The organism is Desulfovibrio sp. GTC20076, from assembly GCF_055385905.1.
In genome coordinates this window covers 485,172-542,842 of record NZ_AP039366.1, presented here as the reverse complement: position 1 = coordinate 542,842, position 57,671 = coordinate 485,172, and the positions used below count along the sequence as shown (strand labels likewise).

The 57,671-nt window shown below is 58.3% G+C and carries 47 protein-coding genes, 4 tRNA genes and 1 pseudogene (2 of these 52 cut by a window edge); 46 read left to right on the top strand and 6 right to left on the bottom strand.

Annotation, left to right across the window (positions count from 1 at the left end):
• The 5 genes from ACZ495_RS02450 to ACZ495_RS02430 form a co-directional block, all read left to right on the top strand.
• Positions 1–183, top strand: partial view of a dephospho-CoA kinase gene (locus ACZ495_RS02450; RefSeq protein ID WP_012625224.1) — the 3' portion only. It extends 1,395 nt beyond the left edge of the window; only the last 183 of its 1,578 coding nucleotides appear in the window; the start codon falls outside the window, past its left edge; it ends in the stop codon at positions 181–183.
• Between the two features lie 263 nt (positions 184–446).
• Positions 447–2,504, top strand: coding sequence for a GAF domain-containing hybrid sensor histidine kinase/response regulator (locus ACZ495_RS02445; RefSeq protein WP_464262553.1), 2,058 nt, complete (start codon positions 447–449; stop codon positions 2,502–2,504).
• Between the two features lie 35 nt (positions 2,505–2,539).
• The gene (gene ybaK / locus ACZ495_RS02440; protein WP_012625226.1) at positions 2,540–3,028 is read left to right on the top strand and encodes a Cys-tRNA(Pro) deacylase; all 489 of its coding nucleotides are present in this window, start codon (positions 2,540–2,542) and stop codon (positions 3,026–3,028) included.
• A 540-nt stretch (positions 3,029–3,568) separates the two neighbouring features.
• The gene (locus tag ACZ495_RS02435) at positions 3,569–4,627 is read left to right on the top strand and encodes an adenosine deaminase (RefSeq protein ID WP_464262552.1); all 1,059 of its coding nucleotides are present in this window, start codon (positions 3,569–3,571) and stop codon (positions 4,625–4,627) included.
• The gene (locus tag ACZ495_RS02430) at positions 4,624–6,612 is read left to right on the top strand and encodes an Hsp70 family protein (RefSeq protein WP_012625228.1); all 1,989 of its coding nucleotides are present in this window, start codon (positions 4,624–4,626) and stop codon (positions 6,610–6,612) included. Before ACZ495_RS02435 ends, ACZ495_RS02430 begins: the two co-directional genes overlap by 4 nt.
• Before the next feature lie 225 nt (positions 6,613–6,837).
• Here the strand turns inward: ACZ495_RS02430 and ACZ495_RS02425 are convergent, their stop codons facing one another.
• Positions 6,838–7,506: a tetratricopeptide repeat protein gene (locus ACZ495_RS02425; protein ID WP_012625229.1), complete on the bottom strand. Its 669-nt coding sequence runs from the start codon at positions 7,504–7,506 to the stop codon at positions 6,838–6,840.
• A gap of 501 nt (positions 7,507–8,007) precedes the next feature.
• Between ACZ495_RS02425 and ACZ495_RS02420 the strand changes: the two genes are divergently transcribed.
• From ACZ495_RS02420 to rpoC, 35 genes and pseudogenes are all read left to right on the top strand, one after another.
• Positions 8,008–8,586, top strand: coding sequence for a hypothetical protein (locus ACZ495_RS02420; protein ID WP_072311602.1), 579 nt, complete (start codon positions 8,008–8,010; stop codon positions 8,584–8,586).
• Positions 8,587–8,612: 26 nt separating this feature from the next.
• Positions 8,613–8,888 (top strand): GIY-YIG nuclease family protein, encoded by a 276-nt coding sequence (locus ACZ495_RS02415; RefSeq protein ID WP_012625231.1) that lies wholly within the window; start codon positions 8,613–8,615, stop codon positions 8,886–8,888.
• A complete protein-coding gene (locus ACZ495_RS02410) occupies positions 8,882–9,514 on the top strand; it encodes a LysE family translocator (RefSeq protein ID WP_072311601.1) in 633 nt (210 codons plus the stop codon). Before ACZ495_RS02415 ends, ACZ495_RS02410 begins: the two co-directional genes overlap by 7 nt.
• A 261-nt stretch (positions 9,515–9,775) precedes the next feature.
• Positions 9,776–10,351: a YceD family protein gene (locus ACZ495_RS02405; protein ID WP_072311600.1), complete on the top strand. Its 576-nt coding sequence runs from the start codon at positions 9,776–9,778 to the stop codon at positions 10,349–10,351.
• 263 nt (positions 10,352–10,614) lie between these two features.
• Positions 10,615–10,797: a 50S ribosomal protein L32 gene (rpmF, locus tag ACZ495_RS02400; protein WP_012625234.1), complete on the top strand. Its 183-nt coding sequence runs from the start codon at positions 10,615–10,617 to the stop codon at positions 10,795–10,797.
• Complete coding sequence (gene plsX / locus ACZ495_RS02395; protein ID WP_012625235.1) at positions 10,797–11,831, top strand: phosphate acyltransferase PlsX; 1,035 nt, start codon at positions 10,797–10,799, stop codon at positions 11,829–11,831. Before rpmF ends, plsX begins: the two co-directional genes overlap by 1 nt.
• Positions 11,832–11,846: 15 nt before the next feature.
• Positions 11,847–12,833 carry a beta-ketoacyl-ACP synthase III gene (locus tag ACZ495_RS02390; protein WP_464262551.1) on the top strand — a complete coding sequence of 329 codons (987 nt, stop codon included), beginning with the start codon at positions 11,847–11,849 and terminating at the stop codon, positions 12,831–12,833.
• Positions 12,834–13,119: 286 nt separating this feature from the next.
• Positions 13,120–13,881, top strand: coding sequence for a 3-oxoacyl-[acyl-carrier-protein] reductase (fabG, locus tag ACZ495_RS02385; RefSeq protein WP_012625237.1), 762 nt, complete (start codon positions 13,120–13,122; stop codon positions 13,879–13,881).
• A 313-nt stretch (positions 13,882–14,194) separates the two neighbouring features.
• Positions 14,195–14,428 (top strand): acyl carrier protein, encoded by a 234-nt coding sequence (gene acpP / locus ACZ495_RS02380; protein ID WP_012625238.1) that lies wholly within the window; start codon positions 14,195–14,197, stop codon positions 14,426–14,428.
• Between the two features lie 71 nt (positions 14,429–14,499).
• Entirely contained in the window at positions 14,500–15,750 is a 1,251-nt protein-coding gene (gene fabF, locus ACZ495_RS02375; protein WP_072311599.1) for a beta-ketoacyl-ACP synthase II, read from the top strand.
• Between the two features lie 398 nt (positions 15,751–16,148).
• Positions 16,149–17,393, top strand: coding sequence for a serine hydroxymethyltransferase (gene glyA / locus ACZ495_RS02370; protein ID WP_464262550.1), 1,245 nt, complete (start codon positions 16,149–16,151; stop codon positions 17,391–17,393).
• Positions 17,394–17,833: 440 nt separating this feature from the next.
• On the top strand, positions 17,834–18,310 hold the full coding sequence (locus ACZ495_RS02365) for a deoxycytidylate deaminase (protein ID WP_012625241.1): 477 nt from the start codon (positions 17,834–17,836) through the stop codon (positions 18,308–18,310).
• A gap of 2 nt (positions 18,311–18,312) precedes the next feature.
• Entirely contained in the window at positions 18,313–19,470 is a 1,158-nt protein-coding gene (ribD, locus tag ACZ495_RS02360; RefSeq protein WP_012625242.1) for a bifunctional diaminohydroxyphosphoribosylaminopyrimidine deaminase/5-amino-6-(5-phosphoribosylamino)uracil reductase RibD, read from the top strand.
• A gap of 6 nt (positions 19,471–19,476) precedes the next feature.
• The gene (locus ACZ495_RS02355; protein WP_296984001.1) at positions 19,477–20,151 is read left to right on the top strand and encodes a riboflavin synthase; all 675 of its coding nucleotides are present in this window, start codon (positions 19,477–19,479) and stop codon (positions 20,149–20,151) included.
• A gap of 193 nt (positions 20,152–20,344) precedes the next feature.
• Positions 20,345–20,815 (top strand): 6,7-dimethyl-8-ribityllumazine synthase, encoded by a 471-nt coding sequence (gene ribH, locus ACZ495_RS02350; protein WP_464262549.1) that lies wholly within the window; start codon positions 20,345–20,347, stop codon positions 20,813–20,815.
• Positions 20,816–20,818: 3 nt separating this feature from the next.
• Entirely contained in the window at positions 20,819–21,313 is a 495-nt protein-coding gene (gene nusB / locus ACZ495_RS02345) for a transcription antitermination factor NusB (RefSeq protein WP_012625245.1), read from the top strand.
• A 13-nt stretch (positions 21,314–21,326) separates the two neighbouring features.
• On the top strand, positions 21,327–23,840 hold the full coding sequence (leuS, locus tag ACZ495_RS02340; RefSeq protein ID WP_464262548.1) for a leucine--tRNA ligase: 2,514 nt from the start codon (positions 21,327–21,329) through the stop codon (positions 23,838–23,840).
• A 282-nt stretch (positions 23,841–24,122) separates the two neighbouring features.
• Complete coding sequence (locus tag ACZ495_RS02335; protein WP_464262547.1) at positions 24,123–25,163, top strand: DNA polymerase III subunit delta; 1,041 nt, start codon at positions 24,123–24,125, stop codon at positions 25,161–25,163.
• A 106-nt stretch (positions 25,164–25,269) separates the two neighbouring features.
• Entirely contained in the window at positions 25,270–25,959 is a 690-nt protein-coding gene (locus tag ACZ495_RS02330) for a JAB domain-containing protein (protein ID WP_012625248.1), read from the top strand.
• A 53-nt stretch (positions 25,960–26,012) separates the two neighbouring features.
• Positions 26,013–28,433, top strand: a pseudogene (lon, locus tag ACZ495_RS02325) (endopeptidase La); the annotation flags it as partial.
• A 191-nt stretch (positions 28,434–28,624) separates the two neighbouring features.
• Complete coding sequence (gene prmC / locus ACZ495_RS02320; protein ID WP_012625250.1) at positions 28,625–29,542, top strand: peptide chain release factor N(5)-glutamine methyltransferase; 918 nt, start codon at positions 28,625–28,627, stop codon at positions 29,540–29,542.
• Between the two features lie 187 nt (positions 29,543–29,729).
• Positions 29,730–29,805 (top strand) — tRNA-Thr (locus ACZ495_RS02315).
• A 50-nt stretch (positions 29,806–29,855) separates the two neighbouring features.
• Positions 29,856–29,941: transfer RNA gene (locus ACZ495_RS02310), tRNA-Tyr, on the top strand.
• A gap of 100 nt (positions 29,942–30,041) precedes the next feature.
• A tRNA-Gly gene (locus ACZ495_RS02305) sits at positions 30,042–30,117 on the top strand.
• A 212-nt stretch (positions 30,118–30,329) separates the two neighbouring features.
• Positions 30,330–31,523 (top strand): elongation factor Tu, encoded by a 1,194-nt coding sequence (gene tuf / locus ACZ495_RS02300; protein WP_012625251.1) that lies wholly within the window; start codon positions 30,330–30,332, stop codon positions 31,521–31,523.
• 4 nt (positions 31,524–31,527) lie between these two features.
• A complete protein-coding gene (rpmG, locus tag ACZ495_RS02295; protein WP_012625252.1) occupies positions 31,528–31,677 on the top strand; it encodes a 50S ribosomal protein L33 in 150 nt (49 codons plus the stop codon).
• Positions 31,678–31,719: 42 nt separating this feature from the next.
• Positions 31,720–31,796: transfer RNA gene (locus ACZ495_RS02290), tRNA-Trp, on the top strand.
• 22 nt (positions 31,797–31,818) lie between these two features.
• Positions 31,819–32,058, top strand: coding sequence for a preprotein translocase subunit SecE (secE, locus tag ACZ495_RS02285; RefSeq protein ID WP_012625253.1), 240 nt, complete (start codon positions 31,819–31,821; stop codon positions 32,056–32,058).
• A gap of 8 nt (positions 32,059–32,066) precedes the next feature.
• Positions 32,067–32,639, top strand: a complete 573-nt coding sequence (nusG, locus tag ACZ495_RS02280) for a transcription termination/antitermination protein NusG (protein ID WP_012625254.1) — start codon at positions 32,067–32,069, stop codon at positions 32,637–32,639.
• A gap of 174 nt (positions 32,640–32,813) precedes the next feature.
• On the top strand, positions 32,814–33,236 hold the full coding sequence (gene rplK, locus ACZ495_RS02275; protein ID WP_012625255.1) for a 50S ribosomal protein L11: 423 nt from the start codon (positions 32,814–32,816) through the stop codon (positions 33,234–33,236).
• A 179-nt stretch (positions 33,237–33,415) separates the two neighbouring features.
• Positions 33,416–34,123, top strand: coding sequence for a 50S ribosomal protein L1 (gene rplA, locus ACZ495_RS02270; RefSeq protein ID WP_012625256.1), 708 nt, complete (start codon positions 33,416–33,418; stop codon positions 34,121–34,123).
• Positions 34,124–34,289: 166 nt separating this feature from the next.
• Complete coding sequence (rplJ, locus tag ACZ495_RS02265; RefSeq protein WP_012625257.1) at positions 34,290–34,814, top strand: 50S ribosomal protein L10; 525 nt, start codon at positions 34,290–34,292, stop codon at positions 34,812–34,814.
• Between the two features lie 51 nt (positions 34,815–34,865).
• Positions 34,866–35,252, top strand: a complete 387-nt coding sequence (gene rplL / locus ACZ495_RS02260; protein ID WP_012625258.1) for a 50S ribosomal protein L7/L12 — start codon at positions 34,866–34,868, stop codon at positions 35,250–35,252.
• 467 nt (positions 35,253–35,719) lie between these two features.
• On the top strand, positions 35,720–39,856 hold the full coding sequence (rpoB, locus tag ACZ495_RS02255; protein WP_012625259.1) for a DNA-directed RNA polymerase subunit beta: 4,137 nt from the start codon (positions 35,720–35,722) through the stop codon (positions 39,854–39,856).
• A 121-nt stretch (positions 39,857–39,977) separates the two neighbouring features.
• Positions 39,978–44,147 (top strand): DNA-directed RNA polymerase subunit beta', encoded by a 4,170-nt coding sequence (gene rpoC / locus ACZ495_RS02250; RefSeq protein WP_012625260.1) that lies wholly within the window; start codon positions 39,978–39,980, stop codon positions 44,145–44,147.
• Positions 44,148–44,432: 285 nt separating this feature from the next.
• Here the strand turns inward: rpoC and ACZ495_RS02245 are convergent, their stop codons facing one another.
• The 5 genes from ACZ495_RS02245 to ACZ495_RS02225 all read right to left on the bottom strand — a co-directional run bounded on the left by ACZ495_RS02245 (position 44,433) and on the right by ACZ495_RS02225 (position 47,930).
• On the bottom strand, positions 44,433–45,368 hold the full coding sequence (locus ACZ495_RS02245; RefSeq protein WP_083577936.1) for a hypothetical protein: 936 nt from the start codon (positions 45,366–45,368) through the stop codon (positions 44,433–44,435).
• 197 nt (positions 45,369–45,565) lie between these two features.
• On the bottom strand, positions 45,566–45,880 hold the full coding sequence (locus ACZ495_RS02240; RefSeq protein ID WP_012625262.1) for a hypothetical protein: 315 nt from the start codon (positions 45,878–45,880) through the stop codon (positions 45,566–45,568).
• Positions 45,881–45,945: 65 nt separating this feature from the next.
• On the bottom strand, positions 45,946–46,539 hold the full coding sequence (locus ACZ495_RS02235) for a DUF4881 domain-containing protein (protein ID WP_012625263.1): 594 nt from the start codon (positions 46,537–46,539) through the stop codon (positions 45,946–45,948).
• A 13-nt stretch (positions 46,540–46,552) separates the two neighbouring features.
• A complete protein-coding gene (locus tag ACZ495_RS02230; RefSeq protein ID WP_072312140.1) occupies positions 46,553–47,617 on the bottom strand; it encodes a sulfite exporter TauE/SafE family protein in 1,065 nt (354 codons plus the stop codon).
• A gap of 10 nt (positions 47,618–47,627) precedes the next feature.
• Positions 47,628–47,930, bottom strand: coding sequence for a DVU0150 family protein (locus ACZ495_RS02225; protein ID WP_012625265.1), 303 nt, complete (start codon positions 47,928–47,930; stop codon positions 47,628–47,630).
• Positions 47,931–48,175: 245 nt separating this feature from the next.
• Here ACZ495_RS02225 and ACZ495_RS02220 point away from each other — a divergent pair, with 245 nt between their 5' ends.
• The 6 genes from ACZ495_RS02220 to ACZ495_RS02195 form a co-directional block, all read left to right on the top strand.
• Positions 48,176–51,133, top strand: a complete 2,958-nt coding sequence (locus ACZ495_RS02220) for a sigma 54-interacting transcriptional regulator (protein WP_464262546.1) — start codon at positions 48,176–48,178, stop codon at positions 51,131–51,133.
• A 35-nt stretch (positions 51,134–51,168) separates the two neighbouring features.
• Positions 51,169–53,730 (top strand): PEP/pyruvate-binding domain-containing protein, encoded by a 2,562-nt coding sequence (locus ACZ495_RS02215; protein WP_464262545.1) that lies wholly within the window; start codon positions 51,169–51,171, stop codon positions 53,728–53,730.
• A gap of 70 nt (positions 53,731–53,800) precedes the next feature.
• On the top strand, positions 53,801–55,063 hold the full coding sequence (locus ACZ495_RS02210) for an MFS transporter (protein WP_012625268.1): 1,263 nt from the start codon (positions 53,801–53,803) through the stop codon (positions 55,061–55,063).
• Positions 55,064–55,374: 311 nt separating this feature from the next.
• Positions 55,375–56,004 carry a rhodanese-like domain-containing protein gene (locus ACZ495_RS02205; protein WP_083577937.1) on the top strand — a complete coding sequence of 210 codons (630 nt, stop codon included), beginning with the start codon at positions 55,375–55,377 and terminating at the stop codon, positions 56,002–56,004.
• 158 nt (positions 56,005–56,162) lie between these two features.
• On the top strand, positions 56,163–57,032 hold the full coding sequence (locus ACZ495_RS02200; RefSeq protein ID WP_464262544.1) for an MBL fold metallo-hydrolase: 870 nt from the start codon (positions 56,163–56,165) through the stop codon (positions 57,030–57,032).
• A gap of 159 nt (positions 57,033–57,191) precedes the next feature.
• Positions 57,192–57,671, top strand: the 5' portion of a protein-coding gene (locus tag ACZ495_RS02195) for a DUF1269 domain-containing protein (protein ID WP_012625271.1). It continues 27 nt past the right edge of the window; 480 of the gene's 507 nt are visible here — the first part of the coding sequence; its start codon is at positions 57,192–57,194; the stop codon falls past the right edge of the window.

Here is a 57,671-nt window from a genome sequence, read left to right as displayed (position 1 = left end):
GAGGAATGGCAATGGCCTGAAGACCGCAAAATGGGCGCCTGTGATATGGTAATCACCAATGAAGACGACCTGCCCCGACTTCAGGAAAAAGCCGCTGGTCTGGTTGAAAAATTGCGCCTTCTTGAACAGGAAAAAAAGGAAGAACAAGCCCGCACACTGGGCAGGATCTGGAGTTCGGACTAAGTAAACACTCGCTCTATCGTACTCTTTTCATTGACACATATTACTTTATCCGGATATGCTGGCTCTTTAGTTCCTATTTCATCGTAACCGCCTGATGCGTGTACTTTTTTCCAGACGCAGGGCAAAAAATGAGCCTCTGCCGGAAACGGTACGCCGCGGGCCAGACTTTTCCCATGCCGTAGCCAGGTGATCCTGTTTTCCCGGGCGGCAGCTATGTTATCAGGCAAATGTCGCTGGAAATCTTAACCTTTACGGAGTGCCGCATGCCAGTTCACAGCAAGGCCCCAGACGGTCCCGGCGTCAACCCTATGATTCTGGCGTTGGAAATTTCCAGCTCGGCACTTTTGCATTATCACAAAGCCCCCTTTTTGCACGCCAGCCTCGCCAGTATGGGTGAAACCCTGCACTGCGGACAGGTGGTTCTTCTTGAATACGCCAACAGCCGGTGGGCCGAGCCTTTTGTATGGACAAGCTCCGTACCCAGCGCCGCCTGCCCGCTGCCCCTGCCAACGCTGGACGACATGGCCCCCCTGCTCGACACCTTCTTGCAGCGTAAAGAACTTTGCATTTCTGATACCGGGCAGATGCCCGAAGGACCGCAAAAAAAGTTTTTTCTCGCGCGTCAGGTCAGGGCTGCCCTTTGCATTCCCATTGTTCACGAAGGCGGGCTTTGTGGCGGCATCTGCCTCACCAGGCGCATTTCCGGGCAAGGCTGGTCACAGGATGACGTAAATATATGCCACCTGCTGAGCAACATCCTGGCCATGGTGCTCACCCATTTTCGTCTTTACGGCAGGTTGCGTCAAAAGCACAAACAGCTTCGTGACATTCTTGACGCATTTCCCAATCCCGTATGCATCGTGGATATGGAAACGAACAGGATTCTTTTTTCCAATAAAAGCGTTGCAGAAACATTTCCCACACCGCAAGAAAGCGAAGACGACAGATGTCATAAAAGGCTTATGGGCCGGGACAGCCCCTGCCCCTACTGCACCAACCCCATTATTCGCCGCACAGGCGAAGCCTACCAGTGGACCTACCAGAACGAGGTCACCAACCGCACGTATACCGTGGTAGACAAGGTGATCAAATGGGACAATGACAGGCCCGTGCGGCTTTCCATCAGCACGGATATAACCGACATCCTGCGCACCCGGCATGAAAAACAGTCAGCCGTTATTGCCTCTCAGGCCAAAACGGAATTTCTGGCCCACATGAGCCACGAAATCCGTACACCGCTCAACGGTATCATCGGCCTCACCCATCTGGCCCTGCAAAGTGGCCCGGATGGGGAACTCAAGGAATATCTGCTGAAAATCCGCTCTTCTTCCACAAACCTGCTGGCTATCATCAATGATGTTCTCGATCTTTCAAAAATCGAGGCCAACAAGATGGAGCTGGAAAACGTCAATTTTATGGTAGAGGAAGTACTGGATTTTGTTCACACATCCGTGCGCTTTGCCATGGAACAGAAAGGGCTTGAGTACCAATGCCACCTGGATGACGATGTGCCTCTCAAGCTCTGGGGCGACAGTCTGCGCCTCAAACAGGTGCTGCTCAACCTCATGAGCAACGCGGTCAAGTTTACCGCCAGGGGCAAGGTGGGGCTGCGCATCCACCGGCAACAGGACGACGATGGTGACTGGCTGCACTTTGAGGTGTCAGATACGGGCATGGGCATAAGCCACGAATACCAGCAGCACCTTTTTGATCCCTATACGCAGGCCAACTCGAGCATCAGCCGCCGCTTTGGCGGCACGGGCCTGGGCCTGAGCATATGCAAACGTATTGCCGAGCTTATGCAGGGCAGCCTGTGGTGCGAAAGCAGGCTTGGCGAAGGTTCGCGATTTCATCTGCGCATACCATGTACCGCCGCCCGCAATATCTATTGCGAAACCAGCGATGAGGCGCATGGAGTTTTGCCCCTGCAGAACGCCGCAGACCTCAAGATACTTCTGGTAGAAGACAACGAGATCAATCAGGAAATAGCCAGAGCCATGCTGCGCCATCTCGATATTGAGTGCGACCTTGCCCATAACGGCCGTGAAGCCGTACACATGGCGCTGCAAACATGCTATGACATGATATTTATGGATGTATATATGCCTGTTATGGACGGCCTGCATGCCACCCGTGAAATCCGCCGTAATCTGCCCAAAGCGCCACATGGCAAAGCTCTGCCCATCATCGCAATGACAGCCGTAGCCATGCCCGAAACTATGGATGAAATCATGGATTCAGGTATGGACGACTACCTTGCCAAACCTTTTAATCTGGTAACGCTGCGCAACAAGATAGTTCAGTGGCTTGGCCTCTGCTGAACAAACCCGCGCCGCTTCAAGCCCCTGCAAAAAACATGTCCGCCAAGATATCCAAGACCAATGCCGCCCGTCAGCTGGAAAAACAGGGCATAGCCCATACCCTGCACCAGGTTGCCGTAGACGAAAACGATCTCTCCGCCGTTACCATGGCCCGCCAGCTTGGAGTAGAGCCACAGCGTGTTTTCAAGACCCTGGTTGCCCGCGGAGACAAAACAGGCGTACTTATGGCCTGCATACCTGCCGGTACAGAGCTGAACCTCAAGGCGCTTGCTGCCGCTTCGGGCAACAAGCATACGGAAATGGTTCACCTCAAGGACGTGCGCCCTCTCACAGGCTATGTGCGCGGCGGCTGTTCTCCGCTGGGCGGCAAGAAAAACTATCCTGTTTTTGTGGACGCCAGCGCCCTTGAGCAGGAAAGCATCTATATAAGCGCTGGCCTGCGCGGCGTGCAGATATGCCTGTCGCCACAAGACCTGCTCCGGGCCGTAACCGGCGATACAGCCAACATCGCCCGACAGGCCTGACCTTCCGCCTGCCGCCGTTTCATGAGCGGAATGCCGCCCCGGCGTAGCTCCGGCCCCCCCCCGGCACATCCGACCCATGTGACTGATCCTTTTCCCGGCAGGTGTCGGCACAATCCGCCGCCACGCTGTTTTTGCCGCAGACTGCTGCCTTACAGCAGAACACCGCCCGCAAAACCGGACGATCCGGCCCCGCCGACGCACGGTATTGAGCGCAGCACTTGCGACCCTACCTGCCCCCCACCAAATGCCCCCTGAGACGTCACTTCCCGTAAGCAGCAGAACACTGCCCCCCTTCCGGCCCATATCACCTTTGACTTCGCCCTGCGCGCTGACGGATTGCTGACAGGCATTGCGACAATATGAGCACACATCGCATCCCCGCAGGCTCCCTTTCCCGGAAACCGCGCCCCTTGACTTGGCAACAGTGTGCGCTACTTTTTACAGGCATTCTGCGCTACGCGGTCTCTTTTTTACGAAACCGGGCATGTCGCCACACCCACGGGACCCGCCGCCAGCACCACAGCAAACGGAACAGTCAGTATGACCACTACCAATACCGTTGCATCCGCTCCCCATATCGACGCTCTTGCGGATGGAACTCTCGAAAAAATAGCGTCCTTTCCTGGCGATTACGCGCAGCACCGCCAGTTGCTTGCCGATCTCAAGGAAGACCTGGTGGCCCAGTGCGCCTCAAGGTCCGCCTGTGCAGACATTTCGGAAGAACTGCGCTGGAGCCTTGCCCGCGACATGCCGGGTTTTTCCACCGATGCCCTGTATGTAAAAAGATATTCTCTGCTCAGCATGGCGGGCATTGTTTTTCTTGGTTTTTTTGTCGGAGGTCTTTTGTCCGGCCTGCTCGGCCTCATTGATATGGGCGGAGGCATCCTGCGCGTGGGGGCCGTGCTCGGCATGCTTTACGGCGCGGAATACCTGTCAGGCAACCCCAAGGCCCGTACCCGCCTACTGACGTTTCTGGGCCTGGGAACTCTCACCACATTCGCGGCCAGCCTTGCCGCCGGCATTTTGCGCCTCGCCTCCTGGGCAGACTTCAAAAGTGCCGTCTTTGGCGCAAGCAGCGGGCCGGGCCTGCTCAAGCGCTTGTATCTGCTGCTGGGCGCAGCCTTTCTTTTCGTTCTGCTTGCCAAAAAAACCACGTCCCTGGACGTGGAGGCCTTCAGGCCTTCTCTGCATCGTCAGGCGCAGGACCGCGCACGCTATCTCGCCACATTTTTTTCGGTGTGGGACAAACTCCATGCAGAGATTGACGCCCTCGGTGAAAGCGGGCACCAACCGCGGCATGCAGGCAAATGCCCCAGAAACGACTGCCCTCTGGCCCTTGGGGTTGCGCATCTTCTGGACGGCATGGATGAACAGAGCAGACACTTTCTTTCAGAACAGCTTGTTTTTATGGGCTATGCCCCTGGTGAAGACGCCAGTCACATCATATGGGATGAAAAAACCCACGGCGGCCTTTATGACACGGTGGGCCTTGTGGCCAACGGCGACCGCTGCCGCATTTTGCGCCGCTATACGCATGCCGGCGACAGCATTGTAAGGGGGCATGTGCAGAAAGAAGCCGCCGTAGGGGCCGGGGCATGAAGATACTCGGCATAGACCTCGGCACCAGTAATACTTACATCTACGGGGCTCACAGGCATTCTGCCACACCGCAGCCCGTGGTGTTGCCCCGCGCCAGCGCACCGGACGGCTGCGTGGAGACCGTCATTCTGTATGAAGACGACATGCCGCGCCTCATAGGGCATCTGGCTGAAAGCGAATATTACGCCAATGCGGCCATGCGGTCCCGGCGCAGCCTGCGCTGCCAGTTCAAGCCTGAAATAGGCGAAGACGGGTCCGGGGCCATGCGCTGGATGACAGATTTTCTGCGCATGCTGCGCGACGCGCTGCCCCCGGGCACACTGGAGCCGGACAGCCTGATATTTGTAGGCATTCCGGCGCGCACACGCGAAAGCTTCGGCCTGGCCCTCTCGCAGTGCTTTACAGACGCAGGCTGGCCGGCACCCGCCCTTATACGGGAGTCCGACGCGGCCATGATATCCTGCCTGCAGTCAGGAACCATCGAACTGGACGATATGGAGCACAGCCTGCTGATTCTGGATTTCGGCGGCGGTACCTGCGACTTCACACTGGCCGAAAACTCTGAAATCCTCCAGAGCGGCGGCGACCGCCTGTTAGGCGGACGCCTGTTTGACGACCTCTTTTTCCAGCTCTTCTGCCGCCACAATCCCGGCCTTCAGGAACAGGCCAGAGCCGACAATTGCGAATATTACGTTCACTGGGTCCTGTGCAAGGCAGAAAAAGAGCGGTTTTCAAAAATCCTGCAAAAAGACATCAACAGCGCCGTGAGCCTGCACCTCTCCTGGTATGACGCGCAGGGCGGGCAAAAACACGCGTATCTGCACGAGCTTACCTGGCAGCAGATCGTCAGCGCCGCGGAAAACTATACGGCTTCGGAGGCCCTGCTGGGCATGCTTCGCCAGTATGCCAACAGGGGCGCGCTCGGCAGCACCGCCGCAGACATGCTGCAAGGGCGCGAGGTGGCCCTCATATCCTGGTTCAAGGATATGCTGTATGACATTAAAAAACAGAAAAGCGTGGCCAAGATCATTCTTACCGGCGGCAGCAGCAACTGGTTTTTTGCCCGCGATGCTGTACTGGACGTTTTCGGCACAGACAATATTGTCATGAGCCCCCGAACGTATGAGGACATTGCCTATGGCCTTGCCCTGTACCCCATGCTGCTGAACACACACCTCAAGATAAAAAGCCTGCTTGAAGATCAGAGTGAGGATTTTTCGCAACGGGTGGCAGGTATTGCCCAGGGCATTTTTGAAAAACACACCAAACTGGCCGCGCGCGCCTGTGCCGAACGCATTGCGGCCCGAGACATTATGGGAGTGCTTGAATCCGCCCAGCAGTCCCGCAAAACCGTGGAAGAAATAGAGCAGAAAATCAGCGAAAAAATACGTAGTGATTCCGGACTGCTGACCATCATACGCGAACGGACGGAAGCCGCCCGTACAGAAATAGAACGGGAACTGCGCCAGCAGTTCAGCCGGTGGCTGCGCGAAAACGGCGTACACCTCGTACCCAGGCTCAATTTTTCGGCCCGCACCCTGAGTACCAGCTTTTTTGATGCCGTACAGGTCAAGATATCACGGCTCACCCTGCTGAACACGATGGACGTTATGGTGGTTGCCGTTCTGCCCGGCGTGGCAGCCTTTGCCGTTGGCGAAAAAATGCTGCTCACCACCGGCGAACCCGTGTCTGCCGTGTTGGGCGGCGCGGCGGCTTTTGCAGGCACGTGGGCACTGGGCAAGTTCGGCAAAAATTTTCTCCGTACAAAAAGGCTGCCCCAATTTCTGCTTAACGAAAAAAATCGTGAAAAAATCATCGCCAAAAACAAGGAGTACATCCAGGAAGCCCTGGAGCAGGCTTTTCAGGAAATCAGGCAGGATCTTATGGAGGACGCCAGGACAAAGATACGCTATTCGCTCAAGGCTCTGCTGCAACGCCTGACGGTCCTGAACCATATCCGGGTGGAACGCGGTCCGGCGACATAACCCATAGGCACATTTTTGCGCAGCCAGCCCGGTACAGCTTGATGCCTGCGCCCACGCCCAGGGCTTGCCGTGCGGCACTTGCCGAAAGTACCCTCAAGCTCTCCGCCCTGAAGCTGCGGGGGAAGGAGGCCACCCTGCGCATTCCGGCATGCAATACCGTGAACGCCCGTGGGCAGCCTCTGGGCCTTCCCCCGCAACCATGCACCTACAGGCTCAACCGTAGCTTTACGGCATGGTGTATTCGCGCACAAAATTAAAGACATTGCCTTCTATTTCCAGGCCTTGCGCTTTGGCCTTGCCATACCACACCTGCGCTTCGGTGGCGTTTTCCGGCACACCCACGCCGTATTCATAGCAAGCACCCACATAGCGCTGTGCCTGGGCATTGCCCTGATCTGCCGCCATTTTTGCCAGACGGAAGCTTTCGGCGGGATTTTTGGCAAAGCCGTACTTGCCTTGCCCGTGGTACAGCGCCAGATTGAACAGGGCTTCGGCATTGCCCGCATTGGCGGCGCTGGTCATAAGCCTGACTACGGCGGCATCGTCTTTGGGCACGCCCTGGCCCAGTTCATACTGGTACGCCAGCAGCACCTGGGCCTCGCTGTTGTTCTGCTCGGCGGCAAGACGGAACCACTTGGCGGCGGTTTCCATATCCTGCGGCACACCAAGCCCGTTTTCATAGCAACGGCCAAGGATGATCTGGGCACGGGCGTTGCCGTCAGAGGCAAGAGGCTGCACCAGTTGCAACACCTTTTTGTACTGCCCGATATTGTAGGCCACCCACGCTTCGTTGAGTTTTTGCTCTACCTGATCCGTCGGCTGAGCGCTTACAGTCATGCCCTGGAACAGAAAAAGCGCCAGAGCCAGAACGATCACCCCATAATATTTTTTCATAAAACCTCCTCATGGCCCGTATTCATGCCGGACCTGATGCATAAAGAGTAGCGCCGGGAAAAAGGCTTGGCAAGGGTGGCAACTGGCCCGGCCCCGGCGTACACACGATTTCCAATAGTGATCCGCTGTCATTTTTCACCGGTTTCTGCTTCAGCGAGGGGCTTTACGTCTTGTGGATAATGACAGACGTATCAATGTGTTTTTATATCATTTTCTAGCAATGCAATATTCTGCAGCAAGTACGCTGGCCTTCCTGCCCCCTTGACGCCCCGCCATCCAGAAGGCACAAACACGGCAAACACCATCGTTATTTCTTCAATGGGTCGTCTTTTGTACCCCAACCTGCTGCGCTCCGCCCCGAAAACCTGTTTTCATGCGGCGAGGAGTAAAAAACGAGGCAGATGAAACAATCCCCCTTGCGCCGCCGGAGAAACAGGCAGCGCAACAGGCGCGCACCTGAATGCAGGTTCAAATGCCTGGATACAGACCAGGAGGTCGAGCATGAATCACCCCCCGCACAAGCCCCCCCACGAATCTTCAGGCGGGCATGCCCGACACCATGACAACCTGCCCGCCATTCCGCATGACGGTCCACAAGATGGAGACGACAATACCGGCAATGACCGACGCCGTGTGCTTGAGGCAGAGGTCATCCTTGATGACGGGCAGGAACAGCAGGGCAGGCAGGACCAGACTTACGGCCCCGGCCAGGGGCATGGCGGGGGCAATACCGGCGGCAGGGGCTTTTTTTACAGCCGTAACTTCGGCGGACGCGGTGCAGGAGGCTTTGCGGCAGGTGGGTCGCCTCTGGGACATATATGGGTGTCACAGCGCAATGATGCCAACGCCTGCCTGGCTCCGTGCGTGACCTTTGCCATTTTTCTTGTCTGTCTGGCACAGTTCGGCTTTCTGGCCGGGCTTGGCTTTATTTTTTTTCATACGCTCGGTTCCATTATGGGTACGCTGCGCCAGATGCGCAGCATGGCTGCGGGCAAGATTCCCAACCCCTGGGCCTGGCGGCTCGGTAACTGGCTGCTTTCTTTTCTTGTAACGGCATGGCTTGCCGGAGGCTTCAACTAGCCGGTTTTCCGGCAGCACGAAAAAACATGACATCCGACCTGTGGCTGGTTTACCTGCTGGAATGCGCGGACGGCACCCTGTACTGCGGCATTACCCGTCATATGGAACGCCGCCTTGCGCAGCATAACGGCACCATATCCGGCGGCGCACGCTATACGCGCGGGCGGCGTCCGGTGTGCCTGCTGGCCAGCAGGTCCTGCGCATGCATGGCCGATGCCCTGCGCCTTGAACGTGCGGTCAAAGCCCGCCCGCGCCACAAAAAAAAATCCTACCTGCTGCACGGAGATGCCGAACAATGCTGACCGTGGATGTTGCTCTGGCGTTTTTCGCCGCCTCCCTTCTTCTTGGCATCGCCCCCGGGCCGGACAATATTTTTGTGCTCACGCAGTCCGCAGTTTACGGCGCAGGCGCAGGTGTGGTCACCACTCTGGGGCTGGTCACCGGTCTCTGCGTGCATACGGCTGCCGTGGCGCTGGGGGTGGCCGCCATCTTTCAAAGCTCCCCGCTGGCTTTTACCCTGCTCAAGACCGTGGGCGCGGCCTACCTGCTGTGGCTTGCCTGGCTTTCTTTCAGGGCCGGAGCTTCACTGGCGCTTACCGGAGGCGGCGGAACACCCTTTCCCGGTTATGCGGCCCTGTACCGGCGCGGCATTGTCATGAATGTGACCAATCCCAAGGTTTCACTCTTCTTTCTGGCTTTTTTGCCCCAGTTCTGTGATCCCTCCAGAGGCAGTGTGGCCCTGCAGGTTCTTGGTCTGGGTCTTTTATTCATGCTGGCAACCCTTATGGTTTTTTTCAGCGTTGCCCTGCTTGGCGGCAGGCTGGCCCTGTGGTTCAACAAGGCCCCCGGCGGGCAGATACTCATACACCGCGCTGCAGGCCTTGTTTTTGCGGGTTTGGCCCTGCTTCTGCTGTTCAGCGGCAAATAGCCGGAACAGGCAGGCGGCAGCAATAGCGGCGGTCCTTCGCTTGCAGGCGGCGGCTTGCGTTCAGTGAAATGGCAGTGGATATTGCTGGCGCCAGACAAGAAAGGTAATTTTTTATCACGCGGCATGGCCCCTTCACTCCTTGTGCGCAATAAAAACTGAAACCTGACACAGCATCGCGCCAAACCGGGCCGCTACCGGCTTGCGGCATTTCTTGACAACAGGTATTGCCAGGGGTATGTAGTCCAACTTTCGAGGTACAATATGCAGAATTACCGTATATCACTTAATGATTTGCCGCCCGAAGGCAAAGAATTCCACCTGGACGATCCGGCCATCTGGCAGGCTCCCATGAAGGAATTCGGCATGGATTGCCGGGTGAGCAAGCCCTTGAGCGCCACCATTAACGTCCTGCCCACTGATGGCGGCTGGCTTGTGCGCGGCACCCTTGCGGGCGAGGTGGTTCTGCCTTGCAGCCGTTGCGCCGAAGACTCCCCTTCTTCCATAAGCGCCCGCTTCGAAGATTTTGAGGAACTGCCCGACGACGACGATTTTGAAGGTCCCGGCGGCGGCGCAAGCCTGTCGGGCGCGCAGGCTCAGGATGAAGACGCCGAGAGCCGCCTTGTTTTTATAAACAACGTACCCATGCTTGACCTGGCGGCCATCTGCTGGGAAGAACTCATGCTGGCTCTGCCTGTAACCCCCCTGTGTGCCACATCCTGCAAAGGACTGTGCGCCGGCTGCGGAGCCAACCTGAACGAAGGCATGTGCTCCTGTGAGCACGAAGAAGGCGATCCCCGCATGGCAGTGTTGCGCGGGCTTACCCTGCATAAAAACTGAAAAATGACCAGAGGCGGTTTTTCCGGACGTGAAGTCGGGACGGATGAGGTCCGGGCGACAAAAACCGGAATGGGCAACGGCTTTTACGCCCCGGTTTTACGGACGTAAAAAGCGGCTGCATACAGGCGGATTCCTGCATGCTGAGCCTAGACATTTTCAGAATTTTTTACTAATCTGCTGAGTCTTGCGGGCGGACCCTTTTTTCAGGTCTGGCCGCCATACCCTTGCTGTATGTGTCCGAAAGGACGGAAAAGGAGAATACCATGGCTGTGCAACAGAACAAAAAATCCCGCTCCCGCAAGGGGATGCGCCGCTCCCATGACCGTGTGGCCATTCCTGCCGTTATTTACTGCTCCTGCGGCGAGCCTACCGTGCCCCATTGCGTCTGCCCCAGCTGCGGCACGTACAAAGGCCGTCAGGTAGTCGCCAAGAGCGATAACGAGTAATGAACGAGCGCCCCATCATCGCCGTGGACGCCATGGGCGGGGACTTCGGTCCCTCCGTGGTGGTGCCGGGCGCCATTGAGGCTGCCCGTCTTTACGACTTGCACGTCCAGCTTGTGGGCGACACCCCCAAGCTGGAGGCCGAGCTGGAAAAGCTCGCCCTCAAAGACGTGCATTACGACATTGTTCAGGCTGATGATGTGGTGCATATGAACGAAAAACCTTCGGACATCCTGCGCCGCAAAAAAAATTCCTCCATCCAGGTGGCCTGCCGCCTGGTCAAGGAAGGCGCCGCTGACGCCGTGGTCAGCGCCGGGCACTCCGGCGCCACGGTGGCCTGCGGCATGTTTATTATGGGCCGCCTGCAAGGGGTGGAACGCCCCGCCCTGGCCGCACTGCTGCCAACGGAAAAAGACCCCGTGGTGGTGCTTGATGCCGGAGCCAATGTGGACTGCCGCCCCTACCATCTCTTTCAGTTCGGCCTCATGGGCGATGCATTTGCCCGTGACCTGCTGGGCTATGCCTCGCCCCGGGTCAGCCTGCTGAGCATCGGCGAAGAGGAAGGCAAGGGCAACTGCCAGGTAAAAGAAGCCTACGAGCTGCTGAAGATGGCCCAAAACCTCAATTTTGTGGGCAATGCCGAAGGGCGGGACATCTTTACCGGCAACCTTGATGTGGTGATCTGCGATGGATTTGTGGGCAACGTGGTGGTGAAGATGAGCGAAGGCCTCGCGGCTTCTCTTGTGCGCATGCTCAAGAAGGTCTTTACCTCCGGGGTACTGCCCGCCCTTGGCGGCATGCTCGCCAAGGGGGCCTTCAAGCGTTTTGCCAGCACCATTGACTACGCCGAATATGGCGGCGCTCCGCTGTTGGGCCTTCAGGGCCTGGCCATCGTCTGTCATGGCCGCTCCAGTGCCCTGGCCATGACCAATGCCATCAAGATGGGCGGCACCTTTGTACGCAAGGGAACCAACAGCCGCCTTGCCGAGACCATCCTGGCCAACGAGGAGCTTACCCGCTTCTCCCGCGCCATCTAACCGACGGTATACAGAATGAACCCTCTCTGCCATTTGCTTGCGCTGAGCGCCCATGTGCCGGACGCGGTCCTGACCAACGAAGACCTCGCCAGGGTGGTGGACACCAACGATGAGTGGATTGTCTCCCGCACGGGCATACGGCAACGCCACAAACTGGCTGATGACGAGAACGCCTCAGACCTTGGGCTCAAGGCGGCCCGCAAGGCCCTGGCCGATGCGGGCATGGAGCCCGCAGAGCTGACCCACGTTATCGCCGCCACCTGCACCCCGGACGTGCTTTCGCCTTCCGTGGCCTGCATGATCGCCGGGCAGCTCGGCGTAGGCCCTGTCATGGCCTTTGACTTCGGCGCTGCCTGCTCGGGGTTTCTGTACGGCCTGTCCATCTGCCGCAGCCTGCTGGCTCACCAGCCGGAAGCCAAAATTCTTTTTGTCTGCACCGAAGCCCTCACCAGACGCGTGAACTGGAACGACAGAAGCACCTGCGTGCTTTTCGGCGATGCGGCCACCGCCTGCGTAGTCACGGGAACCTCGTCCAATGTGCTGGCCGGGGTTGAAGACGTGGTTTGCCAGAGCGACGGCACGCAGCGCGACCTCATCGTGGTGGGCGGCGGCACCAGCAGCCGCTATGCCAAGGGTGACACCATTGAAGACGATTTTTTCATCACCATGCAAGGACGCGAAACCTACAAGCATGCCGTGCGCAACATGGTGCACATCTGCGAAAACGTGCTGTCCCGCAACGGGCTGAGCACCGGCGATGTGGACTTGCTGGTTCCCCATCAGGCCAACATGCGCATCATTGAGGCAGTGGGCAGCCGCCTGAACATGACCGGCGATCGCGTTTTCGTCAACGTGGACAAGTACGGCAACACCTCTTCGGCATCCATTCCCCTGGCCATTGTCGAAGCCCGCGCAGCCGGGCGCATCAAGGCCGGAGACCGTATACTTGTCACCGCCTTCGGCGCCGGCCTGACCTGGGGCGCGGCCCTGCTGCGTTTCTAGGTCTTTTTTGCTTTGATAAAGCGTCCGTAACGGTGTTACCACCGTTCTACGGCGTTTCCGGCGTATACTCTGCTGCTGCCCGGACGGCGCAGCCCGTGAAATGACGGCTGCCCCGGAAAACGCGGAAAGATCCCGGCAAAACCGCCGGACGGGCATGCCAGTTGCCCCGAAGACGACGCGGCCGTGAGACAGTGCAACCGCGCGCATTTTTCGCCCTTCCGGCAGCATTGAAACAGGCGCCGGAGCGGGCTATAAAAACGACACCTTCAGCAAAGGCAGAACGAGCATGAGTACAGAGCATTCCACGCCCACCGCCACGCCTACAGCTCTTGTGACGGGCGGTTCGCGCGGCATAGGGCGGGCCATTGCCCAAACCCTTGCCCGGGACGGCTTTCAGGTTTTTCTCACCTATGTGAGCCGCCCCGCAGAGGCGGAGCAGGTGGTGGATGAAATCAGGGCGGCGGGCGGCCAGGCCAGGGCTTTTGCCCTTGATGTGAGCGACGGCGTCGCTGTTTCCGATTTTTTCACGACAGAGATCAAAGACAAGGTTGATCTTGCCGTGCTCGTGAACAATGCGGGCATCACCAAGGACGGTTTTCTTATCCGCATGAAGGATGAGGACTTTGATCGGGTAATCAACGTCAACCTGCGCGGGGCCTTCATCTGCATCCGCGAGGCCGCCAAAATCATGAGCAGGGCCCGCAAGGGTCGTATTGTAAACATTTCTTCGGTGGTGGGCCAAATGGGCAACGCCGGTCAGGCCAACTACGCCTCGGCCAAGGCCGCCCTGCTGGGTCTCACCAAGTCCTGCGCCAAAGAACTGGCCGCACGCCAGATCACGGTCAACGCCGTGGCTCCCGGCTTTATTGAAACGGACATGACCGCCGCCCTCGGCGACGATGTGCGTAAAAGCTATGAGGAAGTTATCCCGCTCAAGCGCATGGGCACTGCCCAGGAAGTGGCCGATGCCGTGGCTTTTCTCGCCTCGGACAGGGCCGCCTACATTACCGGGCAGGTGCTTGGAGTGAATGGGGGCATGTACTGCTAGCGCAGTTTTGCAGTAAAACTGTTAGCTGCTCCTGTGCGGATTGTTGCTGACAATCCGCGCCACGAAACATGCCCGGCTTAACGGGCCATCCCCGGCTGCAAGGCAGCCTGTGAGGAACCGGCAGCAATGCCGGGGCCTGCAAGGGCAACCCTGTTTCAGCCACTGTCTTGCAAAAGCGCGGCTGCACAACGCAAGGCATGTTTGTTGGCCAGGCAGCTAACGTGAAAACACGTAAGCAGAACAACCGAAGACGCACCCGGCACAGCCCTGAAGCCGGGGTTTGGATGGATATTAAAATTACCTGGAGGATACCATGTCTGATGTCGCCGAAAAAGTTAAAAAAATTATTGTAGACCAGCTGGGCGTCAGCGCTGATGAAGTCAAACCCGAAGCCAGCTTCGTGGAAGACCTGGGCGCCGACTCCCTGGACCTGACTGAACTGATCATGGCCATGGAAGAAGAGTTCGAAGTCGAAATCGCCGACGAGGACGCTCAGAAGATCCTGAAAGTTCAGGACGCCATTGCCTATATCGAAGAAAAGAAATAGCAAGGTTTGTTCGCCAGATATGCAGCGTGCGAGGGGGCGGTAAAGCCCCCTCCCGCACCAAAGGAGCATGCATGACCCGTCCCCGCGTAGTAATCACCGGCGTTGGCGGCGTTACGCCCCTCGCCAACGATATTGAGAGCACCTGGAAAAAACTGCTCGCAGGCGAGTCGGGCATCGCGCCCATCACGCTTTTTGACGCTTCCGCCTACGATTCGCGTATCGCGGGAGAAGTGAAAAATTTTGTGCCCGAAGATTTCATGCCCGCCAAACAGGTGCGGCGCATGGACCGTTTTACCCAGTTTGCCGTGGCTTCGGCCCAGATGCTGCTCAGGGACGCGGGCTATGAAGTGACGGACGCCAATGCCTATGACACCGCCGTTATTCTCGGCATCGGCCTTGGCGGCCTGCACACTATTGAAACGTACCACGCCAAGCTGCTGGAGGCCGGCCCCAACAGGATATCGCCCTTCATGATTCCCATGTTGATTTCAAACATGGGTCCGGGGCAGATTTCCATCTTTACAGGCGCCAAAGGCCCCAATATTGTCACCACCACGGCCTGCGCCTCGGCCATTCATGCCATGGGTACCGCGTTCAGCGAAATTCTGCTGGGCCGGGTCAAGGCTGTCATCACCGGTGGTGTGGAGGCCACGGTAACGCCCCTCGGCGTGGCCGGCTTTACGGCGCTCAAGGCGCTCTCCACCCAGTACAATGACGACCCCACCAAGGCCTCGCGCCCGTTCGACGCCAAACGCGATGGCTTTGTCATCGGCGAAGGGGCCGGGCTGCTCTTTGTTGAAACGCTGGAATCGGCTCAGGAACGCGGGGCCAGGATATATGCGGAGCTGGTCGGCTATGGCGCGTCGGGCGACGCCTACCACATGACCGCCCCCTGTGAAAATGGCGAAGGCATGGCCCGCGCCATGCAAAATGCCCTGCGCGAAGCCGGGATAGACCCGTCGGCCATCGGGCACATCAATGCCCACGCCACGTCCACCATGCTCAATGACAGCACGGAAACGAAGGCGATCAAGCTGGTTTTCGGCGCCCACGCCAAGAAGGTCAAAATCTCTGCCACCAAATCCATGACCGGTCACCTGCTCGGCGCGGCCGGCGGCATAGAATCTGTCTTCACCGCGCTGGCCCTGCATGATGAAAAGCTGCCGGGTACCATCAACCTTGAAAATCCCGATCCGGAATGCGATCTCGACTATATGGCTGACGGATCCCAAAATATCGCCTGTGAGTATGCCATGTGCAACTCTTTTGGCTTTGGCGGCACCAATGCCAGCCTGATCCTGAAGAAGTGGGACGATAAATAGCATGCCGTCCGCCATGCCTGCCGGTACGGTTCGTATTTCCGGCAGGCATCCGGCGGCGCACGGTTAGCGTCTCCGCGCCGCTACGGGACAACCCTGTTTTTCAGAAAGCTCCGGCGGGTGGGCATCCGCTCCCTTTCGGCAAGACACCATGCGCGAATCAGGTGCGTCAGCGCACAGGGGTTCGCACAGGAAATCCGGGCAGATCACGGACAACCAGGCCGCTGATCAGCGCCTTCTGAAAAAAAGGCCCCGCTATCGCCACGGCCCGCCTGACTGGTCAGCACCGTCCGAAAGCCTGTAACAGGCCGCCGGACGCTGTACTCTCCGCCGGGCCAGCCCAGTACACACACTGCCCGCCACTGTGGCGGGCAGTATATTTCACTAAGGATGCCAAGTTCATGGATGAAATTCTGCTGCAAGACCCGGAAATCGCAAAGGCCATTGCTCTGGAATCGCAAAGGCAGATGGGCAAGCTTGAGCTTATCGCCTCGGAAAACATTGTTTCCACGGCGGTGCGCGAAGCCCAGGGCAGCGTACTGACCAACAAATACGCCGAAGGCTATCCCGGCAAGCGCTACTACGGCGGCTGCGAATACGTGGATATGGTGGAAACCCTGGCGCAGGAAAGAGCCAAGCTGCTTTTTGACGCACAATACGTCAACGTGCAGCCCCACTCCGGCTCACAGGCCAACATGGCCGCCTACCTGGCAGTTCTCAAACCCGGCGACACCATTCTTGGCATGGACCTTTCCCACGGCGGGCACCTCACTCACGGCAGCCCCGTGAACTTTTCCGGCCGTCTTTTCAAGATCATCTCGTATGGGGTGCAGCGCGAAACCGGGCGCATCGACTATGACGATGTGGCCGCAAAAGCCCGCGAACACAAGCCCAGTGTCATTGTTGCCGGCGCCAGCGCCTACCCCCGCGCCATTGATTTTGCCCGTTTTCGCGCCATTGCCGATGAAGTGGGCGCAAAGCTTGTGGTGGACATGGCCCACATCGCGGGCCTCGTGGCTGCAGGTCTGCACCAAAGCCCGGTTCCGCATGCCCATATCACCACCACAACCACGCACAAAACCCTGCGCGGTCCGCGCGGCGGCATGATACTGTCCACGGAAGATATGGGCAAAACCCTGAACAGCCAGATTTTCCCCGGCATTCAGGGCGGTCCCCTCATGCATGTCATTGCCGCCAAGGCCGTGGCCCTGGGCGAAGCCCTGCACCCTGCCTTCAAGGTGTATCAGCAGCAGGTGCTGGATAACGCCGCAACCCTGGCCGCATGCCTTACGGAAGCGGGTTACGACCTTGTCTCCGGCGGTACGGACAACCACCTCATGCTGGTTGACCTGACCAACAGGGATATTACCGGCAAGGACGCTGAAATTGCCCTGGATACGGCGGGCATCACGGTCAATAAAAACACCGTGCCCTTTGAAACGCGCTCGCCCTTCGTTACGTCCGGCATACGCCTGGGCACTGCCGCCCTTACCACGCGCGGCATGAAGCAGGAGCACATGCGCACTGTGGGGCAGTTTATCATTGCAGCGCTTGAAAAACGGAACGACACTGCGGAACTTGAAAAAATTCGTAAAAACGTTGAAGAATTCGCACATCAGTTCCCTCTGTTCGCCCACCTTGCCTGAAAACATTTGCAAGGTTGCCCTTTTCAAAGGTTTTCAGATCTCCGGGCGTTCAGTTGACAGGTAAAAAATATCCGGGCCTTGTAAAGCATCCGCTCTGCAAGGCCCGGACGGTTGAATCCGGTGGCCGGCTCAAAAAACGCCAGAGCGGCATTCAGGCCAACATCCCCGCCGCCGGTCAGAAACTTCAGCGGGCTGCTTAAGGTCAGGCCGTACCGGCAGGCAGACGCCTGCCGCGATCATCGCGGCCCGGAGGTTTCGGCTTCCGGGCCGCCGTTGCGCAACGAGGCTTCACTGAACCTTGCACCTGCACAACCTGCGGGATACCGAAAAAATCTTGAGCCTGGCTCCGGTGAAACAGCCTTTATGCCGAAAAGCCGAACCGTCGGCTTGGCTTTTACGCTTCCCCTATGTACACTAGCGAAAAATTTAACGGATATCCCATGCAAAGATTGCCCTGGCCCGAGTACTTCATGAACATCACCTACCTTGTCAGTGGGCGCTCCACCTGCACGCGCCGCCGGGTGGGGGCTGTGGCAGTGAAGGACAAACGCATTCTCGCCACCGGCTATAACGGTGCGCCCGCGGGAGTTCCCCACTGTCTTGAGGTAGGCTGCCTGCGCGAACAGATGGGCATTCCATCGGGACAGAGGCATGAAATCTGCCGGGGGCTGCACGCAGAACAGAACGTTATCATCCAGGCGGCCGTGCACGGCATAAATATCAGCGGAGCCGAACTGTACTGCACCACCCATCCCTGCGTGCAATGCAGCAAAATGCTTATCAACTGCGGTATAAGGCGCATCTATTACGCCGAGCACTATCCTGACGAGCTTGCCACTACCATGCTCAAGGAAGCCGGGATTCAACTGGAAAGGCTGGACTTTACCCCACCCGCCATAAGCCCCCGGCCGGAGTAGCCATGTCTGAACTGGATTACACCCCCTTTATGCGCGAAGCCATCGCGCTGGCACAACAGGGCCGCTGGAAGACCTGCCCCAACCCGATGGTGGGGGCTGTTCTTGTGCGCGATGGACACATTGTCGCCAGGGGCTGGCATCGCGCCTTCGGGCTGGACCATGCCGAGGTGGACTGCCTTAATGACGCTGCCGCGCAAGGAGTCGACCCTTCTGAGTGTACGCTGGTTGTCACGCTTGAACCGTGCTGCCATCAGGGCAAAACTCCCCCCTGCACCGATGCCGTGCTGCGGGCAGGCATAAAAAAAATCGTGGTGGGGCTGTCCGACCCCAATCCCGAAGCCTGCGGCGGCGCATGCCGGCTGCGCGAATCCGGCCTGGATGTCATTGAGGGCGTCTGCGCAGATGCCTGCCGTGACCTTGTGGCAGATTTTCTTGTCTGGCAGCAGGCACAGCGCCCCTATGTGATTCTTAAAATGGCCGCCACACTTGATGGGCGTATAGCCACGCGCAAGGGCGAGTCGCAGTGGATCAGTTCGGAAGAATCCCGGCAGGAAGTACAGCGCCTCAGGGCCGGCATAGGCCGCTGCGGCGGCGCTGTACTTGTGGGCGGGGGCACGTTCAGGGCTGACGATCCGCGGCTTACCGTGCGGCCCATCAATGATGGCGAGCCTCTCGGCCCGCAGCCCCTGGCCTGCGTGCTCACCTCACGCCTGCCCCAGCCGGATGCCGATTTTTACCTGCTCAAAGAGCGGCCCCAGCAGACCGTATTTCTGGCCTCGCCTGCTGCGGCGGCCTCCACCACAGCCAAGGCCCTGCGCGACATGGGAGTGCGCGTTCTTTCACTGGGGCCGAGCCTGCGCGGCGGGCCGGACCTGACCCATATGCTGCGCACAATGCGTGAAGAGCTGGATTGCCCCTATCTGCTGTGCGAAGGCGGCGGGCATCTGGCCCTCAGCCTTCTTGAGGCTGGCGTTGTGGACGAATTCCGCCTGCATATGGCCCCGATGATTCTGGGAGACGCGGACGCGCAACCGCTTTTTTCCGGCCGTGCCCCCCTCAGCCTGGACGAAGCCCTGCGCATGCGCGTGACAGGCAGCCACATCAGCGGGGGCGACATCCATATTGAGCTGCGCCCGCTGCAAGCCGTGGAAGAAAAGTAGGAAATCATGTTTACCGGTATCATACAGGGACAGGGCGAGGTGCGCTCCATGCGTAAAAGCGGCACGGAATGCCGTATATGTCTGCGCCCCCTGTTTACCTTGCCCAACATCATTGATGGCGAATCCATTGCCGTCAACGGAGCCTGCCTGTCAGTGGAAGAACACGGGGCCGACACCTTCACAGCCTATGCCTCGGCCGAGACGCTCACGCGCACAACTCTGGGCGGCCTGCAAGTCGGGCATCTGGTCAACCTGGAAAGGGCGCTGGCCATGGGCGACCGTCTGGGAGGGCATCTGGTGAGCGGTCACGTGGACTGCCTTGCCACCGTGCGCGAAGTACGCCGGACCGGACAGTCCCTTTGCTGCCGCCTTGTCTTTCCCGCCGAATTCGGGGCGGAGGTTATCCCCAAGGGGTCCGTGTCTCTTGACGGCATAAGTCTTACGGTCAATGATTGCGGCCCGGATTTTCTTGAGGTCAACATCATCCCCGATACACAGAAGCGCACCACCATGCTGCACTGGCGTCCGGGCGTGACGGTCAATATGGAAACCGACCTCATCGGAAAATACGTCCGCCGCCTGCTGGGTCCCTGGGCCGGAAACAGTACAAACAGCGACAAGACAGACCCTGAAGTATCGGGGCTGAGCAAGGATTTTCTGTTGCGGCAAGGTTTTCTATAGACCTTCCATATGGCAATGACCGTGCGCGGCATCGTGCCGCGCGGAAGCGTCATGCCATACTTTTGCGTCATGCGCAGAAAACGCCCCTTGCGGGTGAAGTTCGCCAGGCGCAGACACAGCCGCGTTTGCATGACATTTTTATAACCCATATATCACGAAGGAACAGGGCGCATCGTTGCGCCGAGGAGTCGCCATGAGCACTGTGAAAACCATTGCGGGCCAGTTGGACGCCAAGGGCCTCAAGGTGGCCGTTGTGGCCACCCGCTTTAACGACTTTATTGTAGACCGCCTGGTGGGCGGCGCGCTGGACTATCTGGAGCGTCACGGTCTGGACATGGAAAACGTGACCATGGTGCGCATTCCCGGCGCTTTCGAGATGCCCCTGGCCTGCCAGAAGCTGGCCGCGTCCGGCAAGTATGACGGCATCCTGGCTCTGGGCGCTGTCATCCGTGGTGGAACTCCCCATTTTGATTACGTATGCGCCGAGGCCAGCAAGGGCATTGCCCAGGCCATGCTGCAACACAGCATGCCTGTTGGCTTTGGCCTGCTGACCTGCGACAATATCGAGCAAGCCATTGAGCGTGCCGGTTCCAAGGCAGGTAACAAGGGTGTGGAAGCTGCGGCTGCCATGCTGGAAACCATCCGCGTTATGGAGCAGTTGTAACCCATGGCCAAAGGCAAAAATGCCACCAGGCGCGGTGAGCGTGAACTGGCTTTTCAGGTTCTGTACGGTCTCTCCTTCACGCCGGCCCGCTCTCTTGAAGAGTTGCGCCGCAGTTTTCGCATGTCGCCTGACAATCTGGCGCGCAGTGAGGAAAGCGGTGTTCCTGTGGAAGCCTGCGGCTTTTCCTGGGAGCTTGTGGAAGGAGTATGGAGCAACAGCTCTGCTCTGGACGAGACTATCAGCCGTTTTTCGCACAACTGGCGCGTGGACCGTATGGGCCGGGTTGAACTGACCCTGCTGCGGCTGGCTGCGTATGAGCTTGTTTTTCGTGCTGATGTACCGCCCAAAGTGGCCATCAATGAAGCCCTGGAGCTGAGTCGCCAGTTTGGTGAAGGCAATGCCAAGAACTTCATCAACGGCATTCTCGACGCTGTGGCCAAGGCTCTGGAAAACGGCGAGCTGCAACGCTGCGCCGCACCCTCCAATACATCTATCTGAACCGGTATGCCCCATGACGCAAGAACGTTACAATCCGCAAGCAATTGAAGAAAAATGGCAGGCCCGCTGGCAGGCAGAAAACGCCTTTGCCTGCAGCCATGAAAGCAACAAGCCCAAATACTATGTGCTCGAAATGTTCCCCTACCCTTCGGGCAACATACATATGGGCCATGTGCGCAACTACTCCATCGGCGATGTGGTCGCGCGCAACAAACGCATGCAGGGTTATAACGTGCTGCATCCTATGGGGTGGGACGCCTTTGGCCTGCCTGCGGAAAACGCCGCCATCAAAAACAACACCCATCCCGCGGAATGGACCTATGCCAATATCCGCACCATGCGCGCCCAATTGAAACGGCTGGGCTATTCCTATGACTGGTCGCGTGAAATCGCCACCTGCCGCCCCGAATATTATCAGTGGGAGCAGATGTTTTTTCTGCGCCTGCTGAAAAAGGGACTCGTCTACCGCAAAAAAGCCCCGCAGAACTGGTGCCCTTCCTGTCATACAGTGCTGGCAAATGAACAGGTCATCGACGGTCTGTGCTGGCGTTGCGACAGCCGCGTGGTACAAAAAGACCTGACCCAGTGGTTTCTCAAGATCACGGCCTACGGCGATGAACTGCTTCGTGATCTTGGCACGCTTGAAGGCGGCTGGCCTGAACGCGTCATCGCCATGCAGCGCAACTGGATAGGTAAATCCACCGGCGCGGCCATTACCTTTGGCCTGGAAAAAAACGTGGAAGGCGTAAAGGGCATTGACGTCTTTACCACCAGGCCCGACACGGTCTTCGGCGTAACCTTCATGACGCTGGCCCCCGAGCACTCCCTGGTTGAGCACCTGATTGAAGGCTACGAAAAAGCCGATGAAGTCCGGGCTTTTGTAGAGCGCATCCGCAACATGGACCGTCTGGACCGCCAGTCCGACCTGCTGGAAAAAGAAGGTATCTTCACCGGTGCTTACGCGCTTCATCCCTTTACGGGCCAGCGTGTTCCCCTGTGGCTCGGCAACTTTGTCCTGGCCGACTACGGCACGGGCGCGGTTATGGGCGTTCCCGCTCACGACCAGCGCGACTTTGAGTTTGCCCACAAATACAGCCTGCCCGTACAGGTGGTCATCTGCCCCGAAGGGCAGGAACTCACGCCCGAAACCATGCCCGAGGCCTATACCGGTGAAGGCGTCATGGTCAATTCCGGCCAGTTTGACGGCATGCTCAACGAAGACGGCAAAAAAGCCGTGGCCCAGAGCCTTGAAAAAAACGGCAAGGGCAAAGCTACCACCCAGTTCCGCCTGCGTGACTGGAACATCTCGCGCCAGCGCTACTGGGGCGCTCCTATCCCGGTAATTTATTGCGACAAGTGCGGGGCTGTGCCGGAAAAGGAAGAAAACCTGCCCGTACTGCTGCCGCTGGATGTAAAAACCCGCAGCGATGGCCGGTCCCCCCTGGCCGATACGCCGTCCTTCGCGCAGTGCATCTGCCCCCAATGCGGCGGTCCGGCCCGGCGCGAAACAGATACAATGGACACGTTTGTGGAGTCCTCATGGTACTTCGCGCGCTTTGCCAGCGCCCGCGACACTGAAACGCCTTTTGATATGGACGCGGTGAAGTACTGGCTGCCTGTGGATCAGTACATCGGCGGTGTGGAGCATGCCATTCTGCATCTGCTCTACTCCCGCTTTTTCACAAAAGTACTGCGCGACATGGGTTTCTTCCCACCCGAACTTTCCGAGCCTTTCAACAACCTGCTCACGCAGGGCATGGTGCTCAAAGACGGCGGCAAGATGTCAAAATCCAAGGGCAACGTGGTTGACCCCACAGAAATGATCAAAAAATACGGTGCAGACACTGTGCGGCTTTTCTGCCTGTTTGCCGCCCCTGCCGAAAGGGATTTCGACTGGTCCGATTCGGGCATTGAGGGGGCTTCGCGCTTCATCAACCGCGTATGGCGGCTTTTTGTGGAAGAACAGGCACGCCTGCTGCCCCTCAAGGCCTGCGCCTCGACTGCCCAGGACGCCCAAAGCCCTGAAGCCCGCGATCTGCGCCGCCGTGAACACCTGACTGTTAAAAAAGCCGGAGAAGACATGGGAGACCGCTTCCAGTTCAACACAGCCATTGCCGCTGTGATGGAACTGGTCAACACCATGTACATTTCACGCGAAAAAATGGGATCGACCGAAGGCGACAGACGGGTATTCTCTTCAGCTATGGGCACGGTGCTTACGTTGCTTTCACCCATAATCCCGCATGTCTGTGAAGAACTGTGGAACCGCCTGGGGCATGACGCATCCCTGTCTGACGAGCCCTGGCCCCAGTGGGACAAGGAGGCCACGGCGCAGGATACAGTGACTGTGGCCCTTCAGGTCAACGGCAAACTACGCGGCACGGTGGACATCCCCGCCGGGGCCGACAAGGCCGCCATGGAAGAAGCCGCCCTTGCAGACAGCTCGGTGCAGCGTCACACAGCCGGGCTGACTGTCCGCAAGGTGGTGGTAGTTCCGGGCAAGCTGGTCAACATCGTGGCCAATTAGCGCATTGTACCGGTGAAAAAGTTTGCATGTACTAACACGGCACGAGAGTCCAGCACACCGTAACACGGCGTGATTCTGCCGAAAATTACGTTTTTCGACAGAATGACAACGCGCAGGAAACTCCTTATTGGGGACGAAGCGCACCGTTACCATGCGAAAGACTCCATGCCCGGCTGTGCCCGGTAATTGACCGAGAATATGTTATGGGGAAGGGAAGCGTCGTAAAGGCTTCCCTTCCCCATAACTCTTCCCCACAAAAACTTTTACCGCTATGATAGGGTTATGAGCACTACCCGCCCCGGTTTTTCCCTCCTTGTCTGCCCTGACGGGCAACTGTTGCGCGACCATCTCGCCCGGCAGCTGTCGGCATACCCTCCGGCTGCCGACGGCGGCCTGCTGCCGCAAAACGCTCCGGCACAGTGGGAACGCCATGTATACTGGGGCGATGAAGAACCTCCCCAGGGATTCTGGGAGCACCTTACCCTGCAGGGCCTTTTCGGCGCGCCCCGCGCTCTGGTGGTGCGTCAGGCCAACCTGTGGCCCGCCGCTGTGTGGAAAAAAATTTCCCACGCCCTGGCCCGGCCATCTGACCAGTGCTGGCCCTTTTTTTGCCTTGAAGTCAACTGGGAGCGCGGCCAGCCCAAAATCCCCGCCCACCTGGGCAAACTTCCCTGCATGGCCTTTGCCGATAAAAAAGGCTGGATATGGCGGCAGGAGGGGCTTGGCGAGCGCACGGTGCGAAAATATGTGCTGCAACGCTGTCAGGCGCTGGGCTTGCGCTTTGCCCCTGACGCTCTCGAACAGTTTTGCGCCTCCGTGCCGCCTGATGCTCTGGCCATAGAAAATGAACTGGACAAGCTGATTCTGCTGTGCCGCGCCATGGCAGACAGTGCACAGGAGCAGAAAGACGACGGCACCGTCAGTCTGGCCATGACTTCCACTGCCTCCTGGAGTCCGGAATGCGATGTTTTTGCCTGCATCCGGCACATGCAGGCGGGCAACCTGGCCGCCGTATGGAAAGAACTTGCGCGCAACAAGGACGGCGACAGCCTGCTCTTTTCCCTGCTGGCCCTGCTGGCCCGCGAAATGCGCCTCCTGTGGCAGTGCCAGGCCGGAGAAAACCCGCGCATGCGACCGCAGGACGCCTCTGCCAAAAAGCAGCTTGCCCGGCGGCTTGGCCCGGCGGCCATCGCCCAGGGTATGTCCCTGATAGTAGACGCCGAACTTCAGGTCAAAAGCGGACGCCGCAGCCCGGACCAGAGCCTGGACTTTCTGGCCGCCCGCATGACGGCCCTTTTTGCCCAGGTGCAAGGCCGCGCGTGAGCGCCTCCCGGGCGGGCCTTACGCCTTGTTTTTTGCCCTCTGAAACGATAATTTCCCTGTAGCCATTCCCCTGCCCTCTTGCATAACCTTCAAGACTGCTTACCTTATGACAACAACGTCAGGTTCCATACCATCGCACACAGGCCACCGGGCCAGACTGCGTGAGCGCTTTGAGCGCGATCCCGCCGGAATGGCGGATTATGAGGTTCTGGAGCTGCTCTTGGGGTACAGTCTCACACGCAAGGACACCAAACCCCTGGCCAAGGAACTGCTGCGCCGTTTTGGCGGCATCCGGGGCGTTATGGACGCGAGACCTGATGAACTTCTGGCCGTACCCGGCTTTGGACCGGGACTCATGACCTTTTTCACGGCTCTGCGCGAAACCTATAGCCGCTATACGGACTCGGCCGTGCGCAAGCGCGAGGTTCTTGCCACCCCACAGGCGGTGGCCCGTATGGCCCAAAGCCGACTGGCCGGCTGCCCCCATGAGGAATGCTGGCTGGCTCTGGTAGACCAGCGCAACAGGCTTACGGCCTGGGAACGCTTGCGCCAGGGCGGCGTGGCCGAGGTTCCCGTACAGCCAAGAGACGTGTTTGAAGCGGCGCTGTTGCGCAAGGCCAGCGGCATTATCGTGGTGCACAACCACCCCGGCGGCAATCCTGCCCCTTCGGAGGCGGACAAGACCTTTACCGCAGAACTGCAAAGGCTTGCGCCGCAACTGGGCCTGCGTTTTCTTGATCACGTTATTGTTACAGAGGGAGACTGCTACAGCATCACACAGATGCAGACCATATAGGCAGTCAGGGAGAATATATGGCCGATTACAACGACAAGAACTATTTGTTGCACATGAGCGGGCCTGATTCCGACACCGGGCCTGGCATCGAAAACGAAGATCCGCGCGCGGTGGAAAATCCCGGGCACGACCTGGCCGAAAGCGAGGGCGGCCTCGCCGCCGCCATGCAGAGCATTCCCGATACTCTGCCCATCCTGCCCGTGCGCGATGTGGTTATTTTCAATTACATGATCCTGCCGCTCTTTATCGGACGCGAAAAATCCGTTCAGGCCGTTGAGGCGGCCCTCAAGAGCGGTCGGCATCTGCTTGTCTGCGCACAAAAAGAAGAAGCCACCGAAGACCCCGGCCCCGAAGATATCTATCAGGTGGGTACCGTGGTGCAGGTCATGCGCATGCTCAAGATGCCCGACTCGCGGGTAAAAATCCTGGTGCAGGGCGTCAGCCGTGCCCGTGTGCGTGAATTCAGCCAGGTGGAGCCTTTCCTTGAGGCCCACATTGAAACCCTGCCCGAAGCCACCCCCAAGGTAGACGCCACTGTTGAGGCCCTGCTGCGCTCCGTGCGCGAGCAGAGCGAAAAAGTGCTGTCCCTGCGCGGGCTTTCTTCACCGGACGTGCTGGCAGTGCTGCAAGGCGTGGATGATCCCGGCCGTCTGGCCGACCTCATCGCCGCCAACATGCGCATGAAGACGGCCGACGCGCAGCAGATTCTTGAAACGGAAGACCCGCTGGACCGCCTCATGCTGGTCAACACCCAGTTGCAGCGCGAGGTTGAGGTAGCCACAGTGCAGGCCCGCATTCAGAGCTCGGCACGCGAAGGCATGGACAAAGCGCAAAAAGACTACTTTTTGCGCGAACAGCTCAAGGCCATCCGCAGCGAACTTGGCGACAAGGACGATGAGGGAGAAGAAGAGCTGGAAAGCCTGCGGGCCGCCCTGGACAAGGCCGGCATGCCCAAGGACGTGCGCAAGGAGGCCGACAAGCAATTGCGCCGTCTGGCCGGCATGCACGCGGACTCTTCCGAGGCCAACGTGGTGCGTACCTATCTGGACTGGCTGGCGGAACTGCCCTGGAAAAAACTCTCGCGCGACAGGCTGGACATAGCCCACGCCAAGCAGATCCTGGATGAAGACCACTGTGGTCTGGAAAAAATCAAGGACCGCATTCTCGAATTCCTGAGTGTGCGCAAGCTCAATCCGCAATCCAAAGGGCCGATCCTCTGCTTTGCGGGTCCTCCCGGCGTGGGCAAAACGTCCCTCGGACGCTCCGTCGCCCGCGCGCTGGGTCGCAAGTTCCAGCGTCTGTCCCTGGGCGGCATGCACGACGAGGCCGAAATACGCGGGCACAGGCGCACCTATATCGGCGCCATGCCCGGCCGCATCATCCAGAGCCTCAAGCAGGCGGGGACACGCAACCCCGTCATTGTGCTGGACGAAGTGGACAAGCTCGGCGCGGACTTCAGGGGCGACCCCTCATCCGCCCTGCTGGAAGTGCTGGACCCGGAACAGAACCACACTTTCAGCGACCATTACCTGAACGTGCCCTTTGATCTTTCCAAGGTCATGTTCCTGTGTACGGCCAACCATCTGGAAACCATCCCGGCCCCCCTGCGCGACCGCATGGAGGTCATCACCCTGCCCGGCTACACCATGCAGGAAAAGGCCGAGATCGCCCGCAAGCATCTTTTGCCTAAAAAGATCAAGGAAAACGGCCTGCAGGAAAAGGATGTAACGCTGGACGATGCGGCCCTGGAAAAAGTCATACGTGAGTACACGCGCGAAGCGGGCCTGCGCAACCTGGAGCGCGAGTTGTCCTCCATATGCCGCAAACTGGCCCGCCGCAAGGCTGAAGGCAAAAAGGGGCCTTTCAGGGTCAGCACCGCAGATGTGGAAAAGCTGCTGGGCGCACCCCGCTTTATTGAAGACGAAAAAGAAAAGAAACTCATGCCCGGCATGGCTCTGGGCCTGGCCTGGACCCCGGCCGGCGGGGAAGTTCTCACTGTGGAAGCCACGGTGATGAAGGGCAAGGGCGGCCTCACCCTTACAGGTCAACTGGGCGATGTCATGAAAGAAAGCGCCCAGGCCGCCCTGAGCTACATACGCAGTCGCGCTGAAGAACTGGGAGTGGATCCGTCCTTCGTGTCGGAATACGACATCCATGTGCACGTGCCCGCAGGGGCCACGCCCAAGGATGGCCCTTCTGCAGGCGTAACGCTCACCACAGCCCTGATTTCGGCCCTCAACGGCCACCGCGTACGCGCTGACCTGTGCATGACCGGCGAAATTACCCTTCAGGGCCGGGTGCTGCCCGTGGGCGGCATCAAGGAAAAAATCCTGGCCGGTGTGGCGCGCGGACTGAAACATGTTGTCATTCCGTGGCAAAATACCAAGGACCTTGAAGACGTGCCCAAGGAACTGCTCAAACGTATCACCGTACACCCTGTACACCATTACGATGAACTGCTGCCCCTGGTTTTTGAAGGTAAAAGCGGTAAGGGCGGCGCATCTGGCGCAGGGCAGGCTGGCGATAAAGGTGGCAAAAGCAAGGCGGCCGCCGGGAAAAAGGATGTGGTGGCTGCCCGCCCGGCCAAGCCTGCGGCCCCGGCACGACGCCGGAAGGACAAAACCGGGGACGAACGGCCCACCGCAGAAGCCGGAGCCTGAAAACGGTGCGTCTGCGTCAATATCTGATTGAAGCTGCGCAAACATTGCAAAAGGCGGGGGTAGACAGCCCCCGCCTTTGCGCGCAGGTACTGGTGGAAAAAGTGCTGCAGCTTGACCGCCTTGGCTGCGTCATGTACGCCGGGCGACAGTTGAGCGCCCACGAAATCCAGACACTGAACACCCTGCTGGCCCGCCGCGCCGCCGGAGAACCGCTGGCCCATATCACGGGCAGCAAAGAATTTTATGGGCGCGATTTTGCCGTCACGCCCCACACACTCATCCCGCGGCCTGAAACCGAACTGCTTGTGGATAAAGCCATTGAGGCGGCGCGAAAAATCATTGACGCTGCGGACAGGCAAGGTTTGCGTCACGCCAAGACAGAAGGCACGCCTGCCGGTTGTGGTCCCTGTTTTGCTGACCTGGGCTGCGGTTCGGGCTGCATCGGCATTACATTGGCCCTGGAGCTGCCGCATTGGCAGGGCGTACTGGTGGACATCAGCCCGGAGGCCGTGCAGACAGCCCGGCACAATGCCGCGAGTCTCGGCGCACAAAACCGCGTATGGTGCCTGCCCGGGGATATGACCCGGCCGCCTCTGGCGCGGGGCGCATACACCATGCTGGTAAGCAATCCGCCCTATATTGCCGAATCCGAGCGAAGCATGGTAATGGGAGAAGTGCTGGAGCACGAGCCGCACAGCGCTCTTTTCTCACCACGACAGGGACTCGCCCACCTCGCAGCCGCCATACAGGCCGCTGCATGGGCGCTTGTCCCCGGTGGCGTGCTGCTGCTGGAGCACGGGGCGGCACAGGGCGCGGCAACACGCCGCCTGTTACGTGAGCATGACCTGTTCGAGGCCCCGGTCACCCACAGGGATATGGCCGGGCTTGAACGCTGTACTGTGGCGTTTCGGGCGCAGGGCTAACGGCGGTTTCCGACGGCCAAAAAAACGGCTTCCGCCCCTGATCCTTAAGAATCCTGTTTTTCTTCGAGGCAGAGGTTGTCCGCAAGCCTGAAAAAACGGCGAATAAGCGGAATTTTTAAAAAAATTGCATAAAAATGCATTTTTTACTTGCCAAGCGGAACGGAAGTGGCTAAATAGCACTCTTGCCGCTGGCGTAGCTCAACTGGCAGAGCAGCTGATTTGTAATCAGCAGGTTGCGGGTTCGAGTCCCATCGCCAGCTCCATATTACGCTGAACAAAGGACGGACACTTGCCCGACCTTTGCGGCAAGAGTGGAGGGGTTCCCGAGTGGCCAAAGGGAACAGACTGTAAATCTGTCGTCGTAAGACTTCGGTGGTTCAAATCCACCCCCCTCCACCACCACTTTTCCGTCTTCCATTTTTGGACGGTTGGTGGCTGGTTACAAAAAACTGCCTTGGCTGTAGGAGACAGGGTACCTGTCGGGGAACTACGGTAGCGTGCGGGAATAGCTCAACGGCTAGAGCATCAGCCTTCCAAGCTGAGGGTTGCGGGTTCGAATCCCGTTTCCCGCTCCATTCCTGCTGAATTCCTCCCCCTCAGTCAACCCGTCCGCCAATGCACGTTCCCTGGTGTCCAGGGACTGAATGCGGACAGCGGGCCGCCCAACGGTTTTTTTCCCACTGCCGCAGCCGTTACGCGAGGAGCAGGCGTTACACACGCAAGGCTTGAAGCACTTTTTTGTAACGCAGGTAAAACGCAAACATTATTTTCTCCAGGGAGACGTACAATGGGCAAGGAAAAATTTGAACGCAAAAAGCCCCATGTAAACATCGGCACCATCGGCCACATTGACCATGGCAAAACCACGTTGACCGCGGCCATCACCAAAGTGGCCAACCTGAAAAGCGGCGGCAAGTTCATTTCGTATGACGAAATCGACAAGGCCCCCGAAGAAAAGGAACGCGGCATCACCATTGCCACCTCGCACGTTGAGTACGAGACCGACAAGCGTCACTACGCTCACGTGGACTGCCCCGGTCACGCCGACTACATCAAGAACATGATCACCGGCGCTGCCCAGATGGACGGCGGCATCCTGGTGGTGGCTGCCACTGACGGCCCCATGCCCCAGACCCGTGAGCACATCCTGCTCGCCCGTCAGGTCGGTGTGCCCCAGCTGGTGGTGTTCCTGAACAAGTGCGACCTCGTGGACGACGAAGAGCTGCTCGAACTGGTGGAGCTGGAAGTGCGCGAACTGCTTTCTTCCTACGACTTCCCCGGCGACGACGTGCCCGTGATCCGCGGCTCCGCACTCAAGGCCCTGGAATCCGATGATCCCAACTCCGCTGAAGCCAAGTGCATTCTTGACCTTCTGGATGCTTGCGACTCCTTCATTCCCGAGCCTGTGCGTGACATTGACAAGCCCTTCCTGATGCCCATTGAAGACGTGTTCTCCATCTCCGGCCGCGGCACCGTTGTGACCGGTCGTGTGGAACGCGGCGTCATCAAGGTCGGCGAAGAAGTGGAAATCGTGGGCATCAAGCCCACCGTCAAGACCACCTGCACCGGCGTTGAAATGTTCCGCAAGCTGCTCGACCAGGGCGAAGCCGGCGACAACATCGGCGCCCTGCTGCGCGGCACCAAGCGTGACGATGTGGAACGCGGTCAGGTTCTTGCCGCGCCCAAGAGCATCACGCCCCACAAGAAGTTCAAGGCTGAAGTGTACGTGCTCTCCAAGGAAGAAGGCGGCCGCCATACCCCGTTCTTCACCGGATACCGTCCCCAGTTCTACTTCCGTACCACGGACATCACCGGCGTCATCAGCCTGCCCGAAGGTGTGGAAATGGTTATGCCTGGCGACAACTCGCAGTTTATTGTTGAACTCATCGCTCCCATCGCCATGGAAGCCGGCCTGCGCTTCGCCATCCGTGAAGGTGGCCGCACCGTTGGCTCGGGCGTGGTGACCGAAATCAACGAGTAGTTTTATGAGAGTCAACATACTTCTGGCTTGCACTGAGTGCAAACGCCGCAACTACAGCACCCGGAAGAACAAGAAAAATACTACCGGTCGGCTGGAAATGAAAAAGTATTGCCCCTGGGACAAGAAGCACACGGTGCATCGCGAAACCAGGTAACATAATTCCGCCGGGGGGCGTTAAGCCCCCCGGACGGCACGCAGGGCAGTAGCTCTAACGGCTAGAGCGGCGGTCTCCAAAACCGCAAGTTGGGGGTTCGAATCCCTCCTGCCCTGCCATTTTTTATCTCCGGACAACATCATGGCAAAAAAACAAGCTCAAGCTGCCGACCTCAAGGCCGATAAAGCCCCCAACGTCTTCGTGCGCTTCGCGCGCTACGTCGAAGACGCAAAGGCCGAATTGCGCAAAGTGACGTGGCCCACGGTAAAAGAAACACGTAAAGCCACTTTGGCTGTGTTGGGCTTTGTAGCCGTGATGGCCGTCATTTTGGGGTTGGTTGACCTTGGTCTGTCATCCCTGATCAAGACCATACTGTCCTGAAGGCCGATATGAAAGATCCTGTTATCGACGAAACTTCCGAGCTGTCGAAAAAAGCTCGCTGGTACATTGTGCACACGTACTCGGGCTTCGAGCAGCGTGTGCAGAAAACCATTAACGAGTTGCGCCGCACCGGGCAGGAACAAGGCCTGATTGAAGAAGTGGTGGTTCCTACCGAAAAGGTCATCGAACCTACCAAGGGCGGACAGCAGCGCACTTCTACGCGCAAGTTCTACCCCGGTTATGTGATGGTGCGCATGGTCATGACCGACCTGTCCTGGCATCTGGTGCAGTCCATACCCAAGGTTACAGGTTTTGTGGGCGGTAAAAACCGTCCCACCCCCATGCGTGATGGAGAGGCGGAACGCATTCTGTCACTGATGGAAACACGCCAGGAAACCCCGAGACCCAAGTTCAACTTTGACAGGGGTGACGAGGTGCGCGTTATTGAAGGGCCTTTTGGAGGCTTTAACGGCGTGGTGGAAGACGTTAACTACGACAAGGGGAAGCTGCGCGTCTCCGTTTCCATTTTCGGGCGTCAAACGCCGGTGGAACTGGACTTTGCGCAGGTTTCCAAAGGCTAGAACCCTTCGTTTCCGAAGGGTTTTTGCGGAAGGGACATATTCCCAGCCCGCACGGCGCGTTGCAGCACCCTTGAGCAGCACGCCGGACAAAGTGCCACCTAACCTTGCTTAATGACTTGCCCCCGCGCGGCGGCCACGGCCGATCTGCGCGAGCATTGATGAAGGACAAAGCAAATGGCCAAAAAAGAAGTTGCCAAAATCAAATTGCAGATTCCTGCGGGCGCGGCCAACCCCTCCCCGCCGGTGGGTCCCGCCCTGGGTCAGCACGGCCTGAACATCATGGGCTTCTGCAAAGAGTTCAATGCCCGTACCCAGGACCAGAAAGGCATGATCATTCCTGTGGTCATCACGGTCTACGCCGACCGTTCCTTCACCTTCATCACCAAGACGCCTCCGGCCTCGGTGCTGATCATGAAGGCCGCCAAGATCGAAAAAGGCTCCGGCGAGCCCAACCGTAACAAGGTTGGCAGCCTGACCATGGCTCAGGTGGAAGAAATCGCGAAGCTCAAGCTGCCCGACCTCAACGCCGCCGGCCTGGAATCTGCCATCAAGTCCATTGCGGGTACAGCTCGCAGCATGGGCATTGACGTTAAGTAAGGCCACGCCGCATCGCGGGGGTTACGGCCCCATGCAATTTGCAGCTTTATCGGCCTTGGGGCGCAGTCCGGCGGTTCAAAACAGATTCCGCCCGCAACGCCATCGTTGAAATCAATTGTACTGCCGCCTTCGCTCAAGCAGAAGACCGGCAGGAGATGCAAAACGACAAGGATTATCTCATGCCCAAACATGGCAAAAAATTTCGCAACGCCCTCGAAGGTACAGACCTTCAGGAGCGCTTCAGCGTTGAAGACGCTGTTGGCAAGTCGCTGGGCGCGGCCTTTGCCAAATTTGATGAAACCGTAGACGTGGCCATCCGTCTTGGTGTTGACCCCAAATATTCCGACCAGATGGTGCGCGGCGCCGTCACCCTGCCCAACGGGCTTGGCAAGACCGTGCGCGTGGCCGTTTTCTGTAAGGGCGAAAAGCAGGCTGAAGCCCGCGAAGCCGGTGCGGATATCGTGGGCGCTGAAGATCTGGTGGCCGAAGTCAAGGCCGGCAACCTCAACTTTGACGCTGCCGTGGCCACTCCCGACGTTATGGCCCTTGTGGGCCAGATCGGCCGCCTGCTTGGCCCCCGTGGCCTCATGCCTAACGCCAAGACCGGCTCCGTCACCTTTGACGTGGCCAAGGCCGTGAGCGAACTCAAGGCTGGTCGCGTTGACTTCAAGGTAGACAAGGCCGGTGTGCTGCATGCCCCTCTGGGCAAGGCTTCTTTTGGTCCCGAAAAAATCCTCGGCAACCTCAAGGCCCTGCTTGATACCGTGAACCGCCTCAAGCCTTCTTCGGCCAAAGGCACCTATCTGATCTCCATGGCGATTTCCACCACTATGGGGCCCGGTTTCAAAGTGGACATGACTCAGGTTAAAAAATTTCTTGAGGGGTAACTCTCAAGTTTGATGGCGGCCTGTAACCAGGCCGCCATCAAAATGTCTAAGGAACAGGAATACGAGTCGAAGACGGCAGGCGGGCATAGCCCTTAATCGCCCTGCCCAGACGCTTCTACTTTGGCTCGGCATTCCACCTGGCAACCCCGAACGTGAGAGGTATCACGTGAAAAGGTCTGAAAAAGCCGCAGTTATTGAAGCCATCAAGGCCAAGGCCGACAAGGCTTCTTTTGCTGTGCTGACGGACTTCAAGGGTATGACGGTGGAAGAGCTGACGAACCTGCGTGGTAGCCTTCGCAAGGCTGGCGGCGAGTATCTCGTCGTTAAAAACACGCTGGCGCGTATAGCTCTGACCGACGGCACGCACGACGTTATCAAGGACAAATTCCGCGAAAACATCGGCGTGGCCTTTGGGTTCGATGACCCTGTGGCGGTGGCCAAGGCGTTGAGTGATTTTGCTAAGCAGAGCAAGCTTTTTGAATTGCGCTGCGCCAGCCTGGACGGCAAGGCTCTTGAAGTCGCCCAGATTGACGCTCTGGCCAAGCTGCCCGGCAGGGAACAGCTTCTCGGCCATCTGCTCGGTACAATGAACGCCGTGCCCACCAATTTTGTGTCGCTGTTTGCCAACGTGCTGCGTGGCCTGCTCTATGCCCTCAAGGGTATCGAAGAGCAGAAGTCCAATGCCGCCTAGTTGTGCATCACCGCAATCATCCGACTTTAAGCCAAAGATCAGGAGACTATCATGGCCGTTACCAAAGAAGAAGTTGTTGAATTTATCTCCAATATGACCGTTCTTGAACTCTCCGAGTTCATCAAGGAACTGGAAGAAAAGTTTGGCGTGTCTGCTGCTGCTCCCGCCGCAGCCATGATGGTGGCCGCTCCGGCCGCTGGTGGCGCTGCTGATGCCGCTGAAGAAAAGACCGAGTTCGACGTTATCCTGAAGGAAGCCGGCGCCAACAAGATCGGCGTCATCAAGGTTGTGCGCGCTCTGACCAGCCTTGGCCTCAAGGAAGCCAAGGAAAAGGTCGACGGCTGCCCCTCCACCCTGAAGGAAGCCGTGTCCAAGGAAGAAGCCGAAGACGCCAAGAAGCAGCTGACCGAAGCCGGCGCTGTTGTCGAAGTGAAGTAAGCACGTTTATTACGCGCTTTATGGCGGGGCCTTCTGGCCCCGCTTTTTTATTATCTGGCGCAGTTTTTATTCTGCTGATGTTCTGTTTTTGCAGGCGTATTTTCTTTTTGCCAACGGCGTATTTTTTGTTTATATTTGGCAAGCGAGAAATTTACCTCAGAAAAAGCTTGCCAAAACTTAAATTTCTTATTATGTATCCTCTTTCATGAACGGCACAGGAGGCCTTTTTCTGTTTAATATAACTTACTGTATAAGTACATATTTTTAAGGTAGATACCCGAGCCCAAGCCCTGTTTACCCAGACAGGGATGGGTTTTTTTCGCCTTACCCCGCACAGTAAGCAATTGCCTCCCGCCGTGTCTTACGCTTTCAGGGTGCAGTGACAGCAAGTTTTTTGCCCGCCGGCTTCGGCAGATACTTCTTTGTCGCTCCGCCGGGGCGCAACCGCTACCTATCTTGAGGTACCCATGGGCCAGCTCACCAAACAGTTCGGCAAGATCAAGATCTCCCTCCCTATCCCCCATCTGCTAAATCTGCAGATAGACTCATATGAAAAGTTTCTTCAGGAAGGTGTTCCGGAAGCCGAACGCCGCCCTGACGAAGGACTTGAGGGCGTTTTTCATACGGTCTTTCCTATTGAAGACTTTAACAAAACCGCCAGTCTGGAATTTGTCAGCTATGAAATAGGCGAGCCAAAATACGACCAGGCCGAATGTATTTCAAAAGGCCTGACGTACGAAGCCCCCATGCGCATTAAAGTGCGCCTTGTGGTGTATGATGCCGACGAAGCTTCGGGCAACCGGACTATTCGCGACATCAAGGAGCAGGATATCTATTTCGGTACCCTGCCCCTCATGACCGAAAAGGGCACCTTTATCATAAACGGCACTGAACGCGTCATCGTCAACCAGTTGCAGCGTTCGCCCGGCATCATTTTCGAGCACGACGGCGGCAAGACGCATACCAGCCGCAAGGTGCTCTATTCGTGCCGGGTCATCCCCATGCGCGGCTCCTGGCTGGACTTCGACTTTGACCACAAGGACATTCTCTACGTCCGCATCGACCGCCGCCGCAAAATGCCCGCCACCATCCTGTTCAAGGCGATGGGCATGAGCAAGGAACAGATCCTTGACTACTTCTATACGCAGGAAACCTACCGTCTGGAAGAACGCAACACCATTTTCTGGGAAGTGCGCAAGGAACTGTACCGCAAGGACAACGCCTATGCCGACATCGTCGACAGCGAAGGCAATGTCATCGTCAAGGCCGGCAAGCCCATTACCAAACGCAGCTGGCGTCTTATCTGCGAGGCGGGCATCGAAGCCATCGAAATGCGCCCCGATACCCTGGACGGCATGTTCCTGGCCGGAGACGTGGCGGATCCCAAGACTGGCGAACTGCTGGCCGAGGCTGCGGACGAAATCACTCCCGGGCTGCTGGACCGCATGCGTGATGCGGGCATCAACCGCGTGAGCGTGCTGCATACCAAGGGCAACGACACCTCTTCCTCCATCCGAGACACCCTCATGCTGGACCGCATTCCGGACCAGCTGAAGGCGCAGGAGGAAATATACCGTCGCCTGCGTCCCTCTTCGCCGCCCACGGCGGAAATTGCGGCCAGTTTCTTTGACAACCTGTTCCGCAATCCCGACTACTACGATCTGTCGCCCGTGGGTCGGTACAAGCTCAACCAGCGCCTCAGCCTGGACGAGCCTTCCGATCTGCGCACCCTGACGGACAACGACATTCTTACGGCCATCAAGGTGCTGGTCCACCTCAAGGACAGCCACGGCCCTGCCGACGATATCGACCATCTCGGCAACCGTCGCGTGCGTCTGGTAGGCGAACTTGTGGAAAACCAGTATCGTATCGGCCTTGTCCGTATGGAGCGCGCCATCAAGGAGCGCATGAGCCTGCAGGAAATCTCCACACTCATGCCGCACGACCTTATCAACCCCAAGCCTGTGGCTGCCGTGTTGAAGGAATTCTTCGGCACATCGCAGTTGTCGCAGTTTATGGACCAGACCAACTCCCTTTCCGAAGTGACGCACAAGCGCCGCCTCTCGGCCCTGGGACCCGGCGGCCTGACCCGTGAACGCGCAGGTTTTGAGGTGCGCGACGTGCATACCTCGCACTATGGCCGCATCTGCCCCATTGAAACGCCCGAAGGTCCCAACATCGGCCTTATCGTTTCGCTGACCACCTTTGCCAAGGTCAATGACTACGGCTTCATTGAAACGCCCTATCATGTGGTGCGTGAAGGCCGGGTCACCGATGAAGTGCTCCACCTCGACGCCTCCCGCGAAGGGGATCAGGTGGTGGCGCAGGCCAACGCACTGCTGGACGAGCAGGGCAACCTTGTGGACGAATTCGTCACCGTGCGCGTCAAGGGCGAAGTGGAAATGCGCCATCGCGACGAAGTGACCCTTATGGACATTTCGCCCAGCCAGATGGTTTCCATCTCGGCCGCGCTTATCCCCTTCCTGGAGCATGACGACGCCAACCGCGCGCTCATGGGTTCCAACATGCAGCGTCAGGCCGTGCCCCTGCTCCGGTCCGAAAAACCCCTTGTGGGAACCGGCATGGAAGTGGACGTGGCCCGCGACTCCGGTGCATGCATAGTTGCTCCGGCTGACGGCAAGATCGAATACGTGGATGCGGACCGCATCGTGGTGGCCTACGAGGGCGATGTGTACAAAAAGCAGGGCGGCGTACGCGCTTACGACCTGCTCAAGTACCACAAGTCCAACCAGAACTCCTGCTTTGGACAGAAGCCCAGCTGCCACCCCGGCCAGATTGTTAAAAAAGGCCAGATTCTGGCTGACGGCCCCGGCATTGACGATGGCGAACTGGCCCTCGGCAAGAACCTGGTGGTGGCCTTCATGCCCTGGTGCGGCTACAACTATGAAGACTCCATCCTCATCTCTGAACGTACGGTGAAGGAAGACGTCTTCACGTCCATCCACATTGAGGAATTCGAGGTGGTGGCCCGCGATACCAAGCTGGGACCCGAAGAAATCACCCGCGATATTCCCAACGTCAGCGAAGATATGCTGCGTAACCTGGATGAAAGCGGCATTATCCGCATCGGCGCGGCAGTCAAGCCCGACGACATCCTGGTAGGTAAAATTACCCCCAAGGGCGAAACCCAGCTTACCCCCGAAGAAAAGCTCCTGAGGGCCATCTTCGGCGAAAAGGCCAGGGATGTAAAAAACACGTCACTCAAGGTTCCCCCGGGAGTGGAAGGCACCATTATTGACGTCAAGGTCTTCAACCGCCGTTCCGGCGAAAAGGACGACCGCACCCTGGCCATTGAAGGCCACGACACCGCAGTGCTCGACCAGAAAGAAGCCGACCACATGCGCGCCCTTACGGACCGTACCCGCGCCCTGCTGATCCCGCACGTGGTAGGCAAGCAGGTAGCCGCATCCCTGCCCGGTAAAAAGAAGGGTGAAGTGCTGGTGGAAGCCGGCGCGGCCCTGACGGAAGAAATGCTGGCCAGCCTGCCGGTGAAGAAGCTTTCCGGCCTCTTCAAGAGCAAGGAAGTCAACGATGCCGTGGCCGAAATCCTCAAGCCCTATGACCAGCAGGTCGACTACCTGCACGCCATTTACGATTCCAAGCGCGAAAAGGTCACTGAAGGCGATGATCTGCCCCCCGGCGTCATCAAGATGGTCAAGGTGCATATCGCCATCAAGCGCAAGCTTTCTGTGGGTGACAAAATGGCCGGCCGCCACGGCAACAAGGGTGTTGTTTCCTGCATTCTGCCGGAAGAAGACATGCCTTTCTTTGCCGACGGCCGCCCCGTGGATATCGTGCTCAACCCCCTGGGCGTGCCCTCGCGTATGAACATCGGCCAGATCATGGAAACCCACCTCGGCTGGGGAGCCAAGGAACTGGGCCGTCAGCTGGCGGAACTTCTGGATTCCGGCGCGGCCATGCAGGTGCTGCGTGATGAAGTGAAGAGCATCTTCAGCTCTGACGACATCAACGCCCTGGTGGACGAGATGGATGATGAAGAGTTCAAGGCCTCTGTGAGCAAGCTGCGCAACGGCATCGTGACCAAAACGCCTGTTTTTGACGGCGCGACCGAAGAAGAAATATGGAGCTGGATGGAAAGAGCCGGCCTTGCCAATGACGGCAAGACAACTCTTTACGATGGGCGCACGGGCGAAGCCTTCAAAAACCGCGTGACCACGGGTGTCATGTACATGCTCAAACTGCACCACCTGGTGGACGAAAAAATCCACGCCCGCTCCACGGGCCCCTACTCCCTGGTGACGCAGCAGCCCCTGGGCGGCAAGGCCCAGTTCGGCGGCCAGCGCCTGGGTGAAATGGAAGTGTGGGCGCTTGAAGCTTACGGCGCCGCCTACCTGCTGCAGGAGTTCCTCACGGTCAAGTCCGACGACGTGACCGGGCGCGTGAAAATGTATGAAAAAATAGTCAAGGGTGACAACTTCCTTGAAGCCGGTCTGCCCGAATCCTTCAACGTTCTGGTCAAGGAGCTCATGAGCCTTGGGCTTAACGTGACCCTGCACCAGGAAGAAGGTAAGAAAAAGCCCAAGCGTACGGGCTATATGAGAGAACGCGAGGACGAGGCTTAAACCGCCCCATTCGGCGGGCACGGACAAGCGTTGCGTCAGCCGTCAGCGGCATGCCCGCTCACGGCTGACGACAGCATAGCTAACGATTCCAACGAGCTTTTACCAAAGCAAGGTATTATATATGAGCCTGGACGATCTTTTCACCGCTCGCGGCACGTCGGCCAACGTGACCAACATCCGCAATCTGAAAGCCATCCAGATTTCCATTGCCTCTCCTGAAGCCATCCGCGAATGGTCCTATGGCGAGGTAAAAAAGCCGGAAACCATCAACTACCGTACCTTCAAGCCTGAGCGCGACGGCCTTTTCTGCGCCAAGATCTTCGGCCCCGTGAAGGACTATGAGTGCAACTGCGGCAAGTACAAGCGCATGAAGCACCGCGGCATTGTCTGCGAAAAATGCGGAGTTGAAGTCATTGCGTCCAAGGTGCGTCGCGAGCGCATGGGGCACATTGAACTGGCCGCGCCCGTAGCCCACATCTGGTTTTTGAAGACTCTGCCTTCCAAGATCGGCACCCTGCTGGACATGACCATGGCCGATCTGGAAAAGGTGCTGTACTTTGACTCTTACATTGTGCTCGACCCGGGCCAGACCAACCTGCAGAAACGCCAGGTCATTTCCGAAGACCAGTATTTGCAGATTCTGGACCACTACGGCAGCGATGAAGTGCTGACCGTGGGCATGGGTGCTGAAGCCGTGCGCAGCCTGCTGGAAGAACTGGAGCTTGAAAAGCTGCGTACCGAACTGCGCGAAGAAGGCGAGGCCACCAAAAGCCAGACCAAGAAGAAAAAGCTTACCAAGCGTCTCAAGATTGTTGAGGCTTTTCTTGAGTCGGACAACAAGCCCGAATGGATGATTATGGAAGTTATTCCTGTCATCCCGCCGGAGCTGCGTCCGCTCGTGCCGCTGGACGGCGGGCGTTTCGCCACCTCCGACCTCAACGATCTGTACCGCCGCGTCATCAACCGTAACAACCGCTTGAAGCGGCTTATGGAGCTTGGCGCGCCGGAAATCATCATCCGCAACGAAAAGCGCATGCTGCAGGAAGCGGTGGACGCCCTCTTTGACAACGGCCGCCGCGGCCGCGCCATTGCAGGAACCAACGGCCGTCCCCTCAAGTCCCTTTCGGACATGATCAAGGGCAAGCAGGGCCGTTTCCGCCAGAACCTGCTGGGCAAGCGCGTGGACTATTCCGGGCGTTCGGTCATTACCGTCGGCCCTTACCTCAAGCTGCACCAGTGCGGTCTGCCCAAGAAGATGGCGCTTGAACTCTTCAAGCCCTTCATCTATTCGGAGCTGGAAAAACGCGGTCATGCCTCCACTATCAAAAGCGCCAAAAAAATGGTGGAGCGCGAAGAGCTGGTTGTCTGGGACATCCTGTCAGAAGTGGTGCGCGAATACCCTATTCTTCTCAACCGCGCCCCGACCCTACACCGCCTCGGCATTCAGGCTTTCGAACCGCTGTTGGTCGAAGGCAAGGCCATCCGTCTGCACCCGCTGGTCTGCTCCGCATACAACGCGGACTTTGACGGCGACCAGATGGCTGTACATATTCCCCTGTCTGTAGAAGCGCAGATCGAATGCCGCGTGCTCATGATGAGCACCAACAACATTCTTTCACCCGCCAACGGCGGCCCTGTTATCGTGCCTTCGCAGGATATCGTGCTTGGCCTCTACTATATGACGGTGGAACGCAGCTTTGAAAAGGGCGAGGGCATGAGCTTCTGCGCCCCGTGGGAAGTGGAAAGCGCCTATGACGGCGGCATGGTTTCGCTGCACGCACGCGTCAAGGTGCGCATGCCTGACGGGCATACCTACGACACCACGCCCGGCCGTGTGCTTGTGAGCGACATTCTCCCGGAAAAGCTGTCCTTTGACCATGTCAACTGCGTGCTGACCAAGAAGAATATCGCCCGCCTTGTGGGCGCGGCCTACGGCCAGTGCGGCATCAAGGCCACGGTCATTCTTTGCGACAAGCTCAAGGATATGGGCTACGAGTTCGCCACCCGCGCCGGTGTGACCATCGGCGTCAAGGACCTGACCATTCCCGACCGCAAGAAAGACATTCTTGCCACGTCCCAGGCCGAAGTGGACGACATCGAACACCAGTATCGTGACGGTATCATCACCCGTACTGAAAAGTACAACAAGGTGGTGGACGTGTGGACCAAGGCCACGCAGGACGTTTCCACGGAAATGATCAAGGAAATCTCCTACGATGTGCTCACTGATCCCAAAACCGGCAAGCAGGAAAAGAACCAGAGTTTCAACCCCATCTTCATGATGTCCAACTCCGGCGCGCGAGGCAACCAGGACCAGATGCGCCAGCTTGCGGGCATGCGCGGCCTTATGGCCAAGCCTTCGGGTGAAATTATTGAAACGCCCATCACCTCCTCCTTCCGTGAGGGGCTGTCGGTGTTGCAGTACTTCACCTCCACACACGGCGCGCGTAAAGGTCTGGCGGACACGGCCCTCAAAACGGCCAACTCCGGTTACCTCACCCGCCGCCTGGTGGACGTGGTGCAGGATGTCATCGTGGCCGAACACGACTGCGGTACGGTGGACGGCATCGAGCTGACCCACCTCAAGGACGGCGGCGATGTCAAAACGCCCCTGTCTGAACGCATCATCGGCCGCGTACTGCTCTATCCCGTGCATGATCCCGACGCTCCGGAAGAAATCCTCTTGCCCGAAAACACCATCATTTCGGAAAAAGAGGCCCAGATCATCAGCGACAAGGGCATTTCCTCGGTTACCGTGCGCTCGCCCCTCACCTGCCAGGCCGAACGCGGCATCTGCGCCTTGTGCTACGGGCGTGACCTTGGCCGCGGGCATCTGGTCAATACGGGCGAGACCGTGGGCATCATCGCGGCACAGTCCATCGGTGAGCCCGGCACGCAGCTGACCATGCGTACCTTCCACATCGGCGGTACGGCATCCAGCACCATTGAAAAGAACAAGTTTGAAGCCCTCAACGCGGGTCGCGTCATCCTGAACCGGGTCAAGGCCGTTACCAACAAGGACGGCGTGCACCTGGTGCTGGGCAAGAGCGGCCAGCTGACCATCGTGGACGCTCAGGGCCGCGAACGCGAAAAGTACATTCTGCCCAACGGCGCACGCCTGCTGGTGCACGATGGGCAGGAAGTGGTCAAGGGTACGGTCATGGCCGAATGGGACCCCTTCAACGAACCTTTTGTGTGCGAAGAAGAAGGTACCCTGCGCTTCACCGACATCATTGACGGCAAGACCGTGCAGGAAAAGGTGGACGACATCACCCGTCAGGCCAGCCTGACAATCATGGAATACCGCACCACCAACTTCCGCCCGGCCATCTCCATCTGCGATGACAACGGCAACGTGAAAAAGCGCAGCCACGGCGGCGCAGCGGCCATCTATAGCCTGCCCGTCGGCTCCATCATCATGGTCAAGGACGGCGAGCATATCCAGGCTGGCGACATCATCGCCCGTAAACCCCGCGAAACTGCAAAAACCAAGGACATCGTGGGCGGTCTGCCCCGCGTAGCCGAGCTTTTTGAGGTGCGCAAGCCCAAAGACATGGCCGTGGTTTCCGAAATATCGGGTACGGTCACCTATGCGGGCGAATCCAAGGGCAAGCGCAAGCTGGTTGTCACGCCTGAAATCGGCGAAGCCAAGGAATACCTGGTTCCCAAGGGCAAACACATTACCGCCGCTGACGGCGACTTTGTAGAGGCCGGAGACCCGTTGACCGAAGGCTACCCCGAACTGCACGACATCCTGCGCACCAAGGGCGAAAAATACCTGGCCCGCTATCTTGTGGACGAAATTCAGGAAGTCTACCGCTTCCAGGGCGTGGGCATTGACGACAAGCACATTGAAGTCATCGTGCGCCAGATGCTTAAAAAAGTGACCATTCTGGATACCGGTGGCACCAGCTTCCTGGTGGGCGAACAGGTGGACAAGGGCGAATTCAAGCATGAAAACCAGAAGGCTATCGCCGAGGGCCGCCAGCCCGCCACGGCGGAACCTCTGGTGCTGGGCATCACCCAGGCTTCGCTTACCACGTCCTCCTTCATCTCGGCGGCATCCTTCCAGGAAACTACCAAGGTACTCACCGAAGCCTCCCTCAAGGGCAAGATGGACTACCTGCGCGGACTCAAGGAGAACGTCATCGTGGGCCGCCTCATTCCTGCTGGTACAGGCTACCGTGAATACGTCAACGGCGAGATCATGGTTCCCGACCAGAAGGAACGCCCCGACAAGTTCCTTGAGGAGCTTGAAGAAAACCCTATTCTGGTTGATCTGAACAGCTAGAGCAATTAACGCTTCAAATGATTGTAGGGCGGCTTTGCCGCCCTACAATCATTTGGAGACAAATCTTTCCAGAGCATTTCAAGTATGAAATGCTCTGGAAAGAAAATACAGCCAACAAAAGAGGCGCGGGATATCCCGCGCCTCTTTTGTTGGTAATGCCGCAGCAGGGGCGCTCAACCTTCGGGAAGCGCCAGTTCATGAGGCCTGAAGAAAAAACGCTTAGTGCATTTGAAATGCGGCATGCACATATGGCGCGTATGTGCATGCCGCGCAACGCCGGTTGGCTCAGCTTGTGGGGGCCGGAGGAGACTGCGTACACGGAGGACGCAGGCAGACAAGGCAGCCGGGCCGCACGGCGAAAGATGTTTGTTCATGGCAGGTTCCGGACGCGTCCTGCATCTGGTTGCGCCGGATAAACAGCTGCAGGGCTCCCTTGGCTGCCGTACCCGCACGGGCCTGTGCCAGAAGGCGCCCATCTGTGGTGATAACGGAGCAGACAGTTCCTTCATAGGGAGGGCGTGTGCCGAAAAGCAGGCACCACAAGCGCAGACCGTCCTTTTCTTCCTGCACCCGCACCACTTCGCCGCAACCAAGGCGCACCAGCTTGCGTATGAGCCTGCTGCCCTGCCTGTATACCCCCACGCCCACCAGCAGGGCCATACCGACAAAAGCCGCAGCCAGCACAAAAGGATTACACCCGGTAAGGCGCTGGGCAAAAGAGGTTGAATGATCGCGCATAGCAGCGGCATCCGCGCGCACAACTACGGCATAGTTCTGGGCCGTGGTCGCCGCCGCGCCCCTGAAGGTCACGCGCATCTGGTACTCACCGGCTTCTGCGCCGTTTTCTGCGGCAACAGTACCGCGCCACATGCCGTTGCCAAACCAGTATCCGGCAAAAAAGCCTTCAAGGTTGAAAACCAGCGGCGCATCTGGAGGCGTAAAACGCACCTCTATGTCGCCTGTTACGGGATTTTTGACTGTAAGAGGACCGGAAAGCGCCACAACATTGCCTGGCAGCATTTCAAGCGTATTGGTCCCGGAACGCATCAGGCCTTGCAGACCGTCCACCAGTCCCAACAAGGCCACGGCCAGCAGCAGGGCGCATACAGTACCCAGGCGGCGCTGGCGCTGACGGATATTCTGGCAGGCATCCCAGGTGTCGGCGTCAAGAACAGTCTGCATGGATGAACCGTATCCTTTGAACGTGGCGGCAGCAATCATGACATACCCCTGTTAGAGCATTTGGCTTTGAGCGCATGTGTCCTCAAAATACTTATAACTGTTCACTCCGGCGCTTTACCGGCAAACATGCAGCGACGCTGTATTGCTCCGCAAGCCCTTGTATAGCTGGACAGAATCTGTGCTGCACCTTCATGACGGATGTCTGTTTGCGCGCTAGGCAGCTTCAAACAATGCCTCTAGCGTTGCTGGACCAGCTGCGAACCCTTGACCTGGTCAAGCACACGCCAGCTTACCAGGGACAGGCCCATGCGCGGCAGATGCACCATGCTTTGCCCTTCGGCGGGAAAACGCCGCCGAACCACGCGCGTAAGCCAGAATGCCCCGCTCCACAAGGGAATGGTGATGCCGAAAAACCATGCGCAAAACGTCAGTTCTGCCGCGTCAAAACTGCGCGACGACTGGTACATGGCTACAAAAATGGCGCCCACCATAAGCGCGTTAGCCGCAATGCGGACGCAACTGATATAAAGGTGCTGCTTGTAGCTGTTCATGCTGTTCTCCGGAAACGTTTACACCGGGGCGGGCAACCCGCCCCGGTATTCTTGATGCCAATGATCTACTTGCTGAAGATGTTGGTCCTGGTCACGTTCATGATGCGTATGGCCTGGTTCTTGTCCGAGTTGCGGAAGGCAATGCGCATTTCGTTACCCGCAGCCCACACATAGGGGGGCAGGTCTATATCACCAGCCGGGACCTTGAAGGTGATCAGGGCGCTCAGGCGGTTTGAGTATACGGTGACCGTCTGTTGTTCCTTGTCAACAACAGGGAAGGTCTTGCCCGCAACCTTGGGATGCCTGGGACGTATATTCTTTTCCACATCCACAAACTGCACGGGGATTTCGCGCACGGTCTTGGATTCGGGATCAAATACGAGCACTGTATTCTTTTCAAGGTCGATCATGAGGCGTCCGCCTACTTCAGGCAGAGGTCCCATCTCGCCGGCAACGGTGGGCAGCTTGAATGTATGCACGCCGCCGCTGTAATGCGGATTGAACTGGTCGTGAGTAACGTCAACCACGATGGTCAGTGTTTTGGCTTCGGGATTGAAGGCCACACAGCGGCCCTGTTCCACCCCGCCCTCGAAGTTGCAGGCAGTGAGGAAAGTGGAAAGCCCAAGCACCAGTATAAGCAGCAAACTACGAATCTTCATGGCTGTGTCCCTCCTAGCTGTTCGCTGCCCGCATCTTTTTGGCGGCCAATTCCGCCTTGGCGCCCTGGACCATCTTCACCGCGATGTAGATGGAGATGGCGCTTACGAAACCAAGAACTTCAACAGTGGCAAGGGGGCCAAGCAGCCAGCCCCAGGCGGGGAATTCTGCCTGCAGAAGCTTGAGAACGACCGACATGAGGCAGCCCAGAACAGCCAGGCCGAAAACAAAGCGTATGCCATAGCCTTTGACGTACTTGGTGGCCACCACGCCTATCTGCGCGCCAACGGCTGCGCCGCACAGCATGATGAGCGCGGCCAGCAGCTCCACGCGGCCCTTGTACGCGTAGGACGCCGTGCCATACAGGCCGGAGATGGCAACTTCAAAGAGGTCCGTACCCACTGCCAGATGGGTGGGGCAGCCCACAAGATAGACAAGAGCGGGCATACGGATGAGACCGCCGCCGATACCGAGGATGCCTGCCAGCCAGCCGGTGAAGAGGCTGACGGTGATAGGCAGCCACGCAGAACAGGTGATGTTGGCATGCTTGTAATGGACAACGGGAGGTATCCTTATGGCCTGAAGCTTGGAGGCCCAGTCAATGCCGACGGCAGCGGCATCCAGTTCCTTGTGTTGCGCCTTGGCTTCACGTTCCTTGCGGCGGCGCACGGCGGCATCATGAAACACCAGCCATGCGATGGATATAAGCAGCACCACGTAGAGCCAGCGCACAACCTTGTCTACCGAGCCGATCCGCTCAAGCCACATGACCATCTGCGCGCCAATTTCGACGCCAATGACCGTACCAATGAGCATGGTGATGCCCAGGGCGTAGTCAACGTTGCCGAACTTGCCGTGCCGCATGGTTGAGATAAGCGATTTACCGGCCATTTGCGCCACGTCGGTTCCGATGGCGAACGCCATGGGAAAGCCCAGGATATTCAGACCTGGGGTTACCATCCACGCGCCGCCCAGGCCAAAGAACCCGCCGATAATGCCCACGCCGAAACCAAGAATGATAAGCCCCGGCCAAAAAATGTACACGCCGGAGATGGGCATCAAGATATACAGCCAATCCATATGCGCCTCCTTACTTTTCGGCCAGTTCGCGGTGCTTGAGGTCGATGCCGATGTGCGACATCACGAGGTCGGCCAGCCAGCCAAGAATGCAGCCCACAATGGGAATGATGAGCATGGTCAGGATGGCGAAAAAGAAATGGCTTTCATTGTACATTTCCGCCCACCAGTACAGGATGCCGTCCAGCTTGCGGGTATCGGCCACAATCACCACCGCCGCAGCCTTGCCCCCTGCAGCCAGAGCCAGACCGGGCATGGCGGCCAGCATGAGCGCGCAGCCCGCCAGCCAGGTCATAAGCGTGCGCATCTTTTTCATAAGAACCCTCCACTCTGTTTTGAGATCCTTTGGACTCTCTTTCGGCAGTACCCCCACCGGGCCATGCCGACTGTCACGCAGTGAATGTGAAAAAGATAGCAATCGCCATGCCATTGCGTAATAATTGCCGTATTTTGCCGGTTTTTTCTCAATTTTGCGCGAAAAAACTTGCCAGATTTTCCCGAGATGCCTATAGTGGGCGCAAAGCTTGCGCTTTTTTGCGCAACCTTAGCCAAGGGGGAACAATGCGCTTCTACAGAACGCTTCCCGGCGGAAGCACCCTCGATGTCACCTCCTTTTTTATGAATCGCAGCCTCGTCAGCCGCATGCTCATGCTGGGGCTTCCCCTGCTGACGCTCGTGCTGCTGCTTATCTTTCTGACAACAAGCAGCAGTATCGAGCACATCATAAACCGCGCAATAGCGCGCAACGCGCAACTTCAGGCGCAGGCCATGAGTCTGGCCCTGGAACATGCCCTGGCCGAAACGCGCAACCAGCTGCTTATTCTGGCCGCAGGCTCCATGGAACCGCAGGACATGGTCCGCAGAATGGAATTTCGCGCCAGAGCCGATGGCCTGCAGTACCGCGAAGTGGCCTATGTGGGTCTGACCCCTGAAAGCCGCTACCTGCTGCTGAATCATGAAGGGCGCATCATAAATATCCCCATGCAGGTGGCTCTCGACAGCCCCGCAAGCCCTTTTCATAACCTGGGGGGCGACCAGCGCCCCGGCTATGTCAATGTCGGGCAACCCATGGAAGCTGTGTACGCTATGGTTCCGGTCAATAAATCCCTGCAAAGCGTTTCGTTGCATGTACTGCGTTTTTTTACCGCCGTGCATGACAAGAACGGCAATTTCCAGGGCTATCTGCTGCTGTCGCTGGACATGAAAGACCTGAGAAACATCGTTTCGCGCTATTCTTCGCCGGATGCGCCCATCGCCGCATCCGGCACGGACACGCGCGTGCGCAGCCTGTTTTTCGACCGCGACGGCTGGATGATATTTCAGTCTGAAGTTCCCGACGCGGCCCTTGCGGGCAAAAGCCTTGGCAACGATGCGGTTCGGGCGGGCTTTTGGGGTGACTACGGGCGTCCCGGCTTCAGCATGGCCTTTCGCCCCAGCCCGGACCATATCAACTACTGGAGCATGGTAGCCGAGGTGCAGGGGGGCCATGCCGGACAACTGCCCATGACAGAAAGCAGCACCATATGGAGCAACGGCCAGATGCGCGTGGAACGGGTAAGCTATGTCCCCGTTGCTTTCAATCCCGGCTCCGGCGGCGAACCTGTAGTGCTGGGAGGACTGGCCGTTCTGGACACCAGCTTCACCACTACGCGCACCGGTATGCAGATTATGGGCATTTATGCGGTCAGCTTTATGGGCGGCATGGTTCTTCTGGCCCTGAGCCTGTGGTGGCTGGCGCGTCAAATGGGCAAGTCACTCAATGTCATGGCCGGCGAACTGCGCAACCGCAATATCCACGATAATGATGAAGATCTTGCCCTGCCGCAGCTTCCTCTGGAAATGGAACGCATCAAGAACAGCATCAACGCCCTGTTGAAGCGCTTGCGCCAGGCCAAGGAAGAACGCCGCAGCCATGAGGCTCTTCAGGACGCCCAATGGCAGCGCGAGCCGGCTTCTGACCTGCCGCATCCCGAAGACCTCCCCGCCAGTGGCCTTGTGGGCACATCGCCAGCTATGCAAACGCTGTATGATCAGGTGCGCAAGGCATCGCAGGTGCTGGCGGATGTTCTGGTGGTGGGCGAAACCGGCACCGGAAAAGAGCTTGTTTCAGAAGCCATACACCGCCTGAGCGCCCGTGCTTCAGGGCCGTTCATCACCATCAACTGCGGTGCACTGGACGAAAATCTGCTCATGGACACCCTGTTCGGCCACGTGAAGGGCGCCTTCACCGAAGCCAGGCAACCACGCAAGGGGGCATTTCTGGCAGCCGAAGGCGGCACACTCATGCTGGATGAAATAGGCAATGCCGCACCCAAGGTGCAACAGGCGCTGTTGCGGGCACTATCCACACGACGGATCCGCCCCCTGGGCAGCGACCAGGAAGTGCCCTTTGACACACGCATCATCGCCGCCACCAATGCGTCCCTTCCGGACGAGGCACGGGAAGGGTCCTTCCGCGAAGACCTCTATTATCGTCTGGCCGTCATAACCATTCACACACCGCCTCTGCGGGAAAGAAAAACAGACATTCCGTCCCTGACAGTCTACTTTCTGACCGAAGCGGTAAAAACGCGCGCCAAGGCGGCGGAAATGGACGCCGAAGCACAGACGGAAAGTACGGAATCGACTGCTTACGGACCAGCGCAGTCTCCCGCGGCACACGGCGCGCGCAGGACATTGCGCATGCCCCAGGTCAGCCGGGGCGCCCTGGCAAAACTGACGGCTCATGACTGGCCCGGCAATGTACGCGAGCTTAAAAACACGCTTACCCGCGCCCTGACTTTCTGCGAGGGGGATATCCTCTATGCCGAGAATATCCAGCTCGGTCCCGTAGCCTCTTCCGCTGCGCCGGATAAAAAAATACCGGCCCGGCGCGAAAGACAGGACACGTATGAAGGACCTTTGACGGAATCCCGGGAACTGCCGAAAACACCACAGGAGCAGGCGGACCAAAAAACAACGGAGCAGGCCGGTACAGCGAGTCAGATGGCTGCGACCGATGCGGGCCGCTCCCCCGACCAGCCTGCGGAGCGGCAAAACGGCCCTGAACGTGAAGTAAGCAATTCTTCAGGCCCCTGTGCGTCTTCCGCCCCTCTCCCTTCCACCGGTCCGGCGCAGGAAGCCTCGCCTACTGCAAGCGGCCAGGATTCGCGCGATGATCCGGGCAGATCAAACGACGCTGGCAGCGCGCACAGCACACACCCTGCCGGCTCTGCCGCTTCCGCAGAGGAGGCCATCCAATATCAGCGCCCTCTGGCGAATGAAGCTCCGGAGGGCATGGATTTCATGCAGGCAGACATGCCCCGCCTCAATCACCGTCAAACAGAAATGTGGCCACGCATTGAACAGGCGGGCAGCATCAGCCGCCAGGAATACCAGCAGATGGTTGGGGAAAATATTTCCATGCGCACGGCACAGTATGATTTACAGTTTTTTGTGCAGATGGGCCTTGTACGTAAAGAAGGGCGCGGCCCGGCGCAGCGCTATGTGGTTGTGCAGGGCAGACCATTTTCCGGCTGATACACGCTTTTTAACGTCTTATCCGGAGCATATCCATGGTCGGCAAACTGAAAAAATTCTTTGGCCGCAAGCCGCGTATTTCCCGCGAGCAGGCCATGACCGCCTTTCACAGACGATATGCCTCATTCAAGGAACTGCTTCAGGCCAATGCAGACCTGGCGGGCATCCTGGCCGGTCTTAACGCCGCACAGCAGGGCGAGCGTCATATGGAAACAAGCCAGGTACGCAAGGAAGCCCGGCGAGCTATCTTCCGCTGTGACCGCATGGCTGCCGCACTCAACGACATTTCCGGACAGCGCCATCAGGGGCTGAATACGTCCGTGCACAGCATTGCCGGACGGATAGAAAAAGAGCTGGATCAGCGTACCCGTGGCGATGTCCCCAGCCTGACCCTGGACCTTACAGAAGTGGACGCCAGCATGGCCTACAGCGTGGGCGGCAAAAACGCCAACCTCGGCGAGTTACGGAATATGCTGGACATGCCCGTGCCGCGCGGCTTCGCCATTACCATAAAAGCCGGAACCATCTTTCTGCTGCGAACACCGGGGCTTTTCAAAAGCGTTTACTTTCTGCTACGCTCCGTGGACCCGGACAAACCGGACAGCATCAATGCTGTATCCCGTCAGGTGGAAAAACTCATCCGCGAGGCTGCCGTTCCCAAGGAAGTGGAAGATGCCCTGCTCAAAGCCTGGGACATGGCTTATGGCGATGATCCCCAGGTGGTGGCGGCCCTGCGCTCCAGCGCCATCGCCGAAGATGGGGTGCAGTCTTTTGCCGGGCAGTACCGCAGCCTGCTGGGCGTAACACGCAACGACCTGATTCCGGCATTCAAGGTCGTTGTTGCCAGCCTGTTTTCACCCCGCGCCCTGACCTATCGCGCCAGCCACGGCTATGCCCTTGATGCCACGGGCATGGGTCTGTGCTGTGTAGAGATGGTGCGCGCCCGCGCCGCAGGCGTCGTTTTTTCCCGCCACCCCGTAGACCTGCGTTCCAACAGCATTGTCATCAACGGCCTGTGGGGTCTGGGTGAAATGGTGGTGGACGGTTCAGGCACACCGGACCAGTGGCTGGTATCGCGCGCCACCGGAAAAATTACCAAGACCACCATTGCCCACAAGGCTGTGCGCCTGCGTCTGGTGCGCAAGGTGTCGGGGGTGGAAAGCGAACTGGCCCCCGTGCCAGATGCCTTGCGGGATGTTCCCTGCCTCAGCGATGATCAGGTACGCCGCCTGGCGGACATGGCCATGGAGCTGGAACGGCACTACCAGTATCCGCAGGATATGGAATGGGCTGTGGACGAGGAGGATCAGATCATCCTGCTGCAGACCCGCCCCATGGGGCTGGACAGTACGGCGGAAGAAAAAGCCGCCCCCATCCTTGGGCATCTGCGCCCCCTGCTTTCCGGCGCAGACGTGGCCGCCAGAGGCGTGGGCTGCGGTCCTGTGGTTTTTGTGGGCGATGGAGAAGATATTACCCACTTTCCCGAAGGCGCGGTCATGCTTATGGACCACTCCTCGCCCAGCGCCATGTCGGCCATGCGGCGGGCCTCGGCCATTATCGCCCAGACGGGCAGCCTTACCGGGCATATGGCTTCCATCTGCCGTGAGTTCGGCGTGCCCACGCTTATGAATCTGCCCGGCGTCACGGGCGTGCTCAGCGAAGGCCAGGTCATCACCGTGGATGCCCTCACCGGCAGGGTTTTTGACGGCGAAATACCGGAGCTTCTGGCCCTACGGCTTACCCGGCCGCAGGCCAGGGCCGACAGCCCCGCCCTCATGCTTCTGCGCCGAGTGGCCCCGTACATTCTGCCACTGCATCTGGTAGACCCCAGAGCGGGCACCTTTACTCCGGAGCACTGCACCTCTCTGCACGACGTCATGCGCTATGCCCACGAAATGAGCTATGCCGAGATGTTCCAGTTATCAGACAGTGTTACGGAAAACAGCGCCGGTGTTGCCAGCCAGCTTGTAAGCTCTATTCCTCTTGATCTTTATGTAATCGACCTTGGCGGGGGCCTGCGTAATCCCGAAGCGCGGCGCGTGCTGCCCGAAGACGTAACCAGCGTTCCCTTCAGGCATGTGCTCGACGGCATGCTCAATCCCGCAGTGCAGGCCCGCGGTCCCCGGCCGGTCAACATGCGCGGTTTTCTTTCGGTCATGGGGCAAAGCGTCATCGGCTGTAATGAAGAAGGATGCTCGCGCTTCGGCCAGCGCAGTTATGCCATTGTTTCAGACCGTTACCTCAATTTCTCTTCACGTGTCGGCTACCATTATGCCATTCTTGATACCTGGTGCGGCGACACCCTGAGCAAGAACTACATCCGCTTTGAATTCGCGGGCGGGGCCGCAAACAATGTGCAGCGCGTACGCCGGGTGCGCTGCATAGGGCTTATCCTCAAAGAGCTTGGCTTTACCGTTGAGCTTACTGGTGATAGGATACGGGCACGCTACCAGAAGTATCCACGGCCCGAGCTGTGCTCACGTCTTGACCAGCTGGGGCGCCTGCTTATCATGACTCGCCAGATGGATATGCTCATGGTAGACGAGGCCGCAGTGACGGCCTATGCCACAAAATTTCTTGAAGGCGAGTATCATTAGCCGCAGCTTCCACCGGAGCAGCCGTTGCGCGTCTGCCGCAACGAGCGCGGCATAACGTAATTGAGGCCACATGTCGCCCCTTGCCGCTTCTCCCGTTGAAACCGTGCGACAACCCGTATCACCGGAACCGCCGCAAACCCTGTTAAGCCGTGATTTTATTCTGCTGTTTTGCATGACTATGTTCTGCAACAGCTTTATCGCCGTTTTTTACTGTTTTGAACAATGGCTGGAAGGCATGACCATCAGCCCCAACTGGCGCGGAGTGCTGCTGGCCTCCATGTTTGCCATGGTGCTGCTGTTTCGCCCGCTGGCCAGCGTGCTGCTGCTTCGCCGCGGTAAACTGGCCGCCATGGCCGTTTCCATAGTCATATCAAGCTGTGTCATGCTGGGCTATTCACATGTTGGCGGCCCACACGTTATCGGCATGATATGGGCGTTGCGCATCGTGCAGGGCATCGCCCTGGCCGTATTTTCAAGCTGTACCGTAGCCGTGCTTGTCAGCTGCATTCCCAAGGGGCAGAGCGCGCGCGGCTTTGCCATTTTTTCGCTTACCATGCTGCTGCCCTATTCCATCATTCCCGCAGCCGCAGAACCCATACTGCCTCTGCTGGGTGGAGAAGCCGGACTTTTTGCGGCATCTGCCCTGCTCGGCCTGCCCTCGCTGCTCATGCTGATTCCTCTGGCCCCGCGCCTGAGAACTCCCGAAATGGCCCCCGAAGACGGGGGCGGCATGTCGGGCCGCGCCCTATGGCAGGCTGTGAGCCGTTCGGGCCTGCTCTTTGTTTACCTGGCCTGTCTGGCCTTCAGCATCATGACCGTGCAGGCCATATTCTTCATCAAGGGGCTGTGTTCGGTCACCGGGGCGAATCCGGCATGGTTCTTCAGTATTTATACACTGACCATCATACTTGTGCGCCTTGCGGGCAGCAACCGGCTGGATACCATGCCGCGCTACCGGGTCACACTTTTATGCAGTGTAGTGCTGGCATGTTGCATGCTGGGCCTGGCCTGGGGGCCGCTGTGGGCCTTTGTGCCGCTGACCTGCCTGTACGGGCTGGGGCTGGGCCTGCTCTATCCGCTGCTGGCGGCTGCGGTATATGACCGCTCAAGCCCCGCCACACGCTCCATCAACTCCAACGTCATGATGGCCACCTTTGACGCCAGCGGCATGCTGGCCCCGCTGATCGGAGGCATGGTTATCAACGCGGGCTTCGGTTACAGGGGCGTATTCACGGCCACGGCAATTTCCGTAAGCCTGTGTGGCTGCTTCATGCTCGCCGACAGGCTGCGCCTGGCCCTGCGCGAACGCAGGCAGATACCCGAAATGCAATAAATTCACTGGCCGGCAAGACCGGCAGCACGGCTGTTTCGTACAGGATTACTCCTGAACAACCTGCGTGCCGTTTTATCGGCACGTCCTTATGAGAACAACACTATAGTCAATCATACTGTATTGTTGTTAAAAAATAGCAGCATATCGCGGCAGTTGCATTCCAGCACGAATTATATCACTATAATCGATAATTATATCCTACCAATACGGAAGGATACCATCACCGCTGCGTCCGGATTGCATTCCGCCTGGCACTGCTCCCGGTTACGTTGCGTGCATTGCGGCAGCTATTGCCGGAAAAAGGAGACCCTATGTCCGCTGTACAAAGCATCAGCGCCAGAGAGCTGCACAGTGTGGACTTGAAGCAGGCTCTTGTTGTGGATGTTCGTTCCCCCATGGAATATTCTGAAAAACGGCTGGCCATGCCTACAGCCTTTGCCCCTGTGACAGACCTTGATCCCCGTGATGTTGCCCTGCGCAGCGGCGTACTTGCCGATACACAGCTATTCACCATTTGCCGCAGCGGCGCACGCGCCAAAAGCGCTGCTGAAAAATTTTTCCGGGCCGGGTATACTAACGTGCGCTTCATTGACGGGGGCATTGCCGCCTGTGAAGAAGCCGGTTTCGCCACGGTTGGCGAAGGACTGCCCAAAACTGGAGAAGCATCGCCCTCGCTGGACCGGCAGGTACGCCTGGCAGCAGGAGCGCTTACGGTACTCTTCATGCTGCTGGGCTATGGCATCAGCCCGCTGTTTTATCTGGGTGCGCTGTTTATCGGCGCAGGTCAGGTTTTCTCCGGCATCACCAACTGGTGCGGAATGGCCCTTCTGCTCATGCGCGCTCCCTGGAACCAGAAAGGAGCCTCATGCACACTTGGGGGAGCCTGTTCCATCGGCGGTAACAAGGGCGGCGGCGCAAGCCCCGGTGCAAGCTGCCAGTAACCGGCAACAGCCGGGGCATGCCCGGCAAAGGCCTATCCCGGCCAAGACCGACCAATACCGCAGTGCCGGATCAAAGCCCGGCACGCCGGATATTCACGGTTGGGCCAGTTCCAACCCTACAGCGCCGCCAGGCGCAACCGACGCCCAAGGAGACTATTATGACTGCCCCCAATGTGCGCGGATTTTTTGACCCCGTTACCGCAACCTGGACCTATGTGGTCTGGTCCGGTACAGACAGCCGCCGGCGCTGCGCCATTATCGACAGCGTGCTGGACTATGACATGCCCTCAAGCCGCACCGGCACGGCATCCGCAGATACGGTTATTACATTTGTACACCGGAAAGAGCTTGAGGTAGAGTGGATACTTGAAACACACATTCATGCGGACCATATTACCGCCGCCCGCTACCTCAAGGAAAGGCTGGGCGGCAAGATAGCCATGAGCAGGCACATGCTGAATATCATCGCCACCTGGGTTCCCGTTTTTCAGACCGGCGACGATACCCCGGCCGATGGAGCAGATTTTGACCATCTTTTTGAAAACGATGAAACATTCACCATTGGTGACCTCAAGGCCAAAATCATCCATACGCCCGGGCATACCCCGGCCGACACCACCTACATCATCGAAGATGCCGCCTTTGTGGGCGACACCATCTTTCTGCCCGACGTGGGTTCCGGCCGCTGCGATTTCCCGGGCGGCAGCCCCGAGGGCTCCTACGAATCTTCGCGCAAACTTTTTGCCCTGCCGGACCATTACCGCATATATGTGGGACACGACTATCCCCCGGCAGGCAAACGCGGCCCCGAGTGCATGAGCACCGTCGGCGAACAAAAGCTGAAAAACGAACGCCTGCACATGGGCATTGATAAAAACAGCTTCGTCTCGCGCCGTAAGGCAGATGATACGGGCAAGGCCGTGCCGCCTCTGCTGCTGCCCTCCATCCAGGCCAATATGCGCGCAGGCGACTTTGGCGCACCAACTGGAGGCATTCAGTACGTAAAATTGCCGGTAAACAAGATCTAGCCGGAATACATACATTTTGCCATGAAGGCCCTGATGCCCGGGCCTTCATGGCATTGTCATTTTATGAAAGCCGTGTCATATTGTGAGCAATAGCTATTACCTGTAACCATCGGTGTTGCGACCGCCATTGCGGGCAATACCGCATCTCAAGGAGATCCCATGCGCACATTGATTGTCGTGGCCTACCCCAGTGAAACGCAGGCCAGTGAAGAACGCATCAAGTTTCTGAAAATGCAGAAGGCCTATCTTGTGGACCTTGAAGATGCCGTGGTGGTTACCCGCAAGCAGGACGGCAAGATCAAGCTGCACCAGCTGTATAACCTTACGGCAACAGGCGCGCTGAGCGGAGGCTTCTGGGGTGCGCTGATCGGCCTGATCTTTCTGAACCCCCTGCTGGGCCTTGTGGTCGGCGCGGGTGCGGGAGCCGTAGGCGGTGCGCTGAGCGATGTGGGCATCAACGATGACTTCATGAAGCAACTCGGCGAAAAGCTCACACCCGGCTCTTCGGCCCTGTTCGTCCTCGTGGATTCTGAAATTACCGACAAGGTTCTGGCGGAACTGCGCGGCTCCGGCGGCCAGGTCATCCAGTCCTCCCTGTCGCACGAAGATGAAAACCGCTTGCAGGCAGCGCTGAGCGCC

What these genes read in the sequence shown, in the direction of transcription:
- ACZ495_RS02435 (WP_464262552.1), top strand. Translation starts at nt 3,569, where the DNA reads ATGACCACTACCAATACCGTTGCATCCGCTCCCCATATCGACGCTCTT.
- leuS (WP_464262548.1), top strand. Translation starts at nt 21,327, where the DNA reads ATGACGCAAGAACGTTACAATCCGCAAGCAATTGAAGAAAAATGGCAG.
- ACZ495_RS02200 (WP_464262544.1), top strand. Translation starts at nt 56,163, where the DNA reads ATGACTGCCCCCAATGTGCGCGGATTTTTTGACCCCGTTACCGCAACC.
- rplA (WP_012625256.1), top strand. Translation starts at nt 33,416, where the DNA reads ATGCCCAAACATGGCAAAAAATTTCGCAACGCCCTCGAAGGTACAGAC.
- ybaK (WP_012625226.1), top strand. Translation starts at nt 2,540, where the DNA reads ATGTCCGCCAAGATATCCAAGACCAATGCCGCCCGTCAGCTGGAAAAA.
- rpoB (WP_012625259.1), top strand. Translation starts at nt 35,720, where the DNA reads ATGGGCCAGCTCACCAAACAGTTCGGCAAGATCAAGATCTCCCTCCCT.
- ACZ495_RS02415 (WP_012625231.1), top strand. Translation starts at nt 8,613, where the DNA reads ATGACATCCGACCTGTGGCTGGTTTACCTGCTGGAATGCGCGGACGGC.
- secE (WP_012625253.1), top strand. Translation starts at nt 31,819, where the DNA reads ATGGCAAAAAAACAAGCTCAAGCTGCCGACCTCAAGGCCGATAAAGCC.
- rplK (WP_012625255.1), top strand. Translation starts at nt 32,814, where the DNA reads ATGGCCAAAAAAGAAGTTGCCAAAATCAAATTGCAGATTCCTGCGGGC.
- nusB (WP_012625245.1), top strand. Translation starts at nt 20,819, where the DNA reads ATGGCCAAAGGCAAAAATGCCACCAGGCGCGGTGAGCGTGAACTGGCT.
- ACZ495_RS02420 (WP_072311602.1), top strand. Translation starts at nt 8,008, where the DNA reads ATGAATCACCCCCCGCACAAGCCCCCCCACGAATCTTCAGGCGGGCAT.
- ACZ495_RS02430 (WP_012625228.1), top strand. Translation starts at nt 4,624, where the DNA reads ATGAAGATACTCGGCATAGACCTCGGCACCAGTAATACTTACATCTAC.
- glyA (WP_464262550.1), top strand. Translation starts at nt 16,149, where the DNA reads ATGGATGAAATTCTGCTGCAAGACCCGGAAATCGCAAAGGCCATTGCT.
- ribH (WP_464262549.1), top strand. Translation starts at nt 20,345, where the DNA reads ATGAGCACTGTGAAAACCATTGCGGGCCAGTTGGACGCCAAGGGCCTC.
- ACZ495_RS02405 (WP_072311600.1), top strand. Translation starts at nt 9,776, where the DNA reads ATGCAGAATTACCGTATATCACTTAATGATTTGCCGCCCGAAGGCAAA.
- ACZ495_RS02335 (WP_464262547.1), top strand. Translation starts at nt 24,123, where the DNA reads ATGAGCACTACCCGCCCCGGTTTTTCCCTCCTTGTCTGCCCTGACGGG.
- ACZ495_RS02445 (WP_464262553.1), top strand. Translation starts at nt 447, where the DNA reads ATGCCAGTTCACAGCAAGGCCCCAGACGGTCCCGGCGTCAACCCTATG.
- ACZ495_RS02330 (WP_012625248.1), top strand. Translation starts at nt 25,270, where the DNA reads ATGACAACAACGTCAGGTTCCATACCATCGCACACAGGCCACCGGGCC.
- ACZ495_RS02355 (WP_296984001.1), top strand. Translation starts at nt 19,477, where the DNA reads ATGTTTACCGGTATCATACAGGGACAGGGCGAGGTGCGCTCCATGCGT.
- ACZ495_RS02425 (WP_012625229.1), bottom strand. Translation starts at nt 7,506, where the DNA reads ATGAAAAAATATTATGGGGTGATCGTTCTGGCTCTGGCGCTTTTTCTG.
- ACZ495_RS02230 (WP_072312140.1), bottom strand. Translation starts at nt 47,617, where the DNA reads ATGGATTGGCTGTATATCTTGATGCCCATCTCCGGCGTGTACATTTTT.
- rpmF (WP_012625234.1), top strand. Translation starts at nt 10,615, where the DNA reads ATGGCTGTGCAACAGAACAAAAAATCCCGCTCCCGCAAGGGGATGCGC.
- rpoC (WP_012625260.1), top strand. Translation starts at nt 39,978, where the DNA reads ATGAGCCTGGACGATCTTTTCACCGCTCGCGGCACGTCGGCCAACGTG.
- ACZ495_RS02245 (WP_083577936.1), bottom strand. Translation starts at nt 45,368, where the DNA reads ATGATTGCTGCCGCCACGTTCAAAGGATACGGTTCATCCATGCAGACT.
- ACZ495_RS02220 (WP_464262546.1), top strand. Translation starts at nt 48,176, where the DNA reads ATGCGCTTCTACAGAACGCTTCCCGGCGGAAGCACCCTCGATGTCACC.
- ACZ495_RS02215 (WP_464262545.1), top strand. Translation starts at nt 51,169, where the DNA reads ATGGTCGGCAAACTGAAAAAATTCTTTGGCCGCAAGCCGCGTATTTCC.
- fabF (WP_072311599.1), top strand. Translation starts at nt 14,500, where the DNA reads ATGACCCGTCCCCGCGTAGTAATCACCGGCGTTGGCGGCGTTACGCCC.
- fabG (WP_012625237.1), top strand. Translation starts at nt 13,120, where the DNA reads ATGAGTACAGAGCATTCCACGCCCACCGCCACGCCTACAGCTCTTGTG.
- ACZ495_RS02235 (WP_012625263.1), bottom strand. Translation starts at nt 46,539, where the DNA reads ATGAAGATTCGTAGTTTGCTGCTTATACTGGTGCTTGGGCTTTCCACT.
- ACZ495_RS02240 (WP_012625262.1), bottom strand. Translation starts at nt 45,880, where the DNA reads ATGAACAGCTACAAGCAGCACCTTTATATCAGTTGCGTCCGCATTGCG.
- tuf (WP_012625251.1), top strand. Translation starts at nt 30,330, where the DNA reads ATGGGCAAGGAAAAATTTGAACGCAAAAAGCCCCATGTAAACATCGGC.
- ACZ495_RS02390 (WP_464262551.1), top strand. Translation starts at nt 11,847, where the DNA reads ATGAACCCTCTCTGCCATTTGCTTGCGCTGAGCGCCCATGTGCCGGAC.
- ACZ495_RS02210 (WP_012625268.1), top strand. Translation starts at nt 53,801, where the DNA reads ATGTCGCCCCTTGCCGCTTCTCCCGTTGAAACCGTGCGACAACCCGTA.
- plsX (WP_012625235.1), top strand. Translation starts at nt 10,797, where the DNA reads ATGAACGAGCGCCCCATCATCGCCGTGGACGCCATGGGCGGGGACTTC.
- nusG (WP_012625254.1), top strand. Translation starts at nt 32,067, where the DNA reads ATGAAAGATCCTGTTATCGACGAAACTTCCGAGCTGTCGAAAAAAGCT.
- ACZ495_RS02365 (WP_012625241.1), top strand. Translation starts at nt 17,834, where the DNA reads ATGCAAAGATTGCCCTGGCCCGAGTACTTCATGAACATCACCTACCTT.
- rpmG (WP_012625252.1), top strand. Translation starts at nt 31,528, where the DNA reads ATGAGAGTCAACATACTTCTGGCTTGCACTGAGTGCAAACGCCGCAAC.
- rplL (WP_012625258.1), top strand. Translation starts at nt 34,866, where the DNA reads ATGGCCGTTACCAAAGAAGAAGTTGTTGAATTTATCTCCAATATGACC.
- ACZ495_RS02225 (WP_012625265.1), bottom strand. Translation starts at nt 47,930, where the DNA reads ATGAAAAAGATGCGCACGCTTATGACCTGGCTGGCGGGCTGCGCGCTC.
- ribD (WP_012625242.1), top strand. Translation starts at nt 18,313, where the DNA reads ATGTCTGAACTGGATTACACCCCCTTTATGCGCGAAGCCATCGCGCTG.
- acpP (WP_012625238.1), top strand. Translation starts at nt 14,195, where the DNA reads ATGTCTGATGTCGCCGAAAAAGTTAAAAAAATTATTGTAGACCAGCTG.
- ACZ495_RS02205 (WP_083577937.1), top strand. Translation starts at nt 55,375, where the DNA reads ATGTCCGCTGTACAAAGCATCAGCGCCAGAGAGCTGCACAGTGTGGAC.
- ACZ495_RS02410 (WP_072311601.1), top strand. Translation starts at nt 8,882, where the DNA reads ATGCTGACCGTGGATGTTGCTCTGGCGTTTTTCGCCGCCTCCCTTCTT.